Raw genomic sequence first — 56,150 nt, forward strand, 5'->3', positions numbered from 1 at the left:
CGGCGAGAGCGCGGTCACCCTCATCCTGGCCGTCTACGGGATCGGCATGACCCTGGGCAACCTCACCGGCGGGCGCATGGCCGACCACGCCGTCCTGCCCAGCATGCTCGCCAGCATGTCCGCCATCGCCATGATGCTGCTGGTCCTGCACGTCGCGGCCGAGTACAAGGCCGCGGCGGTCGTCTCGGTGTTCCTGCTCGGCTTCACCGCCAGCATGCTGATCCCCGCGCTGCAGACCCGCCTCATGGACGCCGCCAAGGACGCGCCCTCCCTGGCCGCGGCGCTCAACCACGCCGCGCTGAACTTCGCCAACGCGGCCGGCGCCTGGCTCGGCGGCCTCGTGATCGCCGCCGGCTACGGCTACACCGCCCCCAGCCTGCTGGGCGCCGGCCTCGCCGTCCTCGGACTGGGCCTGATCGTGGTGTCCGGCCTGCTGGACCGGCGCGCCGCGACCGCCGCCCCGGCCACGGCGGACGGCGAGACCCGCACCGCGGACAGCACCGCCGCCGCCCGGGACTGAATCACCCGGCCGGCCGGTGCCGGTCCAGGAAACCGCCGACGGCCCGGGCGAACGCGTCCGGGTCGTCGGCGTACAGCCAGTGCCCGCAGCCGGGGAACTCCACCAGCTCGCACCCGGGCCGCCGCCCGGCCATCCGCCGGGCCATCGACGCCGACAGGATCGTGCTCGCCGCGCCGCGCAGCAGCAGCGCGGGCTGCCGCCCGGACGCCCACTCCGCCCAGTAGTCGCCGAGCAGCGCCCGCTGCGACCGCATCATGTCACCGTGGTCGAACAGCAGCCCCCACCCGTCGGCGAACTCCACCGCGCTGTCCATGAAGTAGCCGGGGTCGGGGATCCCCGCGGCCTCGATGCCGGCCGCCAGGGCGGCACGCGAGGGGGCGCGCCGCGGCCAGCCCGTGACGTCGAGCACCGGGTGGGCGACCTCCGGTTCCCCGGTGACCGCGCCCATGTCGACGACGGCCAGCGCGTGCACCAGCTCCGGATGGCGGGCGGCCAGCAGGTACCCGACCGCGCCGCCCATGGAGTGGCCCACGACCGCGACCGGCGCGAGGCCCAGCGCCTGCACGAACTCCGCCGCGTCCGCGACGTACTCCTCCGGGCGCACGTCGCCACCGTTGTCCGACGTCCCGTGCGCCCGCTGGTCCAGGGCGATCACCCGGTACCGGCCCCGCAGCGCATCGGCCAGGCCGGCGAAGATCCGGCCGCGGCCGAAGTGCCCGTGCAGCGCCAGCACCGCCGGGCCGTCTCCGCCGAAGTCCAGGTACCCGAACCGGCGGCCGCGCAGGGTGACGAATCGCTCCGGGGGCGTGTGGTGCGTGGGCATCCGGAGAGTGTAGAGCACGCCGGAACGGCGCGCCGCCCCCTCAGCCGGCCGCCTCCCCGGGGCTCACGAGCAGCAGCGCGATGTCGTCACCGCGTGTCGCGGCGCACGCGACAAGGGTGTCGGCGACGGCGTCCAGGTCGTGCGGATCACTGCGCGCCAGATGGCCGGCGAGCACCGCCGTCGACCGTTCGATGTCGACACCCGGCGCCTCGACCAGCCCGTCGGTGTAGAGGGCGAGCACCGCACCCGGCGGCAGGCCGATGACACCGGCCGGGTACTCCACGTCCGGCTCGATCCCCAGCAGCAGCCCACGCGGCACCCGCACCTCCTCGACCCGGCCATCGGGACGGCGTAGCAGCGGCGGCGGATGGCCGGCGCTCGCCACGCGCACCCGGTGGCGCCGCAGATCCAGGTGCAGGTAGACGCAGCTGGTGAACAGGCCCGGGTCCAGGTCGGTGAGCAGCCGGTTCGTGCGGGCCAGCACCTGGCTCGGCGACGCCCCCGCGGTGGCGTGCGCGTGCACGGCGGTGCGCACCTGCCCCATGAGGGCCGCCGCGTCCACGTTGTGCCCCTGCACGTCACCGATCGCCGCGGCGACGGTCGTGGCGTCGATGCGGATGAGGTCGTAGAAGTCGCCGCCGACCCCCATGCCCCGGCGGGCCGGCAGGTAGCGGGCGCTCACCCGCAGCCCGGGCACGTCGGGGAGGCTGTGCGGGAGCAGACCCGCCTGCAGCCGGTGCGCGAGATCCCGCTTGGCCTCGAAGAGGCGGGCCCGGTCCAGCGCCTGCGCGACCACCCCGGCCAGCGAGGTGAGCACCGCCCGTTCGCCGGGCGCGAAGTGGCGGCGGCGCGCGTAGGCCAGCACCAGCGTCCCGACCGGGCGGCCGGAGGCGATGAGGGGAAGGAACGCCCACGAGGCCATGTCGTCCAGTCGCACCGCTTCGGGGTAGGAGCGCCTGAGTTCGGCGAAACCGGAGAAGAAGCTGGGGACGCCGGTGTTCAGCACGTGCACGGCCGGGGTGGCCGTGGTCAGCGGGACGGCGTCGAAGCGGGCCATGAGGTCCGGTCCGTACCCGCGGAAACCGATGATGTGCAGCCGCCCGTCCTCCGCCGTCATCAGCGCCAGCGCCTCGGCGTTGACGGCCGACATCAACTGGTCGGCGGCCTGGTCGACGACGTCCTGCACGCTCACGGTCTCGGTGAGCGTCACGGCCAGGTGCATCAGGTGATACAGCACGGCCGAGCGGCTGGGCACCGTCGCCGCCGCGCCGCGGCCACGCCGCGCGGGGCTCTCGGAGTCGGCCTCGGCCGCCGGGCTCACGCGCACGCTGATCCCCGAGGCGTCCGGGTACAGCTCGAAGGACAGCCACCGGTCCGGGGGCCGCAGAGCGGTGAACCGTACGGGCTCGCGGCTGATCAGCGCCGACCGGTAGGCGTCCTCGACCTCGGGGACGTCCATCCACGGCAGCGCCTCCCACGGCGGGCGGCCCACCAGGCCGGCCGCCCTGACGCCCAGAAGCCCCGCCGCGGCCGGGGTGACGAACGTGATCCGGCCGCTCAGGTCGAGCGCGCACGCCCCTCCGGGGAGCCGGTCGACGAACTCCACCGCGGCCGCCGGCTCCCCCGCCGGGGGAACGGCGCGGGGCGGGACGAGCAGCCGCGGCCGCGCACCCGGCCGCACCGGCCGGCCATGGGCGGCGGCCTCCCCCAGCAGCCGGCCCACCGCACGGCAGGCCGTACGGATCCGGACGCGCTCGCGCCGGCTCAGCCACGGGGGATGGGAGGCCGGCAGCATCAGCACCAGGCCGCCGTGGACGGCCGCCCCGGAGACGATCGGCGCGGCGGCCAGACAGAACTGGTAGGGCAGCACGACGGCGGGCCGGGGGTAGCGCCGCGCCATCTCCTCGGGCCCGTTGATCCAGACCAGGCGGCCGTCCCGCACGGCGTCGGCGACCGGCATCGGATCGTTCGGCGCCACCCGCATCCACGGCGCGGCGATCTCGGGAGGCATACCGGTCAGCACCGTGAGCCACAGCACCCGCTCACCCGGCGGCCGCAGGTACAGCCCGCCCACCGACGCCCCGGTCTCCCGCACCGCGCGCTCGACCGCGCCGTCCAGTCCGCGCTGGATCCGCTCCTCGGCGAAGGCGGGCTCGACCGGACTGCGCACCGCTCGCTCACCTCCCCCGCGCCGCACGCGGACGCCGTGAACGGCGCACCCACGGCCCCCGCTCCCCACGGTGGGGCGCGGAATGTCGGCGAATGTCCCCGTGTTCGGTCCCTACCCCGTTTCGGGGCGGGGCGCTCGCGCGGGCGGGGGGGCACCGCGGCGTGGCGAGGTGACCGGCGGGCCCGGCGGCGTCTCGCCGCCGCGCGCCGCTCAGGAGCGGCCGACGATCGGGCGGAGATCGCCGGGGGCGGTGATCCGGCGCAGCGCGGCCAGGTGCGGCCGGGGCGCCGACGCGAAGAGCCGGACCAGGACGCCGCCGGGAAGGGCGGCCACCGCCACCCAGGAGAACGGGGTGGCCAGGACGGTGAAGTCGCGCGGGGTCCCGTCGACGTCGATCCGCCGGGTGGTCCAGGCCGACCCCTCGGGCAGCGGGAGGGGGCGGGCGTCGAGGTCGCCGCGCATGCGGCGCTGCATGAAGTCCCGCTCCACGCACAACGCCCGCGCCTGCTCGGGGCCCGCCTCCCCGGCGTCCCAGCGGCGGGTCATGATCTCCACGTCGGTGCCGCCCTCGCCGGTGCCGTACTCCACGATGGCCTTGTGCACCTCGCCGGTGGCCGGGTCGGCCGTGGTGGAACCGACCCGCCCCGGCCGCTGCTCGCCGACGGGCGCGAACAGCGGAACGCCGGCGAGCAGCGCGGCCACGGCCGCCTCCCCGGCGTCCGCCCGCGGCGTGTCCCGCTCGTCCATGGTCCTCCCCTGCCCGTCGCCGCCCGCGCCCTACTCCTCGGGCTCCGGGCGGGCGCCGATCTCCTCACCGGCGTCCAGGGCGGCGGCGTTGGCCGCACGGCGGGCGAACACGCTGTCGCGCATCTCGTTCATCTGCTTGAGGACCTTCTTGCGGTCGCGCTTGGCCAGCCGGTCGACGTAGAGCCGGCCGAGGGTGTGGTCGGTCTCGTGCTGCAGGCACCGCGCGAAGTACCCGGTCCCCTCGATGACGATCGGGGCACCGTCGCGGTCGAACCCGCGCACCACGGCGCGCTCGGCGCGCGCCAGCTCGGCGTGCGGGCCGGGCACCGACAGGCAGCCCTCGTTCTCCAGCACGAGCGTGTCGTCGGGGCCGCGCTCGTCCAGCACCGGGTTGACGACGTGGCCGACGTGCCGCACCCCCTCATCGTCGGGGCAGTCGTAGACGAACACCCGCAGATCGACGCCGACCTGGTTGGCGGCCAGACCGACCCCTTCGGCGACGTACATGGTGCGGAACATGTCGTCGATCAGCGCGGCCAGCTCCGGGGTACCGAACTCGGTGACGTCCAGGTTGCGCCGGTGCAGCACGTCCTCCCCGATGACGGTGACCCGCCGGACGGTCCCCCGCTCGGCCTCCGGCGCCATGGCCGGGTAGGACTCCACGGGCTCGCCCTGCACCCGGACCCGGGTGTCGGTGGAGCGGTCGGAGGTGTGCTGCTCGGACATCGCCTGCTCGTCTTTCCGGTACGTGAATAGCGCATGTCGTTCGGTACGACAGAGTGCAAGTTAGCACGCGCACGGCGGCACGGCCCGAAGGCGTGACGCCGACGGCCGCCGGCGTCACCGTCCGCCGCGGTGGCGGTGGACCGCCGCGATGGCCGACCGGTTCCGGAGAGAACACGAGGCTGGAAAGCGGCCGCCGAACGGAATGGATCCGCTCGGGCCGGCACCGGAGAACACTGAGGGCGATCGGCACGGCCCCACGATTTCGGCGGCCGGCCGCCGCGCCCCCGGCGCGACGGCCGCGTGGGTCAGCCGGCGGCGCGGTCGCGGCGCGGGAACCGGTCGGCGACCCAGAAGTAGAACTCGTCCGCCGAGCCGCGGGGGTCGATCCGCGTGTAGTCCCGCATCGTCACGCGGCGCCAGGCGGTGGTCCACCGGCGCTTCTCGTCCTCGTCGCCGCCGCACGCCTCCACGAACGCCTCGACCAGGCCGAGCTTGGGCATCTCGTCGCTCTTCAGCGCGGTGCAGAACGTCGAGGCGGCGACGCGCCGGCCGCAGCGGCTCTGCATGGCGCGGTACGACGGTTCGCCGGCCCACACGCGAAAGGCCCGCATGGCCTCGACGAACGCCTCCGGGCTGCGGGCGCGCAGCGGGTCGGGGCGCAGGTCGTGCCCGTCGATGTCGGGGGTGGCCCTGGGCAGTGCCGCGTACCCGGGTTTGCGGCTGCGCGCCTCGGCGAGCGCGAGTTCGAGCGCCTGCGGGCCGGCCAGCCGGGCGGGGATCACACCGGCGGGGACGACCTTGTCCTCGGCCACGTGGACGCGCCGGAAGTCGTCCTTCTCCGCCACGACGATGGAGCAGCCGGCCGTGGAGCGCCGGACCTTGTACAGCTTGCCGGAGAGGAAGGCGGTCTCGAACGGGTACGGCTCGGTGGGGTCGAGTTCCCGGGCCCAGTCGCGCATGGCCCGGCCGGCGGGGGAGTCGGGAGGGATCGCTTCGATCATCGGGCCTCCCGCGGGGAGCGCCGGCAGCGGGCCGGGTGTGCGCCGGGGAAGCGGAGCGTGTGCGTGGTGGATCGGACAGGCGTGCACCGGCGCCCCGGGGCCGGGGAGCCGGAGAAATGGATATTCGACACGATGTACCTTTGGTTGCTCTGACCTGGGTGAGACATTGAAAACGGCATGGGTGGGTGGTGAGTCCACCTTCGTGAAGCCGCGTCTATGTGGCTCAAGAAAATACCTCAAGCGCCGCAGTCGCCAATAAGCTTAACATTAATCTGTGATGTGAGTCATACGCGGCTTTTGTGGAGGCCGGGATTGTCCGAGAATGGCCTTTTATTCGCCCGAAATTCCACCCGCCGGACCATCACGCCAGGTCACCGCAGCGCCACCCAGTCCCACCACCCGGACACCGAATTCCCGAACGTCGCCGAACGTCCACCCACGTTTTGTGATGTTCGCGGATGTTCACGAGTGTTCGGAATTGTTGTGAAAGGTCCCGCAACGTATTCGGCATCGGAAGGGGCGACCATATCGGCTTAGCTTTGTGTCGGCGAGCGGGGACGATGCCCAGCACATTCCCGGATCACCCCCGCTCGGCGCCGCGGCCAGGTGAGGGCCGCGGCGCGTCCGGAACACCAGTCGTGCCTGATCTGACCTGGGTGAGGCACCGCACGGCCAGCGGGCCGCCCTGTGGTGGGGAGCGGTCCGGTCGCCCCGCGACACTGGCCTTCGGTGCGGGCGGCCGCCGACGCGCGGCCGCCCGCACCGGAACGGGCACCCGCCGACGCCATGGCGGTCACGACGGCCCGGCGGGTCCGCCTTCGCGCCGGTCCCCCGGTGCCGCGGCCGGCACGGCAGAATGGCCGCCGTGACCTCCGCCCTGCTCTACCCCAGCGATCCGCTCACCCCGCGGCGGGTCGACCGGCACTTTGGCGCCGAGGCCGCCGAGGCCCGCGAACTCGGCGCCGGCATCATCCTGCTGGACCACGACGCCCTGCTGCGCGGCGACACCGCCGAGGCCATCCGCCGGGTCCCCGCCGGAGCCGGTCCGCTCTGGTACCGCGGATGGATGATCCCGGCCGGCCGCTACGCCGACCTCGCCGCCGCTCTGGCCGGCCGCGGGGCCGCCCTCGCCGTGCCGCCCGGCCGGTACCGCCGCGCGCACGAACTCCCCGGCTGGTACCCGGTGTTCGAGCCCGTCACGCCCGCGAGCGTGTGGACGCCGCTGCCCGATCCGGCGCGCCCGCCGGCGCCCGCCGACCTGGCGGCGCTCGCCGCGCCCCTGGGCGGCGGACCGGGCGTGGTGAAGGACTACGTCAAGTCCCGCAAATCCGACTGGGACACCGCCTGCTTCGTCCCGGACCTCGCCGATTCGGCCGGGCTGCACCGGATCGTCGCCCGGTTCACCGAACTGCAGGGCGACGACCTGGCCGGCGGGATCGTGCTGCGCGCCTACGAGACCTTCTCCACGGCCGGCCGCGCCGCCGAGGCCCGCGTGTGGTGGCTGGACGGCGCACCCATCGCGGTGGGCCCGCACCCCGACACCCCCGAAGAGCATCCCGAACCGGACCTGGCGGCCGTCGGCCCGCTGGTCGCCGCGCTGGACTGCCGATTCGTCACCACCGACCTCGCCCGCCGCGCCGACGGCGCGTGGCGGGTGGTCGAGGTCGGCGACGGGCAGGTCAGCGACCGCCCCGCCACGCTGGAACCCGCGAGGCTGCTGGCGCCGCTGCTGCGGGCCGGGCACCCGGCCCGCTGACGCGCCCGGCCGCCCGGCTCAGCGCTGGGCGAACCGCCCGGCCCCCAGCGACCGACCGTAGATGCCGGTGATGCGGAGGTCGGAGCCGCAGCCGAGCCCGGACTCCGAGATGAAGTGGTCGTACTCGGCCCGCGGCGGCTCCGTCCACGACGCCCCGGTCCGCACCTCCAGCCGGGCCACCGGGGTGCGGTGGTCGCGCACCTGGATACCGCACCGGTACCGCGAGGATCACCCCGGGCCGGCGTCCGGCGGCTGTTCCCAGGAAGGCCCGGCGGGATCGCCCAGCCACACCGTGTGCGCGCCGTCCGCCGCCACGGTCAGCCCGAAGCCGGTGATCCCCGGCCGGCCAAGCCGCTCCCACCGCAGGTGGGCGGACTCCAGCTCGTCCCACAACCGGCGCGGCCCGCCCTGCTCCACCCGGCCGTCCGGGTACAGCCGCGCCCACGAGGGGCCGTCGGTGGCGGACACCGCCACGAACACCGAACCGTCGGCGGCGCGGCGGGGAGCCCACTGCCAGTGGGGCACCATCATCGCGAGAACCGGCCCGGAGTCGTCATCGGTGACGACGCGGCACGGGTCGTCGGCACAGGTACGGACGTGCTCGGGCCGGGCGACATCGCCGTGGAACCTGCCACGCCACCGCTGGGACCTGATGAGCATGAACGACGTGCCCCCGGTGAAGCCGCCCCGCGCTCCTCCCCCAGCGTCGACGACGAGGCGGGCGAGCAGTCCACCGGGGAGCGCCGCTCCGGGCTTCCATGGCACGACGACGACCCCGCCCGGCCAGGTCCGGCGGAGCCAGCCGGACGGAACACGGACCACCGCGCAGGTCGCGACGACGGCATCGAACGGCGCACCGGCGGCATGGTCCCCGGCGCCGTCACCCGTCAGCACCTCGACGGCGTAACCGGCCGCGTGCAGGGCACGGCGGGCGCTGCTCGCGAGGTGCGGGGCGATTTCGACGGTGACCACATGTCCGTCCGCGCCGACGAGGTGTTTGAGAACCGCGGCGTTGTATCCGGTGGCGGTTCCGATTTCGAGCACCCGCATACCCGGTCCGATGGCGGCGGCCTCGATCATCTTCGCCATGACCGAGGGCATGGACGAGGACGACGACGGGCGGTTGACGCGCCCTTCCGCACCGTCGTTGACCTCGGTGGTGACGGGCGTGTCGGAGTAGACGAGATCAGCCCATGCCCGTGGGTCGGCGGTACGGTCCAGCGCCGGGCCGACCAGCTCCGGCCACACCCGCTCCGGGATGAACAGGTGGCGCGGCACCGCGGCGAAGGCGGCACAGATCGGATCGGCGGTGTCGAGAGAGGCGGCCAGCCGCGCCCGGCGGCTCTCCCAGGTCACCTCGTCAGTACTGATGTCCATATCGTTCGTCCTTCAGCCGCAGAGCGGACAGGGGATGAATTCCTTGACGTCCAGCTCCCTCACGGCTTCAGGTCCGGCCGGGTGGGTGGAGCGCCGCGCTCACCGGAACCAGCCGTTGCCCTGCGTGAAGCAGCGGAACAAGTAGTCCCGCAGCGACACCGACACCAACCGCCGCTGGTCGGTCTCGTGGTCCCACACGATGATCCCCGGCCCGTAGTCGGTGTGCACGTAGGCGAACTGCGGCCCCATGTCGCTGTCGCCGAAGAAGATCAGGTGGTCGAACGGCGCGTACAGCTCCAGATAGTCCGGCTCGGCGCGCATGGCGAGGTTGTCCTCGACGAGCCGCTCGGCCGGCCACACCACGGCGTCGCCGTAGGTGTTGTGAACCCCGTTGACCTCGCGCAGCAGCGCCGCCAGCTCGAAGGGCAGCGGCAGGGCGAGCACCTTCTCGACCTCCGCGATCGCCGCCTCATCGGCGGGCCCGGGCAGGTCGGTTTCCGGGGACAGGTCAGCTATCAGTTCACGCCACACAGACAGAATCATCACAGGTAGTGCCAAGGCGCGAGAAATCGACGGGCGCGCGTTGCGGGATCCGACCCCGGTTTTCCGCCCGCCGGAATGCGCCCGCCCACCCGCACTGTGACCGCCGTCACTCCAGCGGCGGAATACCGGCCCCCGCCTCCGTGGTTGTCAGGTGTGCGGGTCGGTGCGGTAGAAAGTGTCCCCCGGGCTCCACTCAATGCCTTCGCGGAATACCGCGCCCGCGGCCCACCACCGGTGGGCGGGCGGGCGGTCTTCGGAGCCGCGTTGTGCGACACGCCGTGAGGCGACCGCCGTGCCGGCCCCGCAGCATCGCGGCCCCCGCCGCCCATCCGGGCGGCGGGGGCCGTCGCGCTTTCCCGGCCCCGTCTCACTCCGCCGGCTCGGCGAGCTCGGCGTCGTGGACCAGCAGCGCGATCTGCACCCGGTTGTTGAGACCGAGCCGGGTCAGCACCGCCGACACGTGCGTCTTCACCGTCGACAGGCTCAGATGCAGCGCCGTGCCGATCTCGGCGTTGGACCAGCCGCGCCCGACCCCCACCGCCACGGCGCGCTCCCGCTCGTTCAGCACCGCCAGCCGCTCGCGCGCCGCGGCCCGCCGCGCGTGCCGGCCGGGCTGCACCGCCCGCGCGATGAGACGCCGCGTCACCTCCGGCGAGAGCACCGGCCGCCCCGCCGCCACCTCCCGGATCGCGGACACGATCTCGGCCGGTGGGGTGTCCTTGAGCACGAACCCCGCCGCGCCCGCCCGCAACGCCCGGAGCACGTGCTCATCGGCGTCGAACGTCGTCAGCACGATCACCTCCGGCGCACCGGGCCGGGACCGCAGTGCCTCGGTCGCGGCGAGCCCGTCCACGCCGGGCATCCGGATGTCCATCAGCACGACGTCGGGGGCGTGCCGCGCGACGAGCGCGCCCACCTGCGCACCGTCACCGGCCTCGGCCACCAGCCGGATATCGGGCGCGCCGCCCAGCATCATGGCCAGGCCCGCGCGCAGCAGCGGATCGTCGTCGACAATGAGCACGCGCACCGGCGCGGTGTCGGATCGGGTCATGCCGGCCAGGGTAGCCATGCCGCCACCCGGAACCCGCCGTCCGCCGTCCGGCCGTACTCCAGCCGACCCCCGGTCAGCGCCGCGCGCTCCGCGAGCCCGACCAGCCCCTGACCGCGCACCTGACCGGCGCCGGGCGGGCCGTCAGGCCGGGAATTGCGCACCTCCACGGTCAGCCCCGCCCCCGGACCTCCGTCCACGGTGACCGCCACACCGGCGCCCGGTGCGTGCTTGCGCGCGTTGGTCAGCCCCTCCTGCACGATCCGGTAGACGGTGCGGGCCGCGGCGCCGGGGACCGTGTCCTCGGCCACCTCGACCGCCACCTCCACCCGCATCCCGGCGCGCCGCGACTCCGCCACCAGCTCCGGCAGGTCGGCCAGCCGTGGGCTCGGCAGCTCCCCCACCGGCGCCCGCAGCACCCCGATCACCTCCCGCAGGTCCTGCAGGGCCTGGTGCGCGCTCTGCCGGATCACCCCGGCCGCGCGCGCGACCTCCTCCGCCGGAGCGTCCGGCCGGAACTCCAGCGCACCGGCGTGCACGCTCAGCAGCGACAACCGGTGCCCGAGCACGTCGTGCATCTCACGGGCGAGCTGCTCGCGGGCCCGCAGCTGCGCCTGCTCCGCCCGCAGCCGGGCCTCCTCGTCGGCCCGCTCCGCCCGCAGCCGGAGCGACTGCAGCAACTGGCGGCGGTTGCGGATGGACAGCCCCCACCCGATCGCGGCGAGGTAGATCGCGCCGGCCAGCAGCGTGACCACCACCACGAACGACTGGTCGTCATAGTGAATGACCGCGTACGGCGGCACGAGCAGCAGCCCGAGAGCGCCGATCGCGGCGGTCACCCGGGCCGGCCGGTGCACGGCGACGGTGAACATGCCCACCACCGCCGCCCCCGAGACCGTGGCGGAGAACGCCGACAGCAGCGTCACCACGAGCGCGAACCCGACCGGCCACCGCCGTCGCACCCACACCCCCGCACAGCCGAGCACGCCCGCCACCACGTCGGCGCCGCCCAGCACCCCCGGAAGGGACCCGTCACCGAACTCGGCCAGCCCGAACAGCACGGCGAACAGGAACAGGGCGCCGTCCGCCGCCCAGTCCCGGACGCTGCGCCGCGGCGGGCGCGTGGCCTGGGGATCCTCCATGGGCACCGAACCTACCGGCCCCCACCCGCCGCGGAGATTCGGCCGGGCCGCAGGTCGGGGACGGCGACGCGGCCCGGCCACACCATTGAAGGACAGAGTCCCGGTCCGCCCGGTCATGGTGGTGCGGCTCCCAGCCGCCGCTAACCGCACATACCGGTTAGCGACACCGCCTATACTGGTTACATGAGCGGTGAGGGGAGACTGCTGACCGGACCGGCCGGTGAACGCTACCGGTTCGACCCGGGCGGGTTCTGGCTGGAGCTGCTGGTCACCGGCGGCCCGGGCGCCCACCGCCGCCACGAGATCCTGCACACTCCCGACGACCTGGCCGCCTGGCTCGTGGACTCCCGGCTCGCCGCCATCGCGCCGCTGGCCGCCGGTGACCTGCGGATCAAGCCGATGGAACTGCACGACATCAAGCGGTTCCGCGACAGCATGTGGACGGTGGCCCGCGATCTCGCCCACGGCCGGCGGCCCGTTCCCGGAGCCCTCGCCCTGATCAACGACGGCGCGGCCGCCTCCCCACGCCCCCGCATCGACCCCGCGACCGGCGCCCGCGCCTGGCACACGCCGCTGAGCGGTGTCCAGGTCCTGGGCGCCGCCGCGCGCGAGGCCATCGACCTGATCACCGGGCCCGCCGCGACCCGCGTCCGCGAGTGCGCCGCCCCCGACTGCCACCTGGTGTTCCTCGACACCTCGCGCCCGGGCAACCGGCGCTGGTGCTCTATGGAGCGGTGCGGCAACCGCCGCAAGGTGCACGCCTACCGCAGCCGCCGCCAGGCCGGCTGACCGGCGCACCCGGGCCTGCCCGCCCGAGCCGGGCGGAGACGGTGGAGCCGGCGCGGCCGGGCCGCCGGGGACCGCGGCGCGACCCGGGTTTCGGCGGCCGGCCGTCATCGCTCAGGCCGGTGGCCAGCCGCGCAGTGCCATGTCGGCGACCTCCTGGAGGTCATCGCGGCCGATGCCGCTGGCGGCCTGGACGGCGATACCGAACGACACCGTCATGATGTAGCGGGCCAGCCGTTCCGCATCGGTGCCCGGTGGGAGGTCGCCCTCGTCGACGGCCCGCTGGAAACGTTCCGCGAGGCGCAGGCGCCCGTCGTTGCGCCACTGGATCAGCGCGTCGCGCGCCGGCCCTCCGGCGTCGCCGGACGCCAGTGAGCCCTGGACGCCCAGGCAGCCGGAAGGGCAACCGGGGCGGGTGGTGGCCTGGACCGTGCCGTTGAGGAACGCCGTGGCCACGGCGTGGGCGGTCGGCTCCTCCAGGGCTCGCATCCCGTACGAGGCCGGCCCCTCGGTGTAGAGCTCCAGGGCCCTGCGGAACAGCTGCTCCTTGTTGCCGAAGGCCGCGTACATGCTGGTCTTGGTGATGCCCATGGCGCTGGTCAGGTCGGCGATGCCGGCTCCTTCGTAGCCCCGCTCCCAGAAGACCACCAGGGCGCGCCCGAGCGCCTCGTCGGCGTCGAAGCCTCTGGGCCGGCCGATGAGGGCCTTGCCGTGACCGCTCATGCGCAGCAGCCTACCACTTCTGTACCGATCGGTGGTTAAGTGCTAGGGTCCCTTCTGTACCGATCGGTACCGAACTTTGTGGAGGTCAGCGGCATGGGACTGCTCGAAGACACGACAGCGGTCGTCACCGGCGGCAGCAGCGGGATCGGCCTGGCCGCCGCCGAGCGCCTCGCGCGCGAGGGCGCCCACGTCTTCATCACCGGCAGGCGCAAGGACGAGCTGGACGCGGCGGTCGAGGCCATCGGCTCGGCCACCGCGGTGCCGGGCGACATCTCCGTCCCCGCCGACCTGGACCGGCTCTACGACGCGGTCCGCGCCCGGGGCAAGGGCCTGGACACCCTGTTCGCCAACGCGGGGACGGCCGGGTTCGCGACACTGGAGCAGACCACCGAGGAGCACGTCGACCGCATCTTCGGCGTCAACGTAGGCGGCACGCTGTTCACCGTGCAGAAGGCGCTGCCGCTGCTCAACGAGGGCGCCTCGGTGATCCTGAACGCCTCCGTCCGCGCCGATGACGGCGTCGAGGCGTTCGGCGCCTACGCGGCCAGCAAGGCCGCCCTGCGCTCGTACGCCCGGACCTGGGCCACCGAGCTCAAAGGCCGGGGCATCCGGGTCAACGCGATCTCGCCGGGCACCATCGACACCCCGGCGATCGCCGGCATGGTCGGCGAAGAGAACGCCGAGGCGGTCAGGGCGGGCTTCGCGGCCAGGGTCCCCATCGGCCGGATGGGAACCGCGGAGGAGGTCGCCGCCGTCGTGGCCTTCCTCGCCTCAGAACAGAGCAGCTTCATCCTCGGCGCCAACATCTACGTCGACGGCGGCGAGAACCAGCTCTGAAACAGGACCGCGGCGCCCGCACGTTCGGCCACGGTCCACCGTCGCGGCAGCCGCGTAACGGCGCTGGCCGAGCCGCCCCACCGGTCGGCCGCACGCCGGCACGGGAGCCACGCGCACCGGCGCGCGGTCCGGACCCGGGCATGGAAGAGCGGCCACGCGGCGGTGGAGGCGGATCGCACCCCGACCCGCGCTGCCCGGGACTCGCCGCCTCGGAGCCGTCCCGCTGCCGGTGACCGGCCATCAGTGAGGGGGTGATGGCGATGGCCGCGGCGCCGGCGATGGGCTTCGCGCCGGTCACCCCGTTGCCGGGCCGCCGGCCCCGGGCGCTCAGACCAGCTCGGGCTGCAGGGACGCCACCGGGGGGCGCTCGCTGATGGCGGTGTCCCGGGACAGCGGCCGGTAGCCGCCCTTCCCGTCGGCGCCGCGGGTGTACTGGACGAGCTCGGTGCCGGCCGACCCGTCGTCGGTGAGCCGCCCGGACCTGGCCAGCCGCAGCCGCGCCGTGTGCTGGATCTGGGCGGCCATCACCCCCAGGTCGGCGGTGGACTGGTGGGTGTGCTCGCGCTCGCCCAGGTCGACCTGGGCGAGCGCGTCCAGGCCGACCTCGTCCAGCAGGTCGATCAGCAGCGCCAGCTCCACCCCGTAGTGCGACACGAACGGCACCCGCCGCAGCACGTCGCCCCGGCCCGCGTACTCGCCCGACAGCGGCTGGACGAAACCGGCCAGCCGCGGCCAGTACTGGTTGAGCAGCGGCCGGGCGACCAGCTCGGTCACCCGGCCGCCGTCGAAGGCCGGCCCCGCCGAACCGGCGAGCGGCCGGTCGTAGCACGCCTTGACGTAGGCGAGCGCCGGGTCGGTGAGCAGCGGCCCGAGCAGCCCGGTGACGTACCCAGGACGGAAAGCGGTCAAATCGGCGTCGACGAAGACCAGGACGTCGCCGGTCGCGACGAACAGCGACTTCCACAGCGCCTCGCCCTTGCCGCTGCCCGCCGGCAGGTCGGCGCGCACCGCGTCCTGGTGGTAGACCGCCGCGCCCGCCTCGGCCGCCACCCCCGCGGTGTCGTCGGTGCTGCGCGAGTCGATGACGATGATCTCGTCCACCAGCGGCACCGTCTCGCACAGCGCCGTGCGGATGGCGGCCACGATCCCACCGACCGTGGCGCTCTCGTTGCGCGCCGGGAGGACGACGCTCACCCGCTGCCCCCGCTTCGCCCGGAGCAGCGCCTCGACGTCCCAGTCCTCCGCGCGGCTGGTCCGGCGGTCCAGCCAGGTCCGTACCTCTGTCAGCACGTGCCCTCCCCATGGGTTCAGGACAGGACGCGGCTCGGTGTCCGCCACGTCCTGACAACGGATATAGCGGACCGTCTTTTCCGCGGTGTCGCTGGATTTTGTCGATTCTGTGACGAGTTCTCAGGAAGAGCCGCCCGCCGCCGACGTAACGGCGACCCGCGGCGGAGCGCAACCGCCGGATCGGCCGACCGGCCGCCGCCGGGCGAAAGCGATGCGGCGTCACGGCACCGCCCCCCGGCGAAGGGACGCCGGGACCGCGGTGTCGCGACGCGCCGAGGGCCAGGCCCAGGCCGGAGACGCCGCGCCCCCGCCACCTGCGGCGCACGGCCCGGCGTGCACGGGGAGCCGGCGTCGGCACGCCCCCGCCGCCCACTCCCGGCTCCGGCCTGCGGCGCTATGGCGGCATGCGCGCGATGACGCGCATCGGGGAACCGGCCGCCGCAGTGTCGGCCACGCCCCGCGCCATCCGGCATCGCGAGCAGGCCGGACCCCGTGCGCCGGAGCGGGCCGCCGCTGACGGCCACCGCCACGTCCGGCCCGGCCTGGACGGCGGCCCCGCCGCACCCGCCCGGCCACCCGGGAGTCCTGGATCGCCGCAGGCCGAGGTCCACGGCTGGTTCGCCGCCGGCGGACCAGCAGGGCCGATACGCTGGTCGAGCCGCGCGTTCGTGCGCCCCGGTGGCCCGGGCCCCTTCGGCCCACCGGCACCAGGCGCCCGAGACAGGAGGAGAAGCAGATGCCGGCACCGCACGACGGCCCCGGCCGCGCCCCCACGAGCGAAGCGGCCCTGCGCGAGGCCACCGTAGGCGGCCTGAGCCCGCACGGCGCGACCATCACCCTCGCCGACTACGACCCGCGCTGGCCCGAGCTCTTCGAACGGGAAGCCCAGCGCGTCCGCGCCGCGCTCGGCGGGGCGGCGCTGCGCGTGGAACACGTCGGCTCCACCTCGGTGCCGGGCCTGTGCGCCAAACCCGTGATCGACATCCTGCTGGCCGTCGCCGACTCCGCCGACGAAGCCGCCTACCTCCCGCCTCTGCGCCAGGCCGGCTACACACTGCGGATCCGCGAACCCGGCTGGTACCAGCACCGCCTGCTCAACGGTCCCGACACCGACGTCAACCTGCACGTCTTCAGCGCGGGCTGCCCCGAGATCGACCGGATGCCGCGCTTCCGCGACCGGCTACGCGCCGACGAGCGCGACCGCGACGCCTACGCCGCCACCAAACGCGCCCTGGCCGGCCAGGTGTGGTGGCACGTCCAGCACTACGCCGACGCCAAGAGCGCCGTCGTCCAGGAGATCATGGACAGAGCCGACACCGACCGCTAGCCCCCGGCCGGTCCCGTCCACCACGCACGGCAGGAGCACGACCTTGCCCTTCACCCCCGCCGAACTCGACTACCTCAAGGCCCAGACCATGGCCCGCCTCGCCACCATCGGCCCCGCCGGCGCCCCCCAGCTGCGCCCCGTCGTCTTCGAACTCAACCTCGACCTCGGCACCCTCGACATCGGCGGCTGGGACATGGGCGACACCCAGAAGTACCGCAACGCGCGCCGCGAACCGCGCGTGGCCATCGTCATCGACGACGTCGTCAGCTACGAGCCGTTCGTCGACCGCGGCATCGAAGTGCGCGGCCACGCCGAGGCCATCGACGACCACGGCCCCATGCACCCCGGCTACAGCCCCGAGATCATCCGCATCCACCCGCGCCGCATCATCACCTGGGGCCTGGACCCGGCCACCCCCGGCATCACCGCCCGCGACATCGGCTGAGCCCGCCCCGGCCGGAACCGGCCGCGCCGCACCCGGTTGGCAGCACGCACGCGGGGAACCACGCCGACGACGGGGCCGCGGCAGCACCCCGCGGCGCCGGTACGGGAGGTGACGGCCATGGGACCGTGCGACGACGGCTGCCAGGAGGCCGGCCACGCCCTGATGGTGCTCTTCATCGACGTCGCCACCGCCGCCTTCGCGATCGCCGTGGTGTGCCTGGCCGTCTCCTTCTGGGCCCGGACCGGCTGGTGGAACCTCGTGGGAACGCTCGCCGCCGCGACCGTGTTCGCCTGCGGCTTCGTCGCGATCCTCATCAGTGCCGGCAACACCGCCGGACCACCGCCGGACCGGCTCGTCCTCATGCTCGCCGCCGTGCCCGCGAGCCTCGCCCTGGGCTTCCTGTTCCACCGCCGCGACCGCTCTGGGCGCGGCCGCCACACCGGACACCACGGCCACGGCGCCGGGCGCCCGCCCACCTAGGACGGGTTCGGGACGTTCGGGGCCGTTCTCCGTTGGCGGCGGTCACCCCGGCCGCCGTTGAGCCGCGCGTGGAGCGCGCCGGAGCGGGCGCCCGTCGTCCTCGTCGCGTCCGCGCCGGCCGGTCCCGCACCGCAGGGCATGCCGATCGCCATGGCCGGCCACCCGGCCGGCGGGGATCGCTGTTCTTCGTGCCCCCGCGCGGGCGGGTGGGGCGCCGCCGAACGGGCACCGCGCCGGCGCGCGGGGACTTCCCCGCTGATCGATGTGCCGGGGGCTTCGCCGTTGTCCGGGGTCCGCGCCGCCGTGTGACCGGCTCCGATTCCGGACGGCCCGCGATCGAAGGGTTTCGAACCCGCCCTAGATCGTTGATGGGGAGATCTCTGAAGCAGCTGCGCCCATGACGAAGGGCGTCGAGGATCGGTGTGTGTGCAGACCGATCTCCAGGATCGGCCGCCTCTTCCCGTGCCTGCCCGGCCGGTCCGGATACGACCGCGGCCTGCGCGCCCTGGCCCCGGTACTGTTCACGGCCGCGATGTGGCCGGTCAGGGAGACTCCACCCGGCAGGAGAGGCTCAGGCTGATGGACGGCGCGCCGGTGCGCTGCGGGGCCTGCCGTGTGGCGGTGAACCGTTCGAACCTGGGCGAGAGCGCCGGATACGGGATGGAGAGGCCCCGCCGCGCCGTCTACCAGGGTGCCGAGCTCATGCTGATCAGCACCGCCGGAGGAGCCGTAACCGTGTTCGGCCTGGCCCGCCCCGAAGAGCTGGGCGAACGCGAGCGGGCCCCGCGTCTGCTGCACGCCGGCGCGTGCGCGCCGGGACCCTGCCCCATCGGGTGCGGCAAGGGGTTCGCCGGAGCCGGGATCGAAGGCGCGGCGGCGGGCCTGGGGCGTGTGCTGATCCGCCCGGCCCGCCATGACGGACCCGGTGCGGGTGGGTTTCCCGGGTGGCTGCGCCAGCGCGTCGGGGCGGTCATCTGGACTCTGAAGGACCGGCTCGGTCTGGAGCGTCACGCCGCGCGTATCACCGAGGGGTTGTGGGGTCGTACCGGCCGGCGCGTCCGCGCGCTGAACGCGGGGGTCTGGCGCGGCCGGCCGGTGTGCGCCCCGGTCGAGCGGTCATTGATCGCGTACGGCCACTGACCAGGGCACCTTTTTCCCGTCAACGATCTAGGCCTGCGCCGGGACCTGCGCCCCGGACTGCAAGGTCGCCCGGACGAACGCGAGCGTCGCCGGCCACGAGTCGCGCTTGGCCAGCCGGTTCGGCTCCCGCTCCTGCCGGGACGCGTCCATGAACCCGTGGTCGGCGCCCGGGTGCACCGACAGCAGCGTCGAGGCGCCCTCGCGCCGCAGCAGCGCCGCCGACAGCGCGTCGATCACCTCCCGCGGCACCAGGTGATCCCCGCCGGGGTAGACCACGCTGACCGGCGCGGTGATCCGCTCGGCCAGCGCCACCGCGTCCTCGGTCTGGTTCGGCGCCGGCTCGGCGAACACCGTGGGATGGTAGGCGACGCAGTTCGCGAGCCGGCCGTCGTGCGCCGCCAGCAGCAGCGCGAACCGCCCGCCCATGCACCAGCCCATCACCCCGACGCGGCGCAGCCCCATCCGGCCGGACATGTGGTCCAGCAGACGGCGCTGCTCGGCCCGCACCTCCGCGTCCACCAGGCCGCCCATGCGCTCAACGAGCTCCTGCAGCGACAGGTCGTCGTCGCTGTGCCCGTGCCACGGATCCCACACCACCGCCGTGACCCCCACCGCGGCCACGTCATCGGCGTACTCGCGCATCTGACGGCCGATGCCGGTCACCATCGGCAACAGCAGCATCCCCGCCCCCGTGGGAGCCCCCACCGGCCGCGCCACGTGGGCGGTGAGGTCTCCGACGCTGATTCGGTCCCGCTCGATGCTGGCCATCGGGTGAGTCCTTCCTGTCCGGGGCGGATTCGCGATGGGCGTCACGCGGATTCTGGCAGACAATCCGAGTAATCCCGCGGCAACTCTCCGCAGTTGTCCCGAACACGCCCAAGAAACGTGCGAGCTCGCCATCCTCCCGCCGCGAGCGGCTGAATGACCTTCGACCCCAGTCCGCAGCCCACGAACCGGAGGGAAACCCGTGCGCATCAGCCGCCGAACCACATGGCTGGCGGGCGTGTCCGCCGCCGCCCTCGTCCTGACCGTCCTGCCCGCCGCCCCGGCCGGAGCCGCCACCGCCCCCGCACACACCGTCAGCCGCTACCTGACGCTCACCGGCGCCGCGTCCGACACCCGCTCCGCCCGCGACGCCGGATGCGCCGAGGGCCGCACCGGCCGCAGCGGCGTGCGCGTCCTCTTCTACGGCACCCAGGAGGCCGGCAGCCGGCTCCGCCACCCCGGCACCACCGCCAGCAGCACCACCCCGCGAGTCCCGGTGGACGACGCCCGCGCCGTCGCCGCCGCCTGGGCCGCCGGATTCACCGACTGCCGCACCGGAGGCGCCACCGCCGAACTCGCCATGGGCGTCAACAACAAGTCCGACGGCGGCGTGGCCGGCGCCACCGCCGGCGCCGAGTGGGCGCGCGTCGTCTCCCGCACTGCCCAGCAGGTCGGCTCCGGCCCGGTCACCATCGTCGGCGCCGTGGACGCCGAACCCAGCTGGTCACCGCGGGCCTGGGCGCGCGACTGGGTCGACGCCTACACCGACGCCAACACCAGCACCCTCTACGCCGCGAACTCCGCCGACAGCTGCCCCACCTACGGCTCGACGGCGACCGCCTGCGCCAACGGCTGGTCACTGGGCGACGTGCACTACGTGGCCACCGGCGCAGCCCGCTCGATCCGCGCGATTCCGCAGATCTACCGCACCGACGGCATCCAGGCCCGCCAGTGGTCGGCGGTCAGCGCCTGGGGGGTCCGGCACGGCTCCGGGCCGGTACGGTTCGCCGGCGCCATGTCGCAGCGCAAGGCGTGCGAGCAGCGCGGCGGCTGCACCAACACCAACAACACGCCCACGGCCGCCTGGACCCAGCTGTACAACGAGCTGAACGCCCACTCCGAGACCGCCGTGCGCGAACTGCCCTTCTCGACCGACATGCGCTGGCCGTGACGCACCGGGTGGTTCCGCCCGTGACGGGCGGAACCACCCGCCGTCCCGCTCACGCCGGCAGGGCGCCCGCGGACTCCCCGGCATGGTCGCGACCCACGTGCATGTCGCACGTGCATGTCCCACAGGGCCCCGGCGAGGCCGCCGGGGGCCGGCGGATCCGGCTCCGCCTCCGTGACGCGCCCGATCCCCCCACCGCCCACCTGCCCGGTCACCAGGGCGTGGGCCGCGCCGCCGCCGATGAGCCCGCCCTCGGCGAGCGCCCCCGCGTACACCCCTTCGCCCGCCGGACCGGCGTGCAGGACGTGCACGTCGACGCGCAGGCCCGCCATCGCGATGCCCACGTTGCCCAGCGCCGCCACTGGCCCCCGGCCGACGCGCCCGGCCCGGCGAGCGCGCTCCCCGAACCACGGCCGCGCATGCCGGGCGGCACCGCGCGCACCGGTTCGATCGGCGCGGGCACGCCGGGTCCCGGCCTCCCCGGCGTGGTGGCGATGGCAGTCCGGCCGCACTTGCGCGCCGGGTTCGGCGACGTCGCCGTCCGGTCCGGCCGGGGTGCGGGCGAGCAGGGCGACGTTGTATCCCTCGCGTCCAAGCGCCGGGCGGCGAAGCGGCCGGGACCGGCGGGGGCGGCCAGGACCGTGGGAGCCATGGCGGAACCCCGCCTTTCCGGTGGGGCACCGGCGGCACCCGGCAACACCGAGTCGAGACGCACCTCGGGCTGCCGCGGGCGCCGCACGCCGGCGAACCCCCGAGACCCGCCCAAAGTCAAGGGTGGGCGGCCGCACACCACCCCGGCCCACCACGACCACCCGCCGACCACACCACCCGATACCGGCAAAACCTCCACAATAAGGGCGGGCATTGCCCCCGACCGGATCGGCCCCCACCGACGAAGGAGACTCCCCCGGCCATGAACACCGTGGACCTGCGCCCGGCCACACCGGACGACCTCGACTTCTGCTTCCGGCTGCACCAAGCCGCGATGGGCGACTACGTCGCCGCCGTGTGGGGCTGGGACGAGACCGCCCAGCGCGCCTACCACCGCGGCAAGTACCGCCCCCACCACTGGAAGATCATCACCGTCGACGGCACGGACGCCGGCGTCCTCGTCGTCGACCACCACGCGACCGAGGACTACCTCGGCCTGATCGAACTCCATCCCCGATACCAGGGCCGCGGCATCGGCGCCCGGATCCTGCGGTCTCTCCTCGACGCCGCAGCCCGGCGCGGCCACGACCTCGTCCTCGACGTCCTCGACGTCAATCCACGCGCCCGCGCCTTCTACCTGCGCCACGGTTTCCACGAGGAGGGACGGCACGGCGAGAACGGCCACAAGATCCGCATGCGCGCCCCGCTGCGGACGGCCACCACGACGGCCACCACCCCACCCCGGCCGGACCACTGAGAACCGCCCCCACGGCTCACGCGGCGCCCCCACCGCGCAGACGCGCCGCACCCCGCGAACGGCCACCTTAAACACGCAGGAAACGATCCCGAACACACACGCCACAACGGCCGCCGCAACGCCCCCGGCGGCGGCCCGGCGCGGTCCCGCGCCGGTAGGAGCGCGCGCCCCTGAAAGGCCGGACCGCACCCGGCGGGTGCCGCCCCGGCACGCCCGCCCCGTGCTCGGCCGGGCACGCCGAGCGGCGCCGTTCGCGACCTCGCCGACCGGAGACGCGGTGCCGCCCGCCACCGCGTCGCACCGGCGCGGTCCGCCGTCAGCGGGACCCGCCCCAAGCCTGTGGTGACCCGGTTACGCCCGGCGACGTCCCGGACGCCGTACCACCGGCGGCCCATGGCCGACTCGGCGGAGCCGGTGGTACGGCCTCCCGTTCCCTGGGCGGCCATGCTGGCCCGTCCCGTCCACAGGACCACGGCGATCACGGCCACGGCTTCGACCCGGCCGGCCCGCCCCGCCGCACGCCAGCTCGCCGCACGGGACCGGACACGCCCCGCCACGGCCACCCGTCCAGCCCAACGGCCACGGCACGCCCCGGGCGGGCGCGCGCTCCAGCGGCGGCGTGGCGCCGCCCGGAGGCGGGGCCACCTCGACGCCCCGAGCCCTTCACTGACCGGTCGCCGCGCGCCGCACGACACGCGCGGGTCCGGACACGGTCTCCGGGCCCTCGGAAGAACGGCCGCACCCACCGCCGGGACGCGGCCGTGGCGACGTCCCCCACGCGCTCGGAGCCCTCCCGGCGCCGGCGGCCGTCCGGTCGCGCCCGGGCGTGCGGTCACGAGCTTCGGCCAGCCCGGGGACGTGGGGGCGCCCCTCGCACCGCGCAGGGCGTCGTCCGGGTCGCCGACGACGCCCTGCGCCTCGCGGCCACACGGGGAGAGCACACTGCGCGCCGCGCATACCCCTGGGCCGCCGTTCCTGCTCGGCGCACCACCGGTGGGTGGCGGCCGGTCAGGGCGGGGGGAGGACCAGCGGCCGTCCCGCCCCGGCCAGGTCCTGCCCGGCCCCCGCCGGGCAGGACCGGCGGCGCACCGATCCCCGGCGCGCCCCTGGGGGCGGGTCTCAGGCGCCGAGCCCGCGCCGTGCCGGCGTCGACGGCGGCACGTGGCGTCCCGCCGAGGACCGGGCCGCGGCACCCCGGCCCGAGCCCAGCGCCTCCGCCACCCCCTGCGTCTCCGGCCCGGCCCCGGCGAGCCCCGTCTCCCGGGGCTTCCGATCCTGCAGGCCGCTCAGCTCCCCGTATCGCTCGCGGGCCCCCCGCTGCTGCGCTTCGTACGCCACGCGCAACGCCTCGGGCGCCCTCGGGGACGCGTCCAGCCGATCCAGGGTGCGCGCGTTCTCACCGATCAGATTGGCCAAACCGTCCATCTGCCGACGCACATCATCGATTTCGTTAGCCATTCTGGCATCATAGCCCGGTATCGATCGCCCGGCTACGCCTGCTGGTCACACCCGACCTCCCCCGCGTCCCGCGCCATAGGACACCCGCCCACCGCCCCGGCCCGCTCACCTCGACCGCCCCCGGCCACACCCGGAGTCCCCGCCCGCCCGAGCCGCACGAGGATCGGCACAGTGGACGCCCCGAAGCGATGGGGCGCCGGCCGGGTTCCTGACGGACGCGCAGGCCGCCGCCTACCCGGCGGATCGCGCGGCGCGCCGCAGGCGCCGGCCGCGGAAGTGTTCCGTCTTGCGCTGTCAGACGGTTCTCAGGAGAGCGGCCAGCCACGTAGCGCGGCGTCAGCCGTCGCCTGGAGTTCCGCGCGGCTGACACCGCTCGCGGCTTGCACGGCGATGCCGAAGGCCAGGGTGGTGACGTAGCGGGCCAGGAGCGCCGGATCCGCTTGCGGAGGCAGGTCGCCGTCGTCGACGGCCTGCTCGAATCGCCGCCGGAGGCGGGAGCAGCCGTCGTTCCGCCAGGTGGCGAGGAGGTCACGGACCGCCTGTCCGGAGTCGCTGGCGGCCAGGGCGCTCTGGACGCCCATGCAGCCTCGGGGGCGGGCCGGCCCAGTGGTGGTCCGGACGGTGCCGGCCAGGATGGCGGTGGCGGTGCCCAGGGCGGTCGGTTCCCTGAGGGCACGGTCCAGGTACGCGCTCGGGCCTTCGGTGTAGCGCTCCAGGGCCCTGCGGAACAGTTCCTCCTTGTTGCCGAAGGCCGTGTACATGCTGGTCGTGGAGATGCCCATCGCGGCTGTCAAGGTGGCCAGGCTGGCGCCCTCGTAACCGTGCTCCCAGAAGACCAGCATGGCGCGCTCAAGTGCCTCGTCGGTGTCGAATCCCCGGGGGCGGCCGACGGAGCGGCTCTGTTCGGTTCCCATCCTCCGCAGGCTACCCCTTTCCGCATCGACCGGTACAGAAATGGTAGGTTCGATTTCCGCAACGATCGATGCGGAAATATGGGGAGGTCAGCGCCATGGGACTGCTGGAAGGAAAGACCGCTCTCGTCACCGGGGCCGGCACCGGGATCGGCCTGGCCAGCGCCGTGCGGCTGGCGGCCGAGGGAGCGCACGTGTTCATCACCGGCCGGCGCGAGACAGAACTCCAAGCGGCCGCCGAAACGATCGGCTCGGCGACCGCCGTCGTCGGCGACGTCGCGAACCCGGCCGACCTGGACCGCCTCTACCAGGCCGTCCGAGACCGTGGGCAGGGACTGGACGTCCTGTTCGCCAACGCCTCCGTCGCAGCGTTCATGCCGCTGGAGCAGATCACCGAAGAGCACTTCGACACGCTCTTCGGCATCAACGTCCGGGGCACACTGTTCACCGTCCAAAAGGCGCTGCCGCTGCTCAACGACGGCGCCTCGGTGATCCTGAACGGCTCCACCAACGTCGACGCCGGCGACGAGGCGTTCGGCGTGTACGCTGCCTCCAAGGCCGCCACCCGGTCCTTCGCCCGGACCTGGGCCAATGAACTCAAGGGCCGCGGCATCCGGGTCAACGCCGTCACGCCCGGCCCGACCGACACCCCCGGCCTGTCGGGACTCGCTCCCGACCCGGAGCAGTCCGCCCACCTGCGGCGGCACCTGGCGGCGCAGGTACCGCTGGGCCGGCTCGCACGCCCGGAAGAGATCGCCGCCGCCGTGGCCTTCCTCGCCTCCGAGCAGAGCAGCTTCATCACCGGTTCGAGCCTGTACGTCGACGGCGGCCTGAACCAGATCTGAACCCGACAGCGGCCCCGGCCCGGCCGAGCACGTTCCAACGGGCGGGCCGGAGAGCCCCGAGCCGCCCGGCCGAGCGCACGAACACCGATCCCCCGCGGCACGCGGACGGGGGGCGATGCCGACGAAGGAGTCGTTGAAAAACTCGTCCGGACGCCGGCGGCATCCCGTCAGCCGGACCGCCCGGCACCGCAGCGGCCCCGGCCCAGCAGGCCCCTCATGCGGTCGGTGCCATCCGCCGGGATGTGCCCGATCAGCATCGACCGCAGCGGCTCGGCCAGCCGCCTGCCGTGCACTCCGGTCCATTCGAAAGATCCGAAGAGTTCGGCCGCGCCGTCGAGCTGGGCCGGGCTCGGCGAGCCGGTGGCGAGCGCGGTGACGACGAGACCGGGGTCCTCGGCGAGCAGCTGCTCACGGACCGCCTTGTCGGACCGCCTCAGGCCGCCGGTGGGCTCCCTGCCGGAAACCCCGGCCCATGCCGGCAGGACGCGGATCCGCTCGATCCCGTCGGGATGGACATCTTGGACGAGCACGGCAAGCCGGGCCTCGGCACCGCCGAATCGCCCTGACCAGGCTGAGAACTCCGCCGCCGGCGCCGCCTGGAGCCAACGCAGCCGGCGCCGCTCCTCCTCAACCTCTCTCGCTCTGGTCAGGCCCCGCTCCGCAAGCCACTCGGCGAGCGCCGCACCGTCCTCAAGCCCGGCATCGCCGTCACCGCCCCCTCGAAGACCGGACCGGTGGTGCAGCGTCCAGAGGGCGATCAGCTCGCCCTGACGTCGTGAACCGTGATCGCCGGCCCCCCTTGCACCGGCACGAGTCGCCGATGCGGCCATCCACAACGGCCGGCACCCGGGCCACGTCCGCGATCTCAGCACCCGTCACCACGATCCGCGCCTTGCCGACGCAGCCCACCCCGTCAGAAGCCCCCCGGTGATCACGGCGCCCAGCGCGCCGTCGTCGGAGCGCCCCTCAATCACGCCCACCGCTCCCTCGCGGCTCACGCCGCAACGATATCGGCGCCGATCCGGACACGGCCCACAGATACCAACGGGCCGACTCCAGCGAACCCCCACCGGGCAGGCCGCCCGACAACCCCTCAGAGCCGTCACCGACCCCGGCACGACACGCGCCGCAGCAGCCCCTGCCCACCCGCGCCCCCACATGGCCGCACCCGGCCACACCCTTGCATCCCGCACCCCCCGGCGCGCCTACCATCGGGCGTGACCTCCACCGACACCCTCCTGCGCCTGCTCACCGCCCCCTGGCTCACCCGCGCCGTCCACGCCGCCGTCCGCGCCGGCGTCTTCGACGAACTCCACACCACCCCCCACACCCCCGCCACCCTCGCCACCACACTCGGCCTCCACCCCGACCCCCTGCACCGGCTCCTGCGCACCGCCGCCGACCTCGGCCTCCTCCACGAACACCCCGACGGCACCTACACCCCCACCCCCACCGGCGAACTCCTCGCCGCCGACACCCCCGGCAGCCTCCGCCCCCTCGCCCTCTTCTACGACTCCGAACCCCTACGCCGCGCCTGGGACCACCTCGACCACACCCTCCACACCGCCACCCCCGCCGACGAACACGCCCACGGCACCGCCTTCTACCAGCACACCGCCACCGACCCCCACCACCACGAACTCTTCACCGCCGCCATGGCCGCCGGCAGCACCGCCGCACACGCCCTCGCCGACACCCTCGACTTCACCGCCACCCGCAGCATCACCGACATCGGCGGCGGCAACGGCGCACTCCTCGCCGCCCTCCTCGACCGCCACCCCCACCTCACCGCCGTCCTCCTCGACCTCCCCCACGTCCTCAACACCCCCCACCCGGCACTCACCCCCCACCTCGACACCGGACGCTGCACCACCGCCCCCGGCGACTTCTTCACCCACATCCCCGCCGGCTCCGACACCTACCTGCTCTGCCGCGTCCTCCACAACTGGACCGACGACCAATGCCACCGCATCCTCACCCACTGCCGCGCCGCCCTCGGCGAAACCGGCCGCCTCCTCATCATCGAACGCGTCATCAACCCCGACACCGACCCCACCCTCCCCCTCGCCTTCGACATGCACATGATGGCCATCACCGGCGGACGCGAACGCACCACCGCCCACTACACCGCCCTCCTCCACCCCCACCACCTCCACCTCACCGCCGCCACCCCCCTGCCCGCCGGCCTCACCGCCCTGACCGCCACCCCCCACTGACCCCACACCCCACCTGACCAGCAACTCCCCCACCCAAAGTGGACACAGCACCACCGCACCACCCACTCCGGCACGGCACAATAAAAGGCCACAGGACACTCCCCCGAAAGGAAGCCCGTGGCCCGCATCGAGGACTACCACACCGGACGCATCCGGCTCGTGGGCTGGTCACTGGCCTTCACCGGACTCGCCATCACCGGCCTGCTCCTCGTCCTCCTCTTCCTCCTCTCCGGCATCCTCACCGCCATCTGGCTCGGCATCCCTTTCCTCGCCCTGTCCACCACCCTCATCCGCGGCCACGCCAACGCCCACCGCACCCTCCTCCGCCGCTGGCTCGGCCACCCCATCCCCACCCCCTACCGGCCACTGCCCACCGACCTGCCCACCCGCGTCGGCGTCATCCTCACCGACCCCGCCACCTGGCGCGACCTCGCCTGGCTCCTCCTCAACGGCACCCTCGTCCTCCCCCTCACCCTCCTGCCCGCCGCCCTCTTCGCCGAAGGCGTCCACAGCCTCCTCGTCCCCTACTACTGGCAATACGTCCCCGCCGACTTCGACATGTGGGTCAACGCCGTCCACGTCACCGACCAGGCCACCGCCTTCTGGACCATCCCCCAGGGCATCCTCCTCCTCATCCTCTACTGGACCCTCAGCCCCACCCTCCTGCGCGGCTACGCCCACACCGCCCGCTGGCTCCTCGCCCCCACCGAGAAATCCCGCCTCGCCGCCCGCGTCGAACACCTCGCCACCTCACGCGCCGACACCGTCGACGCCCAGGCATCCGAAGTCCGCCGCATCGAACGCGACCTCCACGACGGCGCCCAAGCCCGCCTCGTCGCCCTCGGCATGAGCCTCGGCATGGCCGAACAACTCCTCACCCGCGACCCACAATCCGCCCAGCGCATGCTCGCCGAAGCCCGCGAATCCACCCACCAGGCCCTCACCGAGATCCGCACCCTCGTCCGCGGCATCCACCCGCCCGTCCTCGTCGAACGCGGACTCGACGGCGCCGTCCGCGCACTCGCCGTCACCCAGCACCTCCCCGTCACCGTCGACATCGACCTCCCCGGCCGCCCCGCCGACCCCGTCGAATCCGCCGCCTACTTCGCCATCGCCGAACTCCTCACCAACGCCGCCAAACACGCCCAAGCCAACCGCGCCTGGGTCCGCATCAACCACGGCCACGGCCGCCTCGTCATCGTCGTCGGCGACGACGGCAACGGCGGAGCCACCACCACCAACGGCACCGGACTAACCGGAATCCGCCGCCGCCTCGCCGCCTTCGACGGCACCATCACCATCGCCAGCCCGCCCGGCGGGCCCACCATCGCCACCATGGAGCTGCCGTGCGCGTTGTCATCGCCGAAGACCTCGCCCTCCTCCGCGACGGACTGATCCGGCTGCTCCAAGCCCACGACTACGACGTCGTCGCCGCCGTCGAAACCGGCCCCGAACTCCTCGACGCCCTCCTCCACCACCGGCCCGACGTCGCCGTCGTCGACGTCCGCCTCCCACCCACCTTCACCGACGAAGGACTCCAGGCCGCCATCACCGCCCGCGCCAAAATCCCCGGCCTGCCCATCCTCGTCCTCTCCCAGCACGTCGAACAGCTCTACGCCCGCGAACTCCTCTCCGACAGCCGCGGAGCCGTCGGCTACCTCCTCAAAGACCGCGTCTTCGACGTCACCCAATTCGTCGAAGCCGTCCAGCGCGTCGCCGCCGGCGGCACCGCCATGGACCCCGAAGTCATCGCCCAGCTCCTCGCCAAACACACCGACGCCAGCCCACTCGCCGCCCTCACCGCCCGCGAACGCGAAGTCCTCGGCGAAATGGCCGAAGGCCGCTCCAACTCCGCCATCGCCGGCCGCCTCTACATCACCGAGAAAGCCGTCAGCAAGCACATCAACAACATCTTCGCCAAACTCGGCCTCCCACCCTCCGCCGACGACAGCCGCCGCGTCCTCGCCGTCCTCGCCTACCTCAACGGCTGACCCCACCCGGACAAGGACCCGCATGACCCGCGCCTACGTCATCACCGGCGCCGCCCAAGGCATCGGCCGCGCCCTCACCGAACACCTCCTCACCCACCCCCACACCACCGTCACCATCCTCGACCGCCACCCCGACACCCTCACCTGGACCCACCACCACCCCGCCCACACCCGCATCCACACCATCACCGGCGACGCCGCCGACCCCGCCACCGCCCAACGCGCCGCCGACCTCGCCGCCACCACCGGCACCCTCACCGGCTGGGTCAACAACGCCGCCGTCTTCCGCGACGCCTCACCCCACACCACCCCCGCCGCCGACCTCATCAACCTCATCGGAGCCAACCTCAACCCCACCGTCACCGGCGCCACCACCGCCATCCGCCACTACCTCACCCACCACACCCCCGGCGCCATCGTCAACATCTCCTCCCACCAGGCCAGCCGCCCCGTCCCCGGCTGCCTCCCCTACGCCACCGCCAAAGCCGCCATCGAAGGACTCACCCGCGCCCTCGCCGTCGAATACGGCCCCCACGGCATCCGCGTCAACACCGTCGCCCTCGGCTCCATCGCCACCGAGCGCTACACCCGCCTCCTCGACCACCACCCCGACGACGCCCCCCACATCCGCGACCAGATGCGCCGGCTGCACCCCCTCGGCCGCATCGGCACCACCCACGAAGCCGCCACCGCCATCGCCCACCTGCTCTCCGACGACGCCGCCTACATCACCGGCGCCACCATCCCCGTCGACGGCGGCCGCTCCGTCCTCGGCCACGACCCCGAAACCCCCGCCCACCCCCAGTAACCACCCGCCCCCGCCCGTCATCCACAGCCGCGAACCACCCCTTGTGGCGCCACACGACCCCCGTGCACACTGAGCCCCATGATCCCCAAGTGGCGACTCCCCCTCAGCGTCCTGTCCGCGATCGCGATCACCCTCGGCGCCCCCACCCTCACCCCCACCGCCCACGCCGACACCCTCACCGCCCCCGCACCCACCAACCGCCACCTCGACCCCCGCCCCGACACCGCCGAACTCACCCGAGCCCTCACCCAGCTCCAGCAACGCTCCAACGGCGCCATCACCATCGCCGAAATCGGCCGCTCCAACGAAGACCGCCCCGTCTGGTCCGCCCGCGTCGGCCACGGCCCCCTCCGGCTGCTCTACATCACCCAGCAGCACGGCAACGAACCCCTCGGCACCCCCGCCGCCCTCGAATTCCTCCGCCAGACCGGCATCGGCAACACCCCCTGGCAGCGCCGCCTCCGCTCCCAGATCACCGTCGACATCATCGTCCGCGCCAACCCCGACGGCTCCGAACGCGACTGGCGCTACAACTACGCCCCCGACGCCCAACCCGAATACGGCAACCCCGGCCAGGGCTACGACATCAACCGCTACCACGACCCCGACGTCGCCCCCGACGACAACCCCGCCACCGAAGCCGGCCACATCCAACGCCACCACGCCGACTTCGACCCCCACATCACCGTCGACTACCACATGCAGGGCCGCTACATCGACGACAACGGCGACGAGATCACCGCCTCACTCCTGTGGCCCACCCACCCCGACGTCACCACCGACGCCACCACCCTCTCCCAGCAGGTCACCGTCACCGCCCACCGCGCCATGACCCGCGCCGGCGGCAACGTCAGCCTCTACCCCGGCGGCGACTACCGCGGAATCGCCCGGAACGCCTACGGCATCCTCGGCAACGGCAGCGTCCTCATCGAACTCAGCGCCATGGGCCCCCAGCACGAACAGACCCAGATCCGCTCCGCCCTCGCCTCCATGACCGCCATCGCCACCACCGCCGCCAACGGCGACCTCGACGACATCGACCCCGCCGACGCCGACGCCGAAACCATCCCGCCCCGCGGCGAACCCATCCCCGGCACCCGCACCCTCGCCACCACCGCCGACGACCTCGACTGACCACCCGCGGCTAAGCCACCGAACGAGCGTGGCCGCGCGCCATCACCACCACGAACACCACCGCCGCGGCCACGCTCGCCCCCAGCATCACCACCGCCATACTCACCAACGACGCCGACCCCGACCCCGTCAGCCCAGCCAGCACCGCCAAACCGCCGCCCACCGCGAACTGCAGCGTCCCCAACAGCGCCGACCCCGTCCCCGCCAGCGACACCGGCTGACTCGACACCGCCAGCGTCGTCGCATTCGGCGACACGAACCCCGTGCACACCATCATCACGAACAGCGCACCCATCACCGGCACCAGCGACGCGTGCCCGCTCAGCCCCAGCACCAGCAGCGCCCCCACCGACACCACCGACCCCAGCAACCCCGCCAGCAGACGGCGCGACAACTCCATCCGCCCGATCAGCCACGCGTTCGCCTGCGTCCCGAGCACCATCCCCACCGTGTTCACCCCGAACACCAACGCGAACTCCTGCGCACTCGCCCCCAACTCCTCCTGCGACACAAAGGAGAACGCCGACACATAGGTGAACGTCATCGCGAAATTCAGCCCCAACGTCACCGCCGGACCCAAGAACCGCCCATCACGCACCAGACCACCGAACGACCGGCCCAGCGCCACAACGTCCAGACCCCGCCGCCGCCCCACCGGCAACGTCTCCGGCAACGCCACCAGCACCAGCACGAACCCCAACGCGCCCGCCGCCGCCAGCACACCGAACAACAACTGCCACGGCCCCAGCAACAGCAACTGGCCCCCCAGAACCGGCCCCAGCATCGGCGCCAGCCCCACCACCAGCATCAACCGCGAGAAGAACCGCGCCGCCGCATCCCCCTCGAACAGGTCACGCACCACCGCCCGCGACACCACCGCCCCGGCCGCGCCCGCAACCCCCTGCACGAACCGCAACACCACCAGCGCACCCGCCGACGGCGCCACCGCGCACAACACCGACGCCACCGTGAACACGCCGATCCCCACCAGCAACGGGGGCCGCCGCCCCCACACGTCACTGAGCGGCCCCACCACCAGCTGCCCCAGCGCCATGCCCACCATCACCGACGTCAACGTCAACTGGATCCCCGACTCCGAAGCACCCAGATCCGCCGCGATCTGCGGAAACGCCGGCAGATACAGGTCCGTCGCCAACGGCCCCACCGCCGACAGCGCACCCAGCACGAACACCAACAACGCCACCGCACGGCGCGACCGCGGCAGCTCCGCCACCACGGCCCCGGTCGGGCCGCCACGCACCCGGCGCGACCACCGGACACGGCTCGGCAAGGCCTGCGTCATCACCACTCCCACAGCAGAACCGGAAACAGGGAAACAACGGGAAAAGGCACTCCGCATCACGAGCGCGAAGGCGAGCGGCCCGAAGAGGCACACCCCGCCTGCAACACCCGCACCCCGTCCCCGAAATCCACCACCGCCTGCTATCCGCACGTGACGTGCGCAACCCCCACAAAACACCAGGCAACGGCCACGAAACCCCCAACGTGACCCGCACCACGGCCACCCCCGGCAACCTCCACCCCCACCAGCCGCCCGACACCCCCACCCCGCCACTCCCCTATGCTGGTCCGCGTGCTCCCAGAGGTAACGGCCACCCGCTACGTGCTCCCCCTCCGCGAAGGCGGCTCACTCCCCGGCCTCGTCGAAGCCGACGACCTCGGCATGTACGTGGTCAAATTCATCGGAGCCGGCCAAGGCCGCAAAACCCTCATCGCCGAAGTCATCACCGGCGAACTCGGCCGCCGCCTCGGCCTCCCCGTCCCCGACCTCGCACTCGTCCAGTTCGACCCCGTCATCGGCCGCGCCGAACCCGACCCCGAGGTCCAGGAACTCCTCAAAGCCAGCGGCGGACTCAACCTCGGCATGGACTACCTGCCCGGAGCCCTCGGCTTCGACCCCGGCACCTCCCCCATCGACCCCACCCTCGCCGGCCGCATCCTCTGGCTCGACGCACTCACCAACAACGTCGACCGCACCTGGCGCAACCCCAACATGCTCCTCTGGCACGGCGCCCCCTACCTCATCGACCACGGGGCGACCCTCATCTTCCACCACAACTGGCCCGGCGCCACCAACGCCCGCACCCGCCCCTACGACGCCACCGACCACGCCCTCGCCACCGCCCACCCCGACCTCGCCACCGCCGACGCCGCGCTCGCCCCCCTCATCACCCCCGACCTCCTCCACGAGGTCACCGCCCTCGTCCCCGACGAATGGCTCGTGGACGAACCCGGCTTCACCGGCCCCGACGACGTCCGCGACGCCTACACCGCCCACCTGCTCGCGCGCGCCACCCACCGCACCTGGCTCCCGGAGGTCGCGCAGTGACCCGCGCCCCCTTCGAATACGCACTGATCCGCGTCATCCCCCGCCTGGAACGCGGCGAGCAACTCAACGCCGGAGTCATCCTCTACTGCCAGTCCCGCGACTACCTCGCCGCGCAGTGCCACCTGGACACCGACCGCCTGCACGCCCTCGACCCCGACGCCGACGTCCCCGGCATCCGGCGCGCCCTGCGCACCATCGAAGGCGTCTGCTCCGCCGACCGCACCGCCGGACCCGCCGCCCGCCAGGACCCCGGCCGCCGGTTCCGCTGGCTCACCGCCCCACGCAGCACCATCGTGCAACCCGGCCCCGTCCACACCGGCCTCACCCACGATCCCGGCACCGAGATCCGCCGCCTGCTCGACCTGCTCGTCCGGTGACACCGGCCGCCGCCGACCGGCGGAGCGGCGAGCCGCCCAGCATCCGCAGGCGCCGGCGCTCCTCTGCACCGCCCCTCAGTGCCGGCGGTGGAAGGGAGCGAAGCGGCGAGCGCCACCGGGAAATGCGTCCCGCCAGCCCAGCACGGCACCCGTGAACGCCACCGCCACCGCGTTCCACCGCCGCACCCGCAGCATCGGATGGCCGTCCAGGTCCACCGGCAGGTAGCTCGCACTCGCCGCCACCGCTCGTGCCCGGCGCAGATACGCCCGCGCCTCCGCCGGCGGAGTGTGCAGGTCGAACACCCCGTTCGCCACCAGCAGATGCCGGCCGCGGAGCTGCGCCACCGGCTCGCCGCGCGGCAGCCACGGCGCCAGCCCGAGCACCCCCCGCACCCCGTCCTCCCCGGCCGCCCGGACCACCGCCCGCCCACCCAGCGAATGCCCCGCCAGCACGACGGGCACCGCACCGAACCGCCGCCGGACGTCACCCAGCGCGGCCCGGACGTCCACCACCGGATCCGCCGCCGCATTCCAGCCGCGCACGCGCAGCCGCAACCGCAGCACGGCCAGCCCGCGCCCCCGCCCGGCCCGGGCCAGCGCCCACGCGAACGGCACCATGCGCAGCACGGCCGGCTCCCACATCCAGGTTCCGCCGGTGCTGTTCTCCAGGCCGCCGTGCACGAGCAACACCACGGCCCGCACATCACGGCACGCGCCGTGCAGCGTCAGCCACGGCCCCGCCGTCCGCACCGCCCACGTGCGTGCACCGCTCATCCCGGCCCCCGCTTCCCACGCGCCCCCGCCGTAAAAGTGACTACCTCAGGTATAACGGCAGGTCAGCACGGGGGCCGCACAAAGCCGACTGTGGAGGGCTTTGTGCGGCCCTATGGAAGGTCGTGCGGCGTAGCCGCGCGATTTTTCTTTGCGGTCGATTGTTTTGAGAAACGTTCTGCCATTTTTACAGCGTAGATCTATAGATGTTCGCCGGAGGTGCGGTTCCGACGCGCACACCACCGGAAGAAACTCCGCGCCCGGACCCCAGGGGCGCCGGCGCCCGATCCGGCATGCTGTGCGATGGCCTCACTACGCCGTCTCTTCCACGAGTGGCGGCCGAGGAACAAGCCACTTCACCCCAGCGGCTTCTCGTAGCGCATGACCGGATGCCAGGCCGCTCCGGGGCCGAAGGCGACCCGGCCGCGCCGCCGATATCCATATCGCTCGTAGTAGCCCCGCAGCCTGAGGTTCGTGGCCACGCAGTCCAGGCGCACCGCTTGATGTCCCGTCAGCGCCGCGGTGTCCTCCGCCCATGCCAGCAGGCGACTCCCCCAGCCCTGACCGACGGCGTTGCGGGCGGCCATGAGCCCGTGCACGTACCGCGCCCGCACCGGTCCCGGGTCGGGCCAGATGAGGGGGTCCTGGGACAGCAGCCGGACGGCGGCCACCAGGCCGACGTCCTGCACCACCCACCACTGCCCCTGGTCGATCTGTTCCCGGATGCGCTCCGGAGGGACCTCTCCCGGCTCCCACTGAACGATCCCGTTGCGCTGCTGCCATACCGCACAGGCATCGCGCAGGTCGGCGATGGCCGCGGCGTGGCCCCGGTCGGCCCGGACCGGTGTCGGCTTCATGCCCCTCCCCCAGCTCCTGATGCGACTGCCCGCCGCACAGCCGGCGGGCACTCCTACATGGTGGAACGGGACGCCCCGTGCCGACGATCGAAGCGGCGCTGCACTCCTCCCCGGCCCCCGCCCACGGCCCCTGGTTCAGCCCTGCGGGCTCAGTCCCGCGACCGTGAGCCGCAACAGGCGCTCCGACGCGGCAGCAGGGTCGGGGTGGTGCTCCGTGGCCAGGGCCAGACCGACGGCCAGCGTGATCAGGTCGGCGACGGTGACCTCCGCGGCCACGGCGCCGTCCCGGACGGCGCGGTGGAGCAGCGGGCCCGCCGCTACTTCCAGCGCTGCCGCGCAGGAGTTCCCGTGCACCGGGTCGGCGCCCGCGCCGTCGTAGGCGAGCGCGGCCGCCAGCCCGCGGGCGGTGACGCAGTAGGCGACGAGGTCGCCCAGCCATTCCAGGAGTGCGGCTCGGCTGTCGTCCGTGCCGGCCAGCTCGCGCGCGCGGGCGTGCAGCGCGTCGATCCGCTTCCGGGAGACCGCCTCCAGCAGGGCATGGCGGGTGGGGAAGTGCCGGCGCACGGTCGCCGAGCCGACCTGCGCCGTCCGGGCGATCTGTTCCAGGGATGCGCCGGCGCCGTGGGCGGCCACCTCCTCCTCGGCCACGGCGAGGATGCGCGCGTAGTTGCGCCTGGCGTCCGCGCGACGGATCTCGGGCACGGCGTCACCTCCGGGTTTGCTAAACGGCGGGCCCCGCCATATCGTACCCGTACAGAAACGGTGGCCCCCGCCGTTTTACCGGAACGCCCGAGGAGCACCATGTCCGACGTCCCCGCGCCCGTCCTGGTCACCGGCGCCACCGGCCGGCAGGGCGGGGCGACCGCCCGTGCCCTGCTCGCGGCGGGCGTGCCCGTCCGCGCCCTCGTGCGCGACCCCGCCACCGACCGGGCCAGAGCCGTCGCGGCGCTCGGCGCCGAACTCGTCACCGGCGACCTGCACGACCGCGAGTCCGTGATCCGGGCCGCCGACGGCGTCCGCGCCGTCTTCTCCGTGCAGATGCCCGCCTTCACCGCCGACGGCCCCGACTTCGACGGCGAGGTGGCCCAGGGCGTCAACCTCGTCGAGGGCGCCAAGGCCGCCGGAGTACCGCAGTTCGTGCACACCTCCGTCTCCGGGGCGGGTCAGCACACCGGGACGCCCGGCTGGGCGGAAGGCCGCTGGGAGTTCCTGCGGCCGACCATGAGCGCCAAGGCCGCGATCCAGGACCGGGTCCGCGAGGCCGGCTTTGCGCACTGGACGCTTCTGAAGCCGGGCTTCTTCATGGACAACTTCCTGCCGTCCCTCAGGTACCTGTTCCCGCGCGGCATCGAGGGCGGCCTGGTGACCCCGCTGCGGCCGGAGACCCGGCTGTCCCTGGTCGCCGTGAGCGACATCGGCACGGCCGCCGCCGCGGCCATCGCCGCGCCCGAGCGGTTCGACGGGGTCGAGCTGGAATTGGCGAGCGACTACCTGTCGATGACCGAGATCGCGGAGATCCTCTCCCGCACCCTGGGCAGGGACCTGCCCGCCCCCGACATGACGGAGGAGCAGGCCGTCGCCGTCGGCATGCCGGCGATGGGCCGCTCGCACCTGTGGCTGAACGCGGCCGGCCAGCCGGCCCGCCCGCACTACGCCAGGGACCTCGGAATCCCGCTCACCACCTTCGAGGAATGGGCGCGGACGCACATGCGCAGCGACGCCTGAGGCGGCCGAGCGCGGCCGGCCCCGCTCCCCCGATGGGCACGCACCCGGCCGACGGTCCCGGCGAAGACGGCCACGTCACCGGCATGACGTGCGGCCGACGGACGTGCTTCGCCCACCTCCCCGACCCGGCACCGTCAGCGCGGCCGTCGACCGCACTGGTGGGAGGATCAAGCCGTGCCGTACACCGTCCGCGAGTACGCGCCGGCCGACGAGCCTTCATGGCTGCGTTGCCGCGTGCTGTCCTTCCTGTCCACCGCCTACTTCGATGACGTCAAGCGCGCCAAGCCCGTGATCCCCTCTCCCCGGCTGGAACTGGTCGCGATCGACGCCGCCGGCACCGTGGTCGCCATCATGGACACCACCATCACCGGCGACCTGGCGACCATCGACACCGCCGCCGTCCACCCCGACCACCAGCGCCGCGGTCTGGGACGGCGGCTGCTCGACCGCACCCGTGCCGCGGCCCGCCAGCGTGGGGCGCGCCTGCTGGACGCGTGGACCCGCGACGACGCCGCCACACTCTCCTGGTACCGCGCGATGGGCTTCGCCGAGAGCGATCACTACCTGCACGTCTACGCCGACAGCCACCACGACGGCGAGGCGTCCGTCCGCGCGGCGGTGCCGGCGCGGCACGGGTTGCGTCCCATCGCGGCGTTCCTGCATGCGAACCTGCGGGACGAGGAACGCCTCCGGGGCGAGTTCGCCCGCGTGCACGTCTGCCGCCGGTTCACCTTGCCGCTCTGAGACCGAGGCCGGCCGCGCACCGGCGGACGTCCACCGGTGACGTGCTTCTCCGGCGCCGTACCCCGCTCGTCGCCGCGGTGGACCGAAATCGGAGCCGCGACCGTGAAGTCGGGTACCGCTCCTCCATGCCGTAGTAGCGCAGCCGCCGCAGGACGACCAGCAGGACGTGGCCTTGTGCGCTCCGGAATTCCCGAATATTATTTGCCTGCGCAGGCAAATTCTGTTTGTGCAGGCAACTATCGACTAACAGTCGAGGAGTGCAGCCCTATGGACGTCAAGGACGGCGGCCAGCGCCCGTTCGGAGGGCCCGTCGTATCACTGCCCGACAAGGTGGAGCGCTACGGCTACTACAACACCGAATTCGAAGTGTTCCTCAGGTCAGAGCTGACCGGCGGCCAGTACTTCATGATCCGCCAGCGGAGGATGCGGGCCGAGGACGCACCGCCCTTCCACCTGCACACCCGCGAAGACGAGATCTGGATCGTCAACAGCGGAAGATTCCGCTTCTGGATCGGAGGTGAGTCCCTGGCGACCGCGACCACGTACGACGTCGGGCCGGGAGGCGTCGTCTACGGGCCGCGCAACGTGCCGCACACCTTCCAGAGCATCGACGGCGCCGGAGACGTCTCCCTCCTGTGGAACCCCGCTGCCGCCCAGAGCTACTTCCTGGGAGTCGGTGAGGCCGAGACGCGGGAAGATTTCGAGCATCTCGACCGTCTCGAGGCCGTCGGCGTGCGCGTACTGGACCGGGCTCCGGTCAACGGCGCGTGATCCGGACCGGCGAGCGGACCGAGCAGACCAACCGGCCCGCTCGCCGGTCACACCGAACCGCTACGGAGGGGTTCCGTCCCGGATTCGTCCGCCGTGTCGAGGTCGAGGCGGGCCCAGACCTCGGCGAGGCCGCGGAGGTGGTCGTCATCGAGTCGGCTGAAGAAGAACCGGCGCAGGTCGCTGTGATGCTGGCGCCGCGCCCGGCGTATCAGGGCCTGCCCCCGATCCGTCAGGGTCACGACGAAGCCGCGGCCGTCAACGGCCGACCTCCGCCGCTCGACCAGCCCACGGCCCTCCAGGCGGTCGGCGAGACGAGTGAACCCGCCGCTGGACATGAGGTGGCGCTGGGCCAGGACGGACATGCGCATACCGTCCGGCCCCGCCTCGTGAAGCAGGCTCAGCACGCTGTACTCCGCCATGCTCACGTCCAGCGGGGCGAGCCCGGCCGCCAGCGCGCGCCAGATCCGGTCGTGAGTCAGAAGGAATCCGCGCCAAGCTTCCTGTTCAAGGTCCGTCAGACCGTCGCTCGCCATGGCGGAACGGTATCCGGATCATGCCCGCGCGACCAACCCGCTCCTGCGGACGGATTCTCATGCTCGGGTGCGCGGCGGCGTCCCGGCCGGGACGTTACGGCGGCGAGGTGGGTCCGCGGGCCCGCCCGGAAGGGCGAGCGCGGACGCACCCGAGCCCGGTGCGCGGTCCGGCCGGTCAGCGGCGCCGTGAAGTCCCCAACCCACCGGAAGCCGTTCTTCTGGTAGCAGGCGATGGCCAGGGTGTTGCCGGCCGGCACGCCGCCCCACAGGACGGTCCTGCTCCAGCCCAGCCGGCGCACCACCCCGGTGACGAGTGGCAAGGCCCGTGTCGCCGCCTCGCGGCCCTGATGGCCGCCGGCCGGCCAGTGTGGGGCCCGAACCGGCAATCCGTGGGCTCGTCCAGGCGGATCCCCGCCGTGCGGTAGCGGACGGCGTCCGCCGTGGGCGGGGAGAGACCGGGCCCGGGCGCCGCGAGACCGTAACCGTCGAAGTGCGCTGAACCGCCGGGGGCGGGGCGACAGCCGCGCGAGGAAACCCGGCGAGCCCGCCCGGCCGGGCGCCCCTCGTTCGTTCCCGCAGTGGCCGCGCCCTGGGGAAGGCGGGCGGCGTAGCCGCTCGAATCGGTTGTTCAGGTCGTTTCAGGGAGTTCGGTGGAACACAACACCGTCTTTATATCGTAGATTTTCGTGAAAACGAGGTGTGCTGGGAGCCCGCCCCCCGAGCGCCCGGGGCTCAGGCGGCCCGAGTCACGTCCAGGGCGTGCTGTGCGGTGTCCGGTCCCGGCCAGCTCGACTCCGCCCGGCTGTCGGCGCCCAGGGCGGAGAGCAGCGAGACCGCGCCGTCCAGGACCGGGGCCAGCTGCCCGGCGAGGCCGTTCACGCCCTCCAGGCCGGGGAGCCGGTCGAGCCGCTCCAGGACGCCGTCGATCCGGCCGTGGGTGTCCGTGGCGCCGGCCTCCTCCCCCGACTCGTTCGCACGGTCCGGCCGTTCGTCCATGCCGAATCGGCCGTCGAGTTGCGACGTGTCGAGCCGCCTCGTCGTGCCGACGCCGAACCATCCCATGTCGTGGACGGTCTCGCCGTCGGGCACCTCCGCGAGGACGCGGAACCCGCCCTCCGCCCATTCCCCGACCCCCGGGACCGCCCCGAGGCCATCCGCGACCGTGTTGAGCGGACCGTCGACGAAGGTTCCGAAGAACTCGTCTCCGGCTTCGCCGGCGATGCCGCGAGCCGCGTTCTTCCCCAAGCCCTTGAACAGTGACCCGATCATCAGGACCGACCTCCTCGGTGTGTCGTCATGCTCCACACCGGCCCGGGAGCCGTCCGGACCGGCACGTCCCGCAGAGCGGGACGGCTACCCTCCGCAGTCGCACCCGCAGTCGCAGTCGTCACACCCGCGGCAGCACCGGCCGCAGTTGCCGCAGCCCTCGCACGTCTGACCGCACGCGTCGCAGGCGTCCTGGCACCAGTCGACCCACGCGTCGTTGCGCTCACCCGACCACGGCCCCGGGTGCGGGTCGCGGCAGCAGAACTGGCAGGTGCAGCACATGAACAGCGCGACGCCGCAGCCGGCGATCGGGCCGCGCCGTTTGGGCGGATTATGGATCTTCGGCGTCTCACAGTTGCAGGTACAGCAGCAGCCGCCCTGCTCACGGTCCGCCCACCGGCGGCGCCGGCGGCCGGCTCCCCCGCTGCCGGGCGGGTGCGGCGGTGGGCCACCGGCCGGGTGCCCGGCCGCGGCGAAGGTGTGCCGCACCGAACGCGGCAGTTCGTGGGCGAGCAGCGCGTGCACGAGCCGGCCGTCGGTGAACTCGACGTCGGCGAGCGCGAGCCGGATGCCGTGCACCGCGTCGTCGCAGAGCCGGCGCACCCGCTCGGCGGAGGTCCCGGTCGCGGTGATCGGGTTCCACGCGCCGCTCGCGGCGTCGGCTCGCTGGTCCTCCACGGCGTCCAGCAGGTGGGCGATCCGGCCGAAGAGCCGCCCCGCCTCGCGCAGCGGCGCCTCGTTGCCGGGCCGGGCGGCGAGGACCGCGGTATGCCCGAACGCCTGCGCGGTGGCCAGCTCGGTCGGCTCGGTGACGGCGAGGATGTCGCCGCCGGGCACGCTGGCCGCCTCGACCTCGCGCTGGCGCTCGGGCACCGTGAGCAGCGCTCCCCCGTCGAACCCGAGGTCGGCGCCGGTACGGCCCGCCCGGCGCGCCCACCGCCCGGCCACGCGGCGCGCCGCCCCGCGCAGGGGCGGGGAAGCGTACCCGCCGTCGCCGTCGGCGATGTGGTCCGCGACCTTGGCCGAGGCGAGGGCCAGCGACACCGTGGCCGCCAGGCGCGCGCCGTCCCCCTGCGCGACCTCGGCGCGCCGCAGGCCGCGCAGCGCGCACGGGCCCGCGGTCCGTGTCCCGGCCCCGGGGGCGCCCTGCGCGGTGACGAGGGCGGAGACCACGAGACCGTCGTAGTTCGTGGCGAGGCGGGCCAGCTGGCCGTGGTCGTCGCGCAGCGCCAGGCACATGCCGCACAGGTGGGACATCCAGGCGGCGGCGAGGTCCCCCGGCAGGGTGTGCCGGCAGGGACGGAGGATTCCGAACACGGGAGGAGCTCTCTCCAGCGGTGATCACGGACGCGGACCGCTGATTCGATGCGGTGCCGCCGCGCCCGGTTCCGGCGGGCGCGAAAATCCGTTGCCGGTGTTTCCGCCTGGTGGCTACAGTTCCCGGTGCGATGAGTGCTTGTTCTGCCGCGACAGCGGCGATGTGCGCGATCCCCGGCTTCGGGTCCATGACCCGGCGGGGCGCCTGCCACCTGCGCCGGCCGCGCCTCCGCCCGAGGCGCCCGGCGCTGACGGGGCGCGTGCGGGGCTGACCGCGGTCGGTCCGCCGTCCCAGCGATCCGGGTCCAGAAGCGTCCTTCGACCATTCGGGCGGACCGCGCACTCCTTCTTCTCGGCACCGCGCCGCGGTGTCTCCGACGTGCCGCCGCGCGGTGCTCCGCGCTGTCCGCCCGCCGTCCGCCGCCCGCTCCGGGCGGCAGGAATCGGACATCGCTGTGGCTCACCATCGCCGAAACGGGCGCGCCCGCGCCCGCATGCGTCTCTCGCAGAACTTCCTCACCGACCCCGTCGTGGCCCGCCGCGTGGTGCGCGTCTCCGGTGTCGGCCCCGGCGACCACGTCCTGGAGGTGGGGGCCGGGGAGGGCATGCTGACCCGGCCGCTCGCCGCGACGTGCGGGCGGCTCGTCGGCTACGAGCTCGACCCGAGGCTCGCCGCCCGGCTGGCCGCGCGCTTCCGCGACCGCGCCGACGTGCGGATCGTGCACGGGGACTTCCTCGCCGCGGCGCCGCCCCGCGGGCCGTTCGCCGTGGTCAGCAACATCCCGTACGCCATCACGTCGCGCATCGTCGACTGGTGCCTGGACGCGCCGGGGCTCACCTCGGCGACGCTGCTCACCCAGCTGGAGTACGCGCGCAAGCGTGCCGGCGGGTTCGGCCGGTGGAGCCGGCTGACGGTGCGCACCTGGCCGGCGTTCGCCTGGTCGATGGCCGGCCGGGTGCCGCGTGACCGGTTCCACCCGATCCCGCGCACCGACTCGGGGATCCTGCGGTTGCGGCGGCGTGCCGAGCCGCTGCTCCCGGCGGCGTCGATGCGGGCGTACCGGCGGCTGGTGGACCTCGGCTTCACCGGGGTGGGCGGTTCGCTGTTCGCGTCGCTGCGCCGGGAGCACCCCGCCGGCACGCTCGCGGCGGCGTTCCGGGCCGCCGGACTGCCGAAGGACGTGGTGGTCGCTCACGTGCATCCCGACCACTGGGTCACGTTGTTCGCGGTACTGCACGGGATCGACCGGTAGGCGGCTCGGGGCGGCGTCCGGGTGAACGGGCGCCGCCCCGTCCGCCACGGGGTCCCCGTCCCGCACGGCGCGGCCCCGGCCGACACGCTTCCGCGGCGGCCGGGGCCGGGCGGGTCGGCGAAGTCTTGACGAAACCCGCAGGTTGGGGTGCGGGCCCGCGGGAAGTTGGGCGGGGGTGCCCGCCGCACCGTGCGGCGGGCGTTTTCACGTCAGGGGGTTTTCATGCGCGTGCGCAACGTTGTGGTCGTGGGGCTCGTGGCCGCCGCGGCGGTGATCGGCGGCGCCGGGAGCGCCGGCGCCGCCATCGAGTCGGAGCTGGCCCAGCTCCAGACCGAGCATCCCGAGCTGGCCGCCCACCACCCGGAGTTCGGTGGGGCGGCCTTCAAGAACCTGCCCAGCGACGTTCGGAACACGTCCGAGTGGTGGTAGCCCCGGCGGGCGGTCCGTGACCTCGCTCGTGTGGGGGGACGGTCACACGCTGTCAGGCACGGACGCCCCGGGAGGCGCCGTCGAGGCCCGCTCCGCGCGACGCGCGGGGCGGGCCGCTTCCGTTGCGGGCCGCCTCCGCGGAGCGCCGTTTCCTCCCGTCCGGCGGCGGGGCGCCGCCGGTTCGCCGCCGGGCGGCCGGACATGTCGGCGGAGCCCGCGATACTGGAGCGCGTTCGGCGGAGCTGCGGGGACGAGGGAGCCGGGGTGCTGGTACTGCACGGCGTGTGGGCCGGGGACGGGGTGGCGCTGTGGGCGGAGGACTCCGGCGCGGTGCCGGGCGGACCCGGTCCGGACCCGTCGGCGCACCCGTTCGCCGTGACCGCCGCCGCGCTGCGCGCGGCCGCCGCTGCGGTGGACGCTCCGGGGGCCGCAGCGGCGGCCGAGCGCTGGCTGCGGCTCCGGCTGCCCGCCACCGCGGGCCGTCCGCTCCCGTCACCCGAGCTGGGCGGCGGGCCGGCGGAGGGCAGCGCCGAACTGCGCGAGTGGCGGGCCCCGGCCCTGGTGGTCAGGGCGCCGGACGCCGTGCGGCTGCTGGCGGCGCTGGACGGAGCGGTCGCGGCGGGCCCGGTGCCCGGCCCGGGCCTGCGCCATCTCGCCGCGGTGCGGCGCTTCGCCGGGCGGCTGGCCTCGGCGGGGCGGCTGCTGCCCGTCCCGGTGGACGGCGGCCCGCCGCGGTGGCGCCCGGTGCTGACCGGCGTGGACGCCCGCCACGCCGCCGGGCTGGTCGCCGCCCTGCGGGCGGTGGGCCGCGCACACGTGGCGGCCGATGCGGACGGCCGGGCGGGGCGGCTGGTGTTCGAGGCGCTGGGCGCGCTGCTGGACGCCGACGTGCGCGCCCGGCTGGGGCCGCTCGCCGGGCGGCTGGATCGCGCGGTGCCGGCCGCGGACCGGGATTCGGGGCGGGGCCGCCGCCTGCGGGACTGGTACCGCCAGGCGCACCGGCCGCGCGAGCGCGCCCGCCTGGTGGTGCGGCTCCGCGAGCCCGAGCCGGCCGATGAGCCCGGTGCGGCCGAGGCGTGGCGGGTGGAATTCTGGGTGCGCTCCGGCGACGACCCCAGCCTGCAGCTCCCGCTGCGCGAGCTGTGGCTGGGCTCGGGCGCGGCGTGGCTGCCCGATGACGTGGAGGAGACGGTGCTGCGCGAGCTGCACCGCGCCGCCCGGCACTACCCGGCGGTGCGCGGCGCGCTGCGCGATCTCGCCCCCGACGGGATCGGCATGGGGACCGGTGGCGCGTACGCGTTCGTCCGCGACGTCGCGCCTCGGCTGGCCTCCGCCGGGTTCGACGTGGTGCTGCCGCACTGGGCGGCCGGTGGCTCCGCGCTCGGCCTGAAGCTCACCGTGCGGGAGCGCCCGGCGGCGGGCGGCGGCTCCGGGATCGGTGCCGAGGAGCTGGTGGATTTCTCCTTCGAGGCGGTGCTGGGCGACACCGTGCTGGACGTGACGGAGCTGGCGGAACTCGCCCGGCTCAAACAGCCGCTGGCGCGGCTGCGCGGCCGGTGGGTGCGGGCCGACCCGGCCCACCTGCGCGCCGCACTGGACTTCCTGCGCCGCCGGGGGCGGGGGCGGGCGCGCCGCGAGGAGGCGGTGCGGATGGCGGTCGCCGCGGAGGCCGCCCCCGGGCTGCCGGTGGCGGAGGTGGACGCCGACGGTGAGCTGGGGGCCCTGCTCAGCGGCGCGGCGGAGCGCCGCCTCGCCCCCATGCGGACCCCCGACGGCTTCGATGGCACCCTGCGCCCCTACCAGGAACGCGGCGCCGCGTGGCTGCGGTTCCTCGGCGGCCTGGGGCTGGGCGCGATCCTGGCCGATGACATGGGGCTCGGCAAGACCGTGCAACTGCTGGCGGTGCTGGCCGACGAGCGCGCGGAGCGCACGCCCGGCCCCACCCTGCTCGTCTGCCCGGTGTCGCTGGTGGGCAACTGGCAGCGGGAGGCCGCGAAGTTCACGCCGAAGCTGCGGGTGCACGTCCACCACGGACCGGACCGGCCGCACGGCAACGCGCTGGCCCGGCTGCTGGGCGAGACCGACCTCGTCGTCACCACCTACGGCGTGGTGCTCCGCGACGCCGGCGAGCTGGCGGCGATGCCGTGGCACCGTGTCGTCTGCGACGAGGCGCAGGCCGTCAAGAACAGCGACGCGCGGCAGACGCGGGCCGTGCGCGCGCTGCCGGCCGAGGCGCGGATCGCGCTGACCGGCACGCCGGTGGAGAACGACCTGGACGAGCTGTGGTCGATCATGGAGTTCGCCAACCCCGGCCTGCTGGGTCCGGCCGCGGCGTTCCGGCGCGGCATCGCCGACCGGGTGGAGCGCGACGCCGACAGCCCGGACGGCCGGGCCGGGGCGGCGCTGCTGCGCCGGCTGACCGGCCCGTTCATCCTGCGCCGGGTCAAGACCGACCGGTCGATCATCTCCGACCTGCCCGAGAAGCAGGAGATGCGGACCTGGTGCACGCTCACCCCGGAACAGGCCCAGCTGTACAAGGCGACGGTGGACGACATGACCGAGCGGCTCGGCGACGCGGAGGGCATGCGGCGCAAGGGGCTGGTGCTGGCCACCATGGCGCGGCTGAAGCAGATCTGCAACCATCCGGCGCAGTTCCTGGGGGACGGTTCGGCGCTGGCCGGGCGGTCCGGCAAGCTGGACCGGCTGGAGGGGCTGCTGGCCGAGGCGCTGGCGCAGGGCGACCGGGCGCTGTGCTTCACCCAGTACACGGCGTTCGGGGACCGGCTGGCGCCGTACCTGGCGGCGCGGCTCGGCCGCGAGGTGCTGTGGCTGCACGGCGGCACCCCGCGGCCCCGGCGCGAGGAGATGATGCGCCGGTTCCAGGAGGCGGACGAGCCCATGGTGTTCCTGCTGTCGCTGAAGGCGGCCGGGACCGGGCTCAACCTCACCGCCGCGAACCACGTGGTGCACATCGACCGGTGGTGGAACCCGGCCGTGGAGGACCAGGCCACCGACCGGGCGTTCCGAATCGGGCAGCGGCGCGACGTCCAGGTGCGCAAGCTCATCTGCGTGGGAACGCTGGAGGAGCGGGTGGACGAGATGATCGAACGCAAGCGGGCGCTGGCGGGCAGCGTGGTGGGCACCGGCGAGGAGTGGCTGACCGAGCTGTCCACCGCCGACCTGCGCGAGGTGCTGCGGCTGGCCCCCGAGGCGGTGGCCGGATGAGCGGAAGCGGCCCCGCTTGGGCGCGCCGGTTCGTGGCGGTGCTGGAGGCCGGCGCGGAGCACGGGCGGCTCGCGCGCGGGCGCGGCCACGATCGCGCCGGAGCGGTCACCGGCCTGCGGGTCCGGCCGGGGGAGGTCACGGCGCAGGTCCGCGGCCCGGCGGGCCGCCGTTACCGGGTGAGCCTCATCGTGGTGGAGCTGGACGCGGCCCAGTGGTCGACGGCGGCCGCAGCGCTGGCGAGTCAGCCGCTGTTCCGGGCGCGGTTGCTCGCCGGTGAACTGCCACCGGAGGTGGAGCTGGTGTTCGACCGGCTCGGCCTGCCGCTGCTGCCGCGCGGCGCGGCCGACGTGGTGGCCGGCTGCTCCTGCCCGGACTGGCGGCAGCCGTGCGAGCACGTCGCGGCCACCCTGTACGCCCTGGCGGACGCGCTGGGCGGCGACCCGTTCCTGCTGCTGACCTGGCGCGGCCGGGAGAAGGGCGCCTTCCTCGCCGAACTGCTCCGGCACGCGGGCGCGCGGCAAGATGACCGGGCGGATTCCGCCGACGGCTCCGGCGATGCCGCGCCGCCGGCCTGCCCGGAGCCGCCCGAGCCGTCCGCCGCGGACTTCTGGGCCCCGGTGCCGCTCCCTCCCCCGCCCGAACCGGTGGGGCCGCCGGTGTGGGCGCTGCACGAGACGGACGGCGAGCCCGAGGCGCTCGTGGCGGAGCTGCTGCCGCTGTACGAGCGGCTGACCGGGAGCGCCGCTGATGCGAGCTGAGTACCCGGCTCGTCGGCGGCAGATCGGCGGTCCGGCCGCGGGTGTCGGCCGCACCCGCCGGCCGGTGCGCCGGTGACCAGGTGCTGCCGGATCGCGGCGTCGGGGCGCACCACGATGACACGCTCTGGGCGGTCAGCCCCGTGCCGGGCCGCGTGGCGGAGCGCTTCGCGGCCGAGCCGGTCAGGGGACCATGCGACTCGTCGGCACGGTCGGACGTGCGTTCTCGGGCTCAGGTTCGGCACCGCGGAGCGGGCACGAGGAGTGCCTTCCGGTCGATCTGCCGCTTTTCACATCCTGGTGCCGGTCGCGTCCTCACACCGCCGAGGACAGCACGCTGATCACCCGGCGAAGGTCGGCGCGACACGGTGCCGCTGAAGGCGCAGCCCGGTCGCTGATCACTGGACCGCGCACCATTCCCTCAGGGGAGGAGGACTGCCGCCGGATGTGGCGGTAGGTCCCTGACCTGGGCGACGGTTCGGTGACGGCGCCGTTTTGCCCGGTTCGCGGCCTCTACAGGCCCTCGTCTGAATCGTCGGTCCTGCCCGGCGTTTGCGGCTCCTGACGCGTTCGATAACGGCATTCCAACACCTGGATCAGAACGGCCGGTGGTGGTAAGCCGTCGCCTCGACGGCTCGCTGACGCCAGACGTCCCTTTCACCGGGTCACGGCCTGGCTCTCCCGAAGCTCCGGCAACGGACCCCTGCTCAGGATTCACGTCCTGTTCCGTTCAGGGGACCGGCAGGCGGGTGGCGAAGGTGCCGGTCCTGCTCGCGCGCCTCGGTGATGCAGTCGTCCAGCCGGTTGCGCGCTTCCCACAGGTCCGCAATCTGCCGGTCCATGCGGTCGCGCTCGACTCCGAGCAGCTCCAGCAGTTCCGGTGAAACCTTACCGGAGTCGGCGAACGGCAGTATCTCGCGGATGGTTCTGCTGGGCAGGCCCTCGGAGTAGAGCCGTTGGATCAGCCTGACCCGTTCGACGGCATCGGCCGGATACTGGCGCTGGCCACCCGGATTCCGGGTGGAGTGCAGCAAGTCCTGCTGCTCGTAGTAGCGCAGCGCCCTGACGCTGACGCCCGCCTTCGCGGCGACCTCTCCGATTCGCATCCCAGCTCCTGGCCCGGCGTCACGTTTCCGGACTTGCATCTGACGTTGGCGTCAGCTTTTAGCGTAACGGGCACCACTCACTTCTCAGTCCCCTCAGGAGGGATCAGCGATGCGCATCAGGAACACGGCCGTGATCGTCGAGAGCGGCGCGTGATCGACATGGCCGGCATCAACAAGACCGTCGTCGTCCTGGGTGCCACGGGACAGCAGGGAGGATCGGTCGCCGCGGCCCTGCGGGCCGACGGCTGGGCGGTGCGCGCGGTCGTGCGCGATCCGTCCAGCCACCGTGCCCGGTCGCTCTCCGCCGTCGGCGTCGAAACCGTTCGCGGTGACCTCGGCGATCCGGAGTCGCTCCGCGCGGCGTTCTCCGGCGCCCATGGCGTCTTCAGCGTCCAGCCGAATTCCGGCCAGGCCGGCGCCGCCGTGACCGACGAGGACGAGGTCCGCTTCGGCACGACGGTGGCCGACATCGCCGAGTGCTGCGGCGTCGCCCACCTCGTTTACAGCTCGACGGTCGCTGTGGGGCCGACACCGACGGGAGTCGCTCATCTCGACGTCAAGGCCGCGGTCGAGGCCCATGTCCGGAATCTGGACATCGCCAGCACCATCATTCGGCCGGCCACGTTCATGGAGATCCTGGTGCTCCCGGGAATGGGCCTCGACCGGGGACGCCTGCACTTCCTGATGAGCCCCGACCGGGTCCACCAGTTGATCGCGGTGCGCGATATCGGCCGGATCGTCGCCGTGGTCTTCGGCTCACCCGATCGCTACGCCGGCCGCACCATGGAGATCGCCGGTGACGCTCTCACCGGCACTGCCCTGGCCGAGCATCTGACCCGTGCCGCCGGCCGACCAATCAGCTACAGCCGTCTGCCGGAGACACTGCTGGCGCAGGATGAGGTCCTCGGCAAGTTGGCGGCACTCGCCGACGACGGCAGGCTGGCGGGAAACGCGAACCTCGACGCGTTGCGAGCCGAGTTCCCCTTCCTGCTGCGCTTCGATCGCTGGCTTGCGGGCCCTGGTGCGCGCCTCCTCGAAGAGGCGCTCCGTTCCACGGACACGGGGTTCGCTCTGCGCTGAAGGAGGCCCTGTGGGCGATCCGGCCTCTCCCCCCAGGGCCAGCGACCAAGTAGCTGCCCCGCCCCGGGTCCGGTCCGGCGGTGGCCGAGCGACCACTCCACGGCCGCGTTCAGATCGTCGCAGGTGCCGGCACGCACCGCTGTCCTGGCCCTCCCCACCCGGGGTCGAGGTCGTTCGCCGCGCGGCCCGGGCCGCCGTGCGATCATGGGGCTCATGACCGGCGAGCCAGCCAAGAACGCCACCCGGGCCCTGCGCGCCGACGCCTGGCGGAACCACGAGCGGATCATCCGCGCGGCCATCGAACTGCTCGCCGAGCACCCGGCCGCCACGATGGAGGAGCTGACCGCGGCCACCGGACTGGGCCGCACGACCGTCTACCGGCACTTTCACACCCGCGAGCATCTGGTGGCGGAGGTGTATCGCGCCTCGTTCGCGGGCGCCCGCCGGGTGTTCGCGGAGGCCGGGCTGGAGTCCTGCCCCACAGCGGAACTGCTGGGCCGCGCCGTGGCTGCCGGGCTGGCGGCGGTGCGCGCGTACCCGGTGCTGATCAACGGGCCCGGTCTGGACGTCGGCGTGGGCGGCGGGCTGAACGCCGACTACACCGACTGCCTGGACGCGCTGGCGGTCGCCATGGGCCGCGCGCAGCGGGCGGGGCTGCTCGATCCGGCGCTGCCGCCGCGCTGGCTGGCCAACTCGCTGCTGGACGACTGCGCGGGCGCGGCGCTGTTCGCGGCGGAACTGCGCGGATGCGGGCGGGATCCGCAGGAGCTGGTGGTGGAGGCGTTCCGGCGGGCCTGGGGCGGCCGGCTGGCGGGCGCGGGACCGGCCAGGTAGCGGCGGCCGGGCCTGTTCGGGGCCGGACGCGAAAAGGGGGCCGCACGGGTGTCACCGGGCGGCCCCCTTCGGCGTGGCGTACGCCGATGCTAGAGGCCGCGGACGTTCTCCGCCTGCGGGCCCTTCGGACCCTGGGCGACGTCGAACTCCACGCGCTGGTTCTCTTCCAGGTTACGGAAGCCGTTGCCGGAGATGTTGCTGTAGTGGACGAACACGTCCGGGCCGCCCTCGTCCTGGCTGATGAAGCCGTAGCCCTTTTCGCCGTTGAACCACTTCACGGTGCCCTGCGTCATGCCGGGCCTCCTTCCGAGACGGATTCCAGACCCGCGCTCTGCGGCGTCTGCGGGTGCTGCGAACCTTCCTCGAAAAGAAAAACGCCCGCTGGTCAAAAACTCCGCAGGCGATCACAAGCGATCAGGCGAAATCAAGACGGCACCTGGTAATCAAACTAGCACACACCCACGGGCGGATCCACGGTGCGCAATCCCTGGCCACCCGTCCGTCCCGGTGCCGGCCGGAGCCGGCACCGGGACGGGCGTCAGATGACCGCGGGGGTACCGCTGTCGGCCTCGAAGCGCACCACGACGGACTTGGAGGTCGGCGTGTTGCTGATCTCGGCGGTGGAGTCGAGCGGAACCAGCACGTTGGTCTCCGGGTAGTAGGCGGCGGCGCACCCTTCGGCGGTCGGGTAGTGCACGACCCGGAAGTGCGGGGCGCGGCGCTCCACACCGTCGGCGAACTCGCTGACCAGGTCGGTGTAGCCGCCGTCCGCCAGGCCGAGGCGTTCGGCGTCGCGCGGGTTGACCAGGACCACGCGGCGGCCGTCGTGGATGCCGCGGTAGCGGTCGTCCAGGCCGTAGATGGTGGTGTTGTACTGGTCGTGCGAGCGCAGGGTCTGCAGCAGCAGCCGCCCCTCGGGGACGTGCGGCGCGGTCACCTCGTTGACGGTGAAGTTGGCGCGGCCGGTGGCCGTGGGGAAGGTGCGGCTGTCGCGCGGGGCGTGCGGGAGGGTGAAGCCGCCCGGCGCGCGGACGCGGGCGTTGAAGTCCTCGAAGCCGGGGACGACCCGCTCGATGCGGTCGCGGACGCGGTCGTAGTCGGCCGCCAGCTCCTCCCAGGGCACGCTGTCGCCGGGACCGAGCACCCGGCGGGCGAGGCCGGCGATGATGTCGACCTCGGAGCGCATGCCGTCCGACAGCGGCGGCACCGAGCCACGCGAGGCGTGCACCTTGCCCATCGAGTCCTCGACGGTGACGAACCGCTCGCGCCCGTCGCGGACGTCACGGTCGGTGCGGCCCAGCGCGGGCAGGATGAGGGCCCGGGAGCCGGTGATCACGTGCGAGCGGTTCAGTTTGGTGGACACGTGCACGGTCAGCGAGCAGCGCCGCATGGCGTCCTCGGTGGCCAGGGTGTCGGGCGAGGCGGACACGAAGTTGCCGCCCATGGCGAAGAAGACCTTCACCGCTCCGTCGCGCATGGCGCGGATGGTGCGCACCACGTCGTAGCCGTGGTGGCGCGGCGGCTCGAACCCGAACTCGGCGCCGAGCGCGTCGAGGAAGTCATCGGAGGGCCGCTCGAAGATGCCCATGGTGCGGTCGCCCTGCACGTTGCTGTGACCGCGCACCGGGCACACCCCGGAGCCCGGCCGGCCGATGTCGCCGCGCAGCAGCAGGAAGTTGACGACCTCCCGGATGGTCGGCACCGAGTGCCGGTGCTGGGTGAGGCCCATCGCCCAGCAGACCACGGTCCGCCGGGACGCCAGCACCATGGCCAGCGCCTCCTCGATCTGCTCGCGCCTCAGGCCGGTGGCGGCGGCCACCTCGGCCCAGAACGTCGCGTCGTCGGTCTTGAGCAGGGCGGCGGCGAACTCCGCGAAGCCGCTCGTGTGCTCCTCGATGAAGGCGTGGTCGAGGGCGGAGCCGGCCCGGGCCTCGTCGGCCTGCAGCAGCAGCCGGTTCAGGGCGCTGAACAGGGCGAGGTCCCCGCCGAGCCGGATCTGCAGGAAGAGGTCGGTCAGGCGGGTGCCGCGGCCGAGTACGCCGTTGGGCGTCTGCGGGTTGCGGAACCGCTGCATGCCGGTCTCGGGCAGCGGGTTGACGGTGATGATGCGGGCGCCGGCCTTCTTCGCCTTCTCCAGGGCGGTGAGCATGCGCGGGTGGTTGGTGCCCGGGTTCTGGCCGGCCACGATGATCAGGTCGGCCTGGTAGAGGTCCTCCAGCAGGACGCTGCCCTTGCCGACGCCCAGCGTCTCGGTGAGGGCCGAGCCTGAGGACTCGTGGCACATGTTGGAGCAGTCGGGCAGGTTGTTGGTGCCGAACCGGCGGGCGAACAGCTGGTACAGGAACGCCGCCTCATTGCTGGTGCGTCCCGACGTGTAGAAGGCGGCCTGGTCCGGGGAGTCCAGGGCGGTGAGTTCGTCGGCGACGAGGGCGAAGGCGTCGTCCCAGCCGATCGGGGTGTAGTGCTCGGCGCCCTCGGCCAGGTACATCGGCTGGGTGAGCCGCCCCTGCTGGCCGAGCCAGTAGCCGGAGCGGCCGGCGAGCTCGGCGACGGAGTGGCGGGCGAAGAACTCCGGCGACACGGCGCGCCGGGTGGCCTCCTCGGCGACGGCCTTGGCGCCGTTCTCGCAGAACTCGGCCGGGTGCCGGTGGTCGGGCTCGGGCCACGCGCAGCCGGGGCAGTCGAAGCCCTTCTCCTGGTTGACGTTGATCAGCGTCAGCAGCCCGCGCCGGGCGCCGGCCTGCCGTCCGACGAACCGGACGCTGTTGACGACGGCCGGGATCCCGGCGGCGGCGTGCTTGGGCTCGCCGACCCGCGGTGCGTCCTGGCGCGGGTCGTCGATGGGTGCGCTGGACATTCGGGCAACCCCCTGTGCTGTGGGAAGTTCCTTGGACGCGCTCCCGGCGGCTCGGGAGCGGCCATCCGATCATTGTCCTCTCCCCTGGGATCGTCCGACGCATCGGCCCCGCTCGCCGGGCGCCGCGCCGCCGGATCAGCCGCGCCGGTACGGCTCGGCGTCGCGGTCCCGGAGTTCGAGGCCGTGGCCGGGGCGGTCCGGGTCCGGCCGCAGGGCGCCGTCCACCACAGGGGGCGCGCCGTCGAAGAACCGGGTCTCGATGCGGACGTGGTCGTGGAACCACTCGACGTGCCGCAGCCGGGGCGTCGCCGCCGCCACGTGCAGGTGCAGGTGCGGCGCGCAGTGCGCGGAGACGTCGAGCCCGTGGCAGGCGGCGAGCGCCGCGGCGCGCTGGAACTCCAGGATTCCGCCGCAGCGCGTGACGTCGATCTGCAGGCAGTCGACCGCGCCGGCCGCGCACAGGCCGTGGAAGTGGCCGGGGTCGAAGCCGTACTCGCCGGCGGCGACGTCCATGTCGACCCGCTCGCGCACCAGCCGCAGCCCGCGGGGGTCGTCGGAGGAGACGGGCTCCTCGAACCAGCGGACGTCGAGGCCGGCCAGGTGGCGGCCGATCCGGACCGCCTGTTTGACGCGGTATCCGCCGTTGGCGTCGGTGAACAGCTCGGTCCGCGGGCCGACGACGTCACGGGCGAGCGCCACGCGGTGCAGGTCCCGCTGCTCGCGGCTCCCCCACGACTCGGCGATCTTGATCTTGACGCGCGTGAAGCCCTGTCCCTGCGTCCACCCGGTCAGCTGGTCGCGCAGCAGGGCGTCGTCGTAGGTGGTGAGCCCGCCGCTGCCGTAGAGGGGGACCTCCGCGCGGACGGCACCGAGCAGCCGGTACAGCGGCAGGCCGAGCAGCCGGGCCTTGAGGTCCCACAGCGCCGTCTCCACCGCGGAGATGGCGCAGCTCACCACGCCGGGGCGTCCCGCGTTGCGGACGGCGGCCAGCATGTCCGCCAGGGCGGCCGGCACGTCCATGGCGGCGCGGCCGAGCACGCGCGGCGCGAGCAGGTCGCGGACGACGTCGGCGCACCCGGCGGCGCCGTACGTCCAGCCGAGGCCGTGCCGTCCGCCGCCGCGCACGCGCACCAGCACCATGGTGGTGGCGTCCCAGGTGAGGGTGCCGTCGCCGGACGGGTGGTCGACGGGCACGGTGTAGACGGCCGGCTCGACCGCCTCGACGGCCGGGTCGGCGCGGGTCACCGCCGCGGCTCCGGCGGGCGGCCGGCGGCCATGGCGGCCGCCCGCACCTGGTCCGGATCGTAGGCCGGGGCCCGGCGCGGAGCGGTGAGCCGCAGGGCGGCGCGCTCCGGCAGGCTGTGCGGGAGGGCGCCGCGCAGCGCCAGGTCGAGGGCCTCGGCCAGGTGCAGCGCGTCGCGGCCGGTGCCGGCGTGCTCGATCTGGGTGCGGCAGCTGAAGCCGTCGGCGAGCAGGAGGGCGTCCGGGTCGGCGGCGCGGACGGCGGGCAGCAGGCCGTCCTCGGCGCACGCCATCGACACCGCGTAGTGGCCGTCGGTGAACCCGAAGTCGCCGGCGAGCCCGCAGCAGCCGACGTCGAGCACGGTGGTCCGCGCTCCGGCGCGGGCCAGCAGCTCGCGGTCGGCGCCGAAGCCGAGCACGGCGTGCTGATGGCAGTGCGGCTGGGCGAGGGCGGCGCGCCCGAGGTCCGGCGGCCGCCAGTCGGCGGCCTCGCGGGTGAGGAATTCGGCGAGGGTGAACGTCTGGTCGCGCAGCCGTCCGACGTCCTCGTCGTGCGGGAAGAGGTCGGGGGCGTCGCTGCGGAGCACGGCCGTGCAGGACGGTTCCAGGCCGACGACGGGCAGGCCGGCCGAGATCTCGTCGCGCAGGGCGGCGACGGTGCGCCGCAGGACGCGGCGCGCCACGCCGAGCTGGCCGGTCGAGATCCAGGTCAGGCCGCAGCACAGCGCCGCTCCGGGGACGCGGACGTGGAAGCCGGCGGCCTCCAGGACGCGGACCGCCGCGGCGCCGATCTCGGGCCGCAGGTGGTCGGTGAAGGTGTCGGGCCACAGCAGCACGGTGCCGCGCGGCGGCCCGGCGGGCCCGCCGTCGCCACGGGCGGCGCGGCGGCGGAAGGCGTCGCGGAACCGGATCGGCGCGAAGGCCGGCACGGGGCGCTGCGCCGCCAGGCCGCCGAGCCGGGCGGCGGCGCGGGCGAGCGGCGGGGCGGCGGTGAGCGCGTTGACGGCTTCGGGGGCGAGGGCGGCGGCGCGGGCCCACAGCGGGAGCCAGCCCATGGCGTAGTGCGACCGCGG

The 56,150-nt window shown here is 73.9% G+C and carries 54 protein-coding genes and 1 pseudogene (1 of these 55 running past the window's edge); 27 read left to right on the forward strand and 28 right to left on the reverse strand.

Features of this window, described 5'->3' with window-relative positions; translation table 11 throughout:
- The coding region (locus ACFQRF_RS24855; protein ID WP_379873612.1) for an MFS transporter at positions 1–520 on the forward strand (520 nt) is incomplete at its 5' end.
- 1 nt (position 521) lies between these two features.
- Here the strand turns inward: ACFQRF_RS24855 and ACFQRF_RS24860 are convergent.
- From ACFQRF_RS24860 to ACFQRF_RS24880, 5 genes are all read right to left on the reverse strand, one after another.
- Positions 522–1,343 carry an alpha/beta fold hydrolase gene (locus ACFQRF_RS24860; protein WP_379873613.1) on the reverse strand — a complete coding sequence of 274 codons (822 nt, stop codon included), beginning with the start codon at positions 1,341–1,343 and terminating at the stop codon, positions 522–524.
- 40 nt (positions 1,344–1,383) lie between these two features.
- Positions 1,384–3,513, reverse strand: coding sequence for a SpoIIE family protein phosphatase (locus ACFQRF_RS24865; RefSeq protein WP_379873614.1), 2,130 nt, complete (start codon positions 3,511–3,513; stop codon positions 1,384–1,386).
- Positions 3,514–3,723: 210 nt separating this feature from the next.
- A complete protein-coding gene (locus ACFQRF_RS24870; RefSeq protein WP_379873615.1) occupies positions 3,724–4,260 on the reverse strand; it encodes a hypothetical protein in 537 nt (178 codons plus the stop codon).
- 30 nt (positions 4,261–4,290) lie between these two features.
- Entirely contained in the window at positions 4,291–4,986 is a 696-nt protein-coding gene (gene def / locus ACFQRF_RS24875; RefSeq protein ID WP_379873616.1) for a peptide deformylase, read from the reverse strand.
- Between the two features lie 305 nt (positions 4,987–5,291).
- A complete protein-coding gene (locus ACFQRF_RS24880) occupies positions 5,292–5,987 on the reverse strand; it encodes a hypothetical protein (protein ID WP_379873617.1) in 696 nt (231 codons plus the stop codon).
- Positions 5,988–6,852: 865 nt separating this feature from the next.
- Here ACFQRF_RS24880 and ACFQRF_RS24885 point away from each other — a divergent pair.
- On the forward strand, positions 6,853–7,743 hold the full coding sequence (locus tag ACFQRF_RS24885; RefSeq protein ID WP_379873618.1) for an ATP-grasp domain-containing protein: 891 nt from the start codon (positions 6,853–6,855) through the stop codon (positions 7,741–7,743).
- A gap of 18 nt (positions 7,744–7,761) precedes the next feature.
- Here the strand turns inward: ACFQRF_RS24885 and ACFQRF_RS24890 are convergent, their stop codons facing one another.
- From ACFQRF_RS24890 to ACFQRF_RS24910, 5 genes are all read right to left on the reverse strand, one after another.
- Positions 7,762–7,944, reverse strand: coding sequence for a hypothetical protein (locus ACFQRF_RS24890; RefSeq protein ID WP_379873619.1), 183 nt, complete (start codon positions 7,942–7,944; stop codon positions 7,762–7,764).
- A gap of 27 nt (positions 7,945–7,971) precedes the next feature.
- Positions 7,972–9,120 carry a methyltransferase domain-containing protein gene (locus tag ACFQRF_RS24895; protein WP_379873620.1) on the reverse strand — a complete coding sequence of 383 codons (1,149 nt, stop codon included), beginning with the start codon at positions 9,118–9,120 and terminating at the stop codon, positions 7,972–7,974.
- Positions 9,121–9,219: 99 nt separating this feature from the next.
- A complete protein-coding gene (locus tag ACFQRF_RS24900; protein WP_379873621.1) occupies positions 9,220–9,663 on the reverse strand; it encodes an SMI1/KNR4 family protein in 444 nt (147 codons plus the stop codon).
- Between the two features lie 367 nt (positions 9,664–10,030).
- Positions 10,031–10,714: a response regulator gene (locus ACFQRF_RS24905; protein WP_379873622.1), complete on the reverse strand. Its 684-nt coding sequence runs from the start codon at positions 10,712–10,714 to the stop codon at positions 10,031–10,033.
- Entirely contained in the window at positions 10,711–11,853 is a 1,143-nt protein-coding gene (locus ACFQRF_RS24910) for a sensor histidine kinase (RefSeq protein ID WP_379873623.1), read from the reverse strand. Before ACFQRF_RS24910 ends, ACFQRF_RS24905 begins: the two co-directional genes overlap by 4 nt.
- 183 nt (positions 11,854–12,036) lie before the next feature.
- On the opposite strand from ACFQRF_RS24910, the gene ACFQRF_RS24915 reads away from it, so the two are divergent.
- The gene (locus ACFQRF_RS24915; protein ID WP_379873624.1) at positions 12,037–12,642 is read left to right on the forward strand and encodes a CGNR zinc finger domain-containing protein; all 606 of its coding nucleotides are present in this window, start codon (positions 12,037–12,039) and stop codon (positions 12,640–12,642) included.
- A gap of 111 nt (positions 12,643–12,753) precedes the next feature.
- Here ACFQRF_RS24915 and ACFQRF_RS24920 read toward each other — a convergent pair whose 3' ends face one another.
- Complete coding sequence (locus ACFQRF_RS24920) at positions 12,754–13,362, reverse strand: TetR/AcrR family transcriptional regulator (RefSeq protein ID WP_379873625.1); 609 nt, start codon at positions 13,360–13,362, stop codon at positions 12,754–12,756.
- Positions 13,363–13,455: 93 nt separating this feature from the next.
- Here ACFQRF_RS24920 and ACFQRF_RS24925 point away from each other — a divergent pair, with 93 nt between their 5' ends.
- Entirely contained in the window at positions 13,456–14,199 is a 744-nt protein-coding gene (locus tag ACFQRF_RS24925) for an SDR family NAD(P)-dependent oxidoreductase (protein ID WP_379873626.1), read from the forward strand.
- 327 nt (positions 14,200–14,526) lie between these two features.
- On the opposite strand, the gene ACFQRF_RS24930 is transcribed toward ACFQRF_RS24925, so the two are convergent.
- On the reverse strand, positions 14,527–15,489 hold the full coding sequence (locus ACFQRF_RS24930; RefSeq protein ID WP_379873627.1) for a glucosyl-3-phosphoglycerate synthase: 963 nt from the start codon (positions 15,487–15,489) through the stop codon (positions 14,527–14,529).
- A gap of 736 nt (positions 15,490–16,225) precedes the next feature.
- Between ACFQRF_RS24930 and ACFQRF_RS24935 the strand changes: the two genes are divergently transcribed.
- The 4 genes and pseudogenes from ACFQRF_RS24935 to ACFQRF_RS24950 form a co-directional block, all read left to right on the forward strand.
- Entirely contained in the window at positions 16,226–16,816 is a 591-nt protein-coding gene (locus tag ACFQRF_RS24935; RefSeq protein WP_379873628.1) for a GrpB family protein, read from the forward strand.
- Positions 16,817–16,859: 43 nt separating this feature from the next.
- Complete coding sequence (locus tag ACFQRF_RS24940) at positions 16,860–17,261, forward strand: PPOX class F420-dependent oxidoreductase (protein ID WP_379873629.1); 402 nt, start codon at positions 16,860–16,862, stop codon at positions 17,259–17,261.
- A gap of 117 nt (positions 17,262–17,378) precedes the next feature.
- Positions 17,379–17,741, forward strand: coding sequence for a hypothetical protein (locus ACFQRF_RS24945; RefSeq protein WP_379873630.1), 363 nt, complete (start codon positions 17,379–17,381; stop codon positions 17,739–17,741).
- 439 nt (positions 17,742–18,180) lie between these two features.
- Positions 18,181–18,881, forward strand: a pseudogene (locus ACFQRF_RS24950) (IS982 family transposase); the annotation flags it as partial.
- A gap of 27 nt (positions 18,882–18,908) precedes the next feature.
- Here the strand turns inward: ACFQRF_RS24950 and ACFQRF_RS24955 are convergent.
- Complete coding sequence (locus tag ACFQRF_RS24955; RefSeq protein ID WP_379873632.1) at positions 18,909–19,649, reverse strand: dienelactone hydrolase family protein; 741 nt, start codon at positions 19,647–19,649, stop codon at positions 18,909–18,911.
- A 199-nt stretch (positions 19,650–19,848) separates the two neighbouring features.
- Between ACFQRF_RS24955 and ACFQRF_RS24960 the strand changes: the two genes are divergently transcribed.
- Both ACFQRF_RS24960 and ACFQRF_RS24965 read left to right on the forward strand, forming a co-directional pair.
- Complete coding sequence (locus ACFQRF_RS24960; RefSeq protein ID WP_379873633.1) at positions 19,849–20,817, forward strand: hypothetical protein; 969 nt, start codon at positions 19,849–19,851, stop codon at positions 20,815–20,817.
- Positions 20,818–21,727: 910 nt separating this feature from the next.
- Complete coding sequence (locus ACFQRF_RS24965; protein WP_379873634.1) at positions 21,728–22,222, forward strand: GNAT family N-acetyltransferase; 495 nt, start codon at positions 21,728–21,730, stop codon at positions 22,220–22,222.
- A gap of 1,119 nt (positions 22,223–23,341) precedes the next feature.
- On the opposite strand, the gene ACFQRF_RS24970 is transcribed toward ACFQRF_RS24965, so the two are convergent.
- Both ACFQRF_RS24970 and ACFQRF_RS24975 read right to left on the reverse strand, forming a co-directional pair.
- On the reverse strand, positions 23,342–23,680 hold the full coding sequence (locus ACFQRF_RS24970) for a hypothetical protein (protein ID WP_379873635.1): 339 nt from the start codon (positions 23,678–23,680) through the stop codon (positions 23,342–23,344).
- Between the two features lie 305 nt (positions 23,681–23,985).
- Positions 23,986–24,594, reverse strand: a complete 609-nt coding sequence (locus ACFQRF_RS24975) for a TetR/AcrR family transcriptional regulator (protein ID WP_379873636.1) — start codon at positions 24,592–24,594, stop codon at positions 23,986–23,988.
- 95 nt (positions 24,595–24,689) lie between these two features.
- Here ACFQRF_RS24975 and ACFQRF_RS24980 point away from each other — a divergent pair, with 95 nt between their 5' ends.
- Positions 24,690–25,436: an SDR family NAD(P)-dependent oxidoreductase gene (locus ACFQRF_RS24980; protein WP_379873637.1), complete on the forward strand. Its 747-nt coding sequence runs from the start codon at positions 24,690–24,692 to the stop codon at positions 25,434–25,436.
- Positions 25,437–25,603: 167 nt separating this feature from the next.
- Here ACFQRF_RS24980 and ACFQRF_RS24985 read toward each other — a convergent pair whose 3' ends face one another.
- The gene (locus tag ACFQRF_RS24985) at positions 25,604–25,966 is read right to left on the reverse strand and encodes a hypothetical protein (protein ID WP_379873638.1); all 363 of its coding nucleotides are present in this window, start codon (positions 25,964–25,966) and stop codon (positions 25,604–25,606) included.
- 687 nt (positions 25,967–26,653) lie between these two features.
- Between ACFQRF_RS24985 and ACFQRF_RS24990 the strand changes: the two genes are divergently transcribed.
- From ACFQRF_RS24990 to ACFQRF_RS25010, 5 genes are all read left to right on the forward strand, one after another.
- Entirely contained in the window at positions 26,654–27,652 is a 999-nt protein-coding gene (locus ACFQRF_RS24990; protein WP_379873639.1) for a methyltransferase, read from the forward strand.
- Positions 27,653–27,769: 117 nt separating this feature from the next.
- Complete coding sequence (locus tag ACFQRF_RS24995) at positions 27,770–29,047, forward strand: sensor histidine kinase (RefSeq protein ID WP_379873640.1); 1,278 nt, start codon at positions 27,770–27,772, stop codon at positions 29,045–29,047.
- Positions 28,999–29,643, forward strand: coding sequence for a response regulator (locus ACFQRF_RS25000; RefSeq protein ID WP_379873641.1), 645 nt, complete (start codon positions 28,999–29,001; stop codon positions 29,641–29,643). The genes ACFQRF_RS24995 and ACFQRF_RS25000 overlap by 49 nt, the downstream gene beginning before the upstream one ends.
- A gap of 22 nt (positions 29,644–29,665) precedes the next feature.
- Positions 29,666–30,451 (forward strand): SDR family NAD(P)-dependent oxidoreductase, encoded by a 786-nt coding sequence (locus ACFQRF_RS25005; protein WP_379873642.1) that lies wholly within the window; start codon positions 29,666–29,668, stop codon positions 30,449–30,451.
- A 78-nt stretch (positions 30,452–30,529) separates the two neighbouring features.
- Positions 30,530–31,585, forward strand: coding sequence for a M14 family zinc carboxypeptidase (locus ACFQRF_RS25010; RefSeq protein ID WP_379873643.1), 1,056 nt, complete (start codon positions 30,530–30,532; stop codon positions 31,583–31,585).
- Positions 31,586–31,595: 10 nt separating this feature from the next.
- Here ACFQRF_RS25010 and ACFQRF_RS25015 read toward each other — a convergent pair whose 3' ends face one another.
- Complete coding sequence (locus ACFQRF_RS25015) at positions 31,596–32,888, reverse strand: multidrug effflux MFS transporter (protein WP_379873644.1); 1,293 nt, start codon at positions 32,886–32,888, stop codon at positions 31,596–31,598.
- A gap of 279 nt (positions 32,889–33,167) precedes the next feature.
- Between ACFQRF_RS25015 and ACFQRF_RS25020 the strand changes: the two genes are divergently transcribed.
- Positions 33,168–33,935 carry a HipA family kinase gene (locus ACFQRF_RS25020; protein WP_379873645.1) on the forward strand — a complete coding sequence of 256 codons (768 nt, stop codon included), beginning with the start codon at positions 33,168–33,170 and terminating at the stop codon, positions 33,933–33,935.
- Complete coding sequence (locus ACFQRF_RS25025) at positions 33,932–34,312, forward strand: DUF3037 domain-containing protein (RefSeq protein ID WP_379873646.1); 381 nt, start codon at positions 33,932–33,934, stop codon at positions 34,310–34,312. The genes ACFQRF_RS25020 and ACFQRF_RS25025 overlap by 4 nt, the downstream gene beginning before the upstream one ends.
- 75 nt (positions 34,313–34,387) lie before the next feature.
- Here ACFQRF_RS25025 and ACFQRF_RS25030 read toward each other — a convergent pair whose 3' ends face one another.
- From ACFQRF_RS25030 to ACFQRF_RS25040, 3 genes are all read right to left on the reverse strand, one after another.
- Positions 34,388–35,086 (reverse strand): alpha/beta hydrolase, encoded by a 699-nt coding sequence (locus ACFQRF_RS25030; RefSeq protein ID WP_379873647.1) that lies wholly within the window; start codon positions 35,084–35,086, stop codon positions 34,388–34,390.
- 353 nt (positions 35,087–35,439) lie between these two features.
- Positions 35,440–35,940: a GNAT family N-acetyltransferase gene (locus ACFQRF_RS25035; protein WP_379873648.1), complete on the reverse strand. Its 501-nt coding sequence runs from the start codon at positions 35,938–35,940 to the stop codon at positions 35,440–35,442.
- 135 nt (positions 35,941–36,075) lie between these two features.
- Positions 36,076–36,642 carry a TetR/AcrR family transcriptional regulator gene (locus tag ACFQRF_RS25040; RefSeq protein ID WP_379873649.1) on the reverse strand — a complete coding sequence of 189 codons (567 nt, stop codon included), beginning with the start codon at positions 36,640–36,642 and terminating at the stop codon, positions 36,076–36,078.
- A gap of 99 nt (positions 36,643–36,741) precedes the next feature.
- Here ACFQRF_RS25040 and ACFQRF_RS25045 point away from each other — a divergent pair, with 99 nt between their 5' ends.
- The 3 genes from ACFQRF_RS25045 to ACFQRF_RS25055 all read left to right on the forward strand — a co-directional run bounded on the left by ACFQRF_RS25045 (position 36,742) and on the right by ACFQRF_RS25055 (position 39,180).
- Complete coding sequence (locus tag ACFQRF_RS25045) at positions 36,742–37,665, forward strand: NmrA/HSCARG family protein (RefSeq protein WP_379873650.1); 924 nt, start codon at positions 36,742–36,744, stop codon at positions 37,663–37,665.
- A 174-nt stretch (positions 37,666–37,839) separates the two neighbouring features.
- Positions 37,840–38,409 carry a GNAT family N-acetyltransferase gene (locus tag ACFQRF_RS25050; RefSeq protein WP_379873651.1) on the forward strand — a complete coding sequence of 190 codons (570 nt, stop codon included), beginning with the start codon at positions 37,840–37,842 and terminating at the stop codon, positions 38,407–38,409.
- Between the two features lie 267 nt (positions 38,410–38,676).
- Positions 38,677–39,180 (forward strand): cupin domain-containing protein, encoded by a 504-nt coding sequence (locus ACFQRF_RS25055; protein WP_379873652.1) that lies wholly within the window; start codon positions 38,677–38,679, stop codon positions 39,178–39,180.
- Between the two features lie 47 nt (positions 39,181–39,227).
- On the opposite strand, the gene ACFQRF_RS25060 is transcribed toward ACFQRF_RS25055, so the two are convergent.
- The 3 genes from ACFQRF_RS25060 to ACFQRF_RS25070 all read right to left on the reverse strand — a co-directional run bounded on the left by ACFQRF_RS25060 (position 39,228) and on the right by ACFQRF_RS25070 (position 42,296).
- Positions 39,228–39,713, reverse strand: coding sequence for a MarR family winged helix-turn-helix transcriptional regulator (locus ACFQRF_RS25060; RefSeq protein ID WP_379873653.1), 486 nt, complete (start codon positions 39,711–39,713; stop codon positions 39,228–39,230).
- Between the two features lie 732 nt (positions 39,714–40,445).
- Positions 40,446–40,982, reverse strand: a complete 537-nt coding sequence (locus tag ACFQRF_RS25065; protein ID WP_379873654.1) for a hypothetical protein — start codon at positions 40,980–40,982, stop codon at positions 40,446–40,448.
- A gap of 84 nt (positions 40,983–41,066) precedes the next feature.
- Positions 41,067–42,296 (reverse strand): DUF5685 family protein, encoded by a 1,230-nt coding sequence (locus ACFQRF_RS25070; RefSeq protein ID WP_379873655.1) that lies wholly within the window; start codon positions 42,294–42,296, stop codon positions 41,067–41,069.
- Positions 42,297–42,790: 494 nt separating this feature from the next.
- Between ACFQRF_RS25070 and erm the strand changes: the two genes are divergently transcribed.
- From erm to ACFQRF_RS25090, 4 genes are all read left to right on the forward strand, one after another.
- Positions 42,791–43,549, forward strand: coding sequence for an ErmE/ErmH/ErmO/ErmR family 23S rRNA (adenine(2058)-N(6))-methyltransferase (erm, locus tag ACFQRF_RS25075; RefSeq protein WP_379873656.1), 759 nt, complete (start codon positions 42,791–42,793; stop codon positions 43,547–43,549).
- A gap of 222 nt (positions 43,550–43,771) precedes the next feature.
- The gene (locus ACFQRF_RS25080) at positions 43,772–43,978 is read left to right on the forward strand and encodes a hypothetical protein (RefSeq protein WP_379873657.1); all 207 of its coding nucleotides are present in this window, start codon (positions 43,772–43,774) and stop codon (positions 43,976–43,978) included.
- 264 nt (positions 43,979–44,242) lie between these two features.
- On the forward strand, positions 44,243–47,203 hold the full coding sequence (locus tag ACFQRF_RS25085; protein WP_379873658.1) for an SNF2-related protein: 2,961 nt from the start codon (positions 44,243–44,245) through the stop codon (positions 47,201–47,203).
- The gene (locus ACFQRF_RS25090; protein ID WP_379873659.1) at positions 47,200–47,961 is read left to right on the forward strand and encodes an SWIM zinc finger family protein; all 762 of its coding nucleotides are present in this window, start codon (positions 47,200–47,202) and stop codon (positions 47,959–47,961) included. The genes ACFQRF_RS25085 and ACFQRF_RS25090 overlap by 4 nt, the downstream gene beginning before the upstream one ends.
- 704 nt (positions 47,962–48,665) lie before the next feature.
- On the opposite strand, the gene ACFQRF_RS25095 is transcribed toward ACFQRF_RS25090, so the two are convergent.
- Positions 48,666–49,064 (reverse strand): MerR family transcriptional regulator, encoded by a 399-nt coding sequence (locus tag ACFQRF_RS25095; protein ID WP_379873660.1) that lies wholly within the window; start codon positions 49,062–49,064, stop codon positions 48,666–48,668.
- Positions 49,065–49,223: 159 nt separating this feature from the next.
- Between ACFQRF_RS25095 and ACFQRF_RS25100 the strand changes: the two genes are divergently transcribed.
- Positions 49,224–50,144, forward strand: a complete 921-nt coding sequence (locus ACFQRF_RS25100; RefSeq protein WP_379873748.1) for an NmrA/HSCARG family protein — start codon at positions 49,224–49,226, stop codon at positions 50,142–50,144.
- Between the two features lie 213 nt (positions 50,145–50,357).
- Complete coding sequence (locus tag ACFQRF_RS25105) at positions 50,358–50,978, forward strand: TetR/AcrR family transcriptional regulator (protein WP_379873661.1); 621 nt, start codon at positions 50,358–50,360, stop codon at positions 50,976–50,978.
- Positions 50,979–51,067: 89 nt separating this feature from the next.
- Here ACFQRF_RS25105 and ACFQRF_RS25110 read toward each other — a convergent pair whose 3' ends face one another.
- The 4 genes from ACFQRF_RS25110 to ACFQRF_RS25125 form a co-directional block, all read right to left on the reverse strand.
- On the reverse strand, positions 51,068–51,271 hold the full coding sequence (locus tag ACFQRF_RS25110; protein WP_379873662.1) for a cold-shock protein: 204 nt from the start codon (positions 51,269–51,271) through the stop codon (positions 51,068–51,070).
- 245 nt (positions 51,272–51,516) lie between these two features.
- Positions 51,517–53,835, reverse strand: a complete 2,319-nt coding sequence (locus tag ACFQRF_RS25115; protein WP_379873663.1) for an FdhF/YdeP family oxidoreductase — start codon at positions 53,833–53,835, stop codon at positions 51,517–51,519.
- A gap of 135 nt (positions 53,836–53,970) precedes the next feature.
- Positions 53,971–55,080: an enolase C-terminal domain-like protein gene (locus ACFQRF_RS25120; RefSeq protein ID WP_379873664.1), complete on the reverse strand. Its 1,110-nt coding sequence runs from the start codon at positions 55,078–55,080 to the stop codon at positions 53,971–53,973.
- Positions 55,077–56,150: the end of an FAD-binding and (Fe-S)-binding domain-containing protein gene (locus ACFQRF_RS25125; RefSeq protein ID WP_379873665.1), read on the reverse strand. 2,016 nt of this gene lie beyond the right edge of the window; 1,074 of the gene's 3,090 nt are visible here — the last part of the coding sequence; the start codon falls outside the window, past its right edge — the gene reads right to left on this strand; the stop codon is at positions 55,077–55,079. The genes ACFQRF_RS25120 and ACFQRF_RS25125 overlap by 4 nt, the downstream gene beginning before the upstream one ends.

Source organism: Marinactinospora rubrisoli (assembly GCF_042664915.1).
GTDB classification, from domain to species: domain Bacteria; phylum Actinomycetota; class Actinomycetes; order Streptosporangiales; family Streptosporangiaceae; genus Marinitenerispora; species Marinitenerispora rubrisoli.

Excerpts from the sequence above, each read along its gene's own strand:
- ACFQRF_RS24870 (WP_379873615.1), bottom strand. The coding sequence starts at position 4,260 with ATGGACGAGCGGGACACGCCGCGGGCGGACGCCGGGGAGGCGGCCGTG.
- ACFQRF_RS24880 (WP_379873617.1), bottom strand. The coding sequence starts at position 5,987 with ATGATCGAAGCGATCCCTCCCGACTCCCCCGCCGGCCGGGCCATGCGC.
- ACFQRF_RS24955 (WP_379873632.1), bottom strand. The coding sequence starts at position 19,649 with ATGGCCAGCATCGAGCGGGACCGAATCAGCGTCGGAGACCTCACCGCC.
- ACFQRF_RS25100 (WP_379873748.1), top strand. The coding sequence starts at position 49,224 with ATGGCCGGCATCAACAAGACCGTCGTCGTCCTGGGTGCCACGGGACAG.
- ACFQRF_RS25005 (WP_379873642.1), top strand. The coding sequence starts at position 29,666 with ATGACCCGCGCCTACGTCATCACCGGCGCCGCCCAAGGCATCGGCCGC.
- ACFQRF_RS25065 (WP_379873654.1), bottom strand. The coding sequence starts at position 40,982 with ATGATCGGGTCACTGTTCAAGGGCTTGGGGAAGAACGCGGCTCGCGGC.
- ACFQRF_RS25095 (WP_379873660.1), bottom strand. The coding sequence starts at position 49,064 with ATGCGAATCGGAGAGGTCGCCGCGAAGGCGGGCGTCAGCGTCAGGGCG.
- ACFQRF_RS25055 (WP_379873652.1), top strand. The coding sequence starts at position 38,677 with ATGGACGTCAAGGACGGCGGCCAGCGCCCGTTCGGAGGGCCCGTCGTA.
- ACFQRF_RS24925 (WP_379873626.1), top strand. The coding sequence starts at position 13,456 with ATGGGACTGCTCGAAGACACGACAGCGGTCGTCACCGGCGGCAGCAGC.
- ACFQRF_RS24935 (WP_379873628.1), top strand. The coding sequence starts at position 16,226 with ATGCCGGCACCGCACGACGGCCCCGGCCGCGCCCCCACGAGCGAAGCG.
- ACFQRF_RS25090 (WP_379873659.1), top strand. The coding sequence starts at position 47,200 with ATGAGCGGAAGCGGCCCCGCTTGGGCGCGCCGGTTCGTGGCGGTGCTG.
- ACFQRF_RS24980 (WP_379873637.1), top strand. The coding sequence starts at position 24,690 with ATGGGACTGCTGGAAGGAAAGACCGCTCTCGTCACCGGGGCCGGCACC.
- ACFQRF_RS25105 (WP_379873661.1), top strand. The coding sequence starts at position 50,358 with ATGACCGGCGAGCCAGCCAAGAACGCCACCCGGGCCCTGCGCGCCGAC.
- ACFQRF_RS24895 (WP_379873620.1), bottom strand. The coding sequence starts at position 9,120 with ATGGACATCAGTACTGACGAGGTGACCTGGGAGAGCCGCCGGGCGCGG.
- ACFQRF_RS25030 (WP_379873647.1), bottom strand. The coding sequence starts at position 35,086 with ATGAGCGGTGCACGCACGTGGGCGGTGCGGACGGCGGGGCCGTGGCTG.
- ACFQRF_RS25045 (WP_379873650.1), top strand. The coding sequence starts at position 36,742 with ATGTCCGACGTCCCCGCGCCCGTCCTGGTCACCGGCGCCACCGGCCGG.
- ACFQRF_RS25020 (WP_379873645.1), top strand. The coding sequence starts at position 33,168 with ATGCTGGTCCGCGTGCTCCCAGAGGTAACGGCCACCCGCTACGTGCTC.
- ACFQRF_RS24965 (WP_379873634.1), top strand. The coding sequence starts at position 21,728 with ATGAACACCGTGGACCTGCGCCCGGCCACACCGGACGACCTCGACTTC.
- ACFQRF_RS25060 (WP_379873653.1), bottom strand. The coding sequence starts at position 39,713 with ATGGCGAGCGACGGTCTGACGGACCTTGAACAGGAAGCTTGGCGCGGA.
- ACFQRF_RS25035 (WP_379873648.1), bottom strand. The coding sequence starts at position 35,940 with ATGAAGCCGACACCGGTCCGGGCCGACCGGGGCCACGCCGCGGCCATC.
- ACFQRF_RS25110 (WP_379873662.1), bottom strand. The coding sequence starts at position 51,271 with ATGACGCAGGGCACCGTGAAGTGGTTCAACGGCGAAAAGGGCTACGGC.
- ACFQRF_RS24915 (WP_379873624.1), top strand. The coding sequence starts at position 12,037 with ATGAGCGGTGAGGGGAGACTGCTGACCGGACCGGCCGGTGAACGCTAC.
- ACFQRF_RS24900 (WP_379873621.1), bottom strand. The coding sequence starts at position 9,663 with ATGATTCTGTCTGTGTGGCGTGAACTGATAGCTGACCTGTCCCCGGAA.
- ACFQRF_RS25080 (WP_379873657.1), top strand. The coding sequence starts at position 43,772 with ATGCGCGTGCGCAACGTTGTGGTCGTGGGGCTCGTGGCCGCCGCGGCG.
- ACFQRF_RS24905 (WP_379873622.1), bottom strand. The coding sequence starts at position 10,714 with ATGACCCGATCCGACACCGCGCCGGTGCGCGTGCTCATTGTCGACGAC.
- ACFQRF_RS24970 (WP_379873635.1), bottom strand. The coding sequence starts at position 23,680 with ATGGCTAACGAAATCGATGATGTGCGTCGGCAGATGGACGGTTTGGCC.
- erm (WP_379873656.1), top strand. The coding sequence starts at position 42,791 with ATGCGTCTCTCGCAGAACTTCCTCACCGACCCCGTCGTGGCCCGCCGC.
- ACFQRF_RS25115 (WP_379873663.1), bottom strand. The coding sequence starts at position 53,835 with ATGTCCAGCGCACCCATCGACGACCCGCGCCAGGACGCACCGCGGGTC.
- ACFQRF_RS24910 (WP_379873623.1), bottom strand. The coding sequence starts at position 11,853 with ATGGAGGATCCCCAGGCCACGCGCCCGCCGCGGCGCAGCGTCCGGGAC.
- ACFQRF_RS24975 (WP_379873636.1), bottom strand. The coding sequence starts at position 24,594 with ATGGGAACCGAACAGAGCCGCTCCGTCGGCCGCCCCCGGGGATTCGAC.
- ACFQRF_RS24860 (WP_379873613.1), bottom strand. The coding sequence starts at position 1,343 with ATGCCCACGCACCACACGCCCCCGGAGCGATTCGTCACCCTGCGCGGC.
- ACFQRF_RS24920 (WP_379873625.1), bottom strand. The coding sequence starts at position 13,362 with ATGAGCGGTCACGGCAAGGCCCTCATCGGCCGGCCCAGAGGCTTCGAC.
- ACFQRF_RS24945 (WP_379873630.1), top strand. The coding sequence starts at position 17,379 with ATGGGACCGTGCGACGACGGCTGCCAGGAGGCCGGCCACGCCCTGATG.
- ACFQRF_RS25010 (WP_379873643.1), top strand. The coding sequence starts at position 30,530 with ATGATCCCCAAGTGGCGACTCCCCCTCAGCGTCCTGTCCGCGATCGCG.
- ACFQRF_RS25015 (WP_379873644.1), bottom strand. The coding sequence starts at position 32,888 with ATGACGCAGGCCTTGCCGAGCCGTGTCCGGTGGTCGCGCCGGGTGCGT.
- def (WP_379873616.1), bottom strand. The coding sequence starts at position 4,986 with ATGTCCGAGCAGCACACCTCCGACCGCTCCACCGACACCCGGGTCCGG.